Raw genomic sequence first — 57671 nt, 5'->3', positions numbered from 1 at the left:
CCGCGGCCCGAGACCTCGACCGGCATCAGGAAGGCGCTGAGCGGGTCCATGATGTTGCGCTGGTGCTCGTCCTTGAGCGGGACGCGATCGGGCTTGGCATCGATCGGCGGCTCGATCGCCAGCGCCTGCACGGCGTTGCGGTCGAGCGCCATGCGCACGGTGCGGCTTTCGCTGGAATTGGCCGAGGAAACGGCAAAGGTCGCCGGCGAGAGCCTGCCACCATTGAGGTTGCCGGTCGCCGCGCCCGAGCCGCGCCCGCCGGTGAAGCTGCCGACGAGCCCGGTCAGCTTCGCATTGGCGTCGAGCTTGTAGCTGCCGCCGTCGATACCACCGGACAGGTTGGCCTTGCCGAGAGACAGGCCGAGCAGCGAGACGTCATAGGTCGCGTCGAGCGAGGCCGCCTGCGCGGCCGGCGCCGACAATGCAAGCATCAGCGCCGCGAGGCGGGCGCTGCTGGCAGACGGCAAAGCGAGCTTCATTGCGCAGGCTCCGGGCGCGACCAAGGGCGTCGCATGCACTGAGATTCGGTCCGAATCGTGACTGGCTCGCGCCAGCTTGGCGGGATAATGGTTACCGAGATGTTTCCGCAGGCGTTTCCGCGCACGTGCCTTGACGGCCCGCCAGCCGGCGGCTATAGACCCGCCACTTCAATTTGACTTCCGGTGCTTGCCTGCCGGCACGTCGCGTGTCGGCAATTTGCGTTGAGCATTCGGAGATTTTGGGAACACGATCATGGCCCGCCGTTGCGAACTGACCGGGAAAGCCACCCAGACCGGCCACCTCGTCAGCCACTCGAACCGCAAGACCAAGACGGTCTTCCGGCCGAACTTGGTCAACGTCACGCTGCAGTCCGATGCGCTCGGCCGCTCGGTCCGCCTGCGCGTCTCGGCGAACGCGCTGCGCACCGTCGACCATCGCGGCGGCCTCGACGCCTTCCTCGTCAAGGCTCCGGCCGGTGAGCTCTCGCCGGGCGCGCTGACGCTGAAGCGCGACATCGAGAAGAAGCTCGCCGCCAACTGAGCGGGCTTTCCCCTCGGGATTGAACGAAGCGGCCGCAAGGCCGCTTTTTTCGTTTGGGCTCTTCCGTCATGGTCGGGCTTGTCCCGACCATCCACGTCTTCCTTCCTGCAATGCGGTGGTCAAGACGTGGATGCTCGCCGCAAGGGCGAGCATGACGGTTGAGCCTCATCCCGCTCAAGCATGACGTGCGCTGTTACTGCGCCAGCTCGAACTCCAGCAGCACCGTCCGCTGCAGGAAAGTCGAGAAATTATCGTCCGAGATCAGAGTGACGATCGTCCGCCCGTTCTCTTGGTGGACGGCCATCCCCTCCATATTGTCGATCTCCTGGCCGAGATCGGCCTCGATCAGCAGCGGTCCGTCCAGCTGCGCGCCTGCCCGGATCGTACCGCCAGTAATGCGGCGGATGCGCATGCCGACGCCGCGCAGCGGCTTGTACCAGCGCTCCAGCAGCAGCATGTCGCCGCCCGGAAGGAAGGCGAGATCCGTGATGTCGTAGCCGTCGCGGCGGATCACCTGCAGCGTCCCCGGCTGGCGCCCGCCGATGATGAAGCCCGTGGTCGGCTCGTCCTCGCGGCCGGAGCGCTCCGAAATCGCGATCAGCGCCCCGGCGAGCGCATGGCCGACCGGCAGCACACCGAGCGCCTCCAGCCCACGATTGCTCGGCAGACGCTTCAGCGCCGGCGGCGTCGGCACGAGTTGCGCCCGCGCCTCGACGCCATGGCGGGCGAAATCAAAGCGCAGGATGTCATGGGCACGCTCGACGCCGATGAAGGCGATGCCACCCTGCATAGCGAGCGATTCGGTGTCGTAATAGCGCGAGCGATGCAGCGGCTTCCCGGACGCTCCGAGGATCGGCGCGAGCTCGGCCTCCTCCAGCCCGCTGAGCTTGCCGGCGCTGCGTGCGAGCTTGGCCGTCAGCCAGAAGCCGTTGTCGGTGATGGCGACGATCCGCGCCCCATCGGGCGAGCGCCACAGCCCCGAGAAGCCGCCGAAGCGGGGATGACTGCCCGAAAGCTGAAGCCCGCCGCGGAAGATCAGCTGCCCGAAGCGGGTCTTCGCGGCATTGCCGGGCTCGAAGCTCACGATCGGCCGCGCAGAGATACTGACCGGGACGCGCGCCGGCTCGAGGCTCTGCGCCCGCGCGGGCAGGCTGAGAGCCGCCGCGCCGAGGCCGGCGATGATGCTGCGGCGGCTCAGACTCATTGCAGGCGGCGCGAGCCTCGCGAGCCCGATCCGGCGGCAGCGTCCTCCTCGAACAGCTCCGCCAGCTTCTCGGTCATCACGCCGCCGAGCTCCTCGGCATCGACGATGGTGACGGCGCGGCGATAATAGCGCGTGACGTCGTGGCCGATGCCGATCGCGATCAGTTCGACCGGCGAGCGCGTCTCGATCTCGGCGATGATGTGGCGCAGATGCCGCTCGAGATAGCTGCCGGCATTGACCGAGAGCGTTGAATCGTCGACCGGCGCGCCGTCCGAGATCACCATCAGGATCTTGCGCTGCTCCGGCCGGCCGAGCAGGCGCTTATGCGCCCAGTCGAGCGCCTCGCCGTCGATGTTCTCCTTGAGCAGCCCCTCGCGCATCATCAGGCCGAGATTCTTGCGCGCCCGCCGCCACGGGGCATCTGCCGCCTTGTAGATGATGTGCCGGAGATCGTTGAGGCGGCCGGGATTGGCCGGCTTGCCCGATTGCAGCCAGCTCTCGCGCGACAGCCCGCCCTTCCAGGCGCGGGTGGTGAAGCCGAGCAGCTCGACCTTGACGCCGCAGCGCTCCAGCGTCCGCGCCAGGATGTCGGCGCAGGTCGCCGCGACCGTGATCGGCCGGCCGCGCATCGAGCCGGAATTGTCGATCAGCAGCGTCACCACCGTGTCGCGGAAATTCGTGTCCGATTCCTGCCTGAAGGAGAGCGGCTGGAACGGGTCGATGATGATGCGCGGCAGGCGCGAGGGATCGAGAGCACCCTCCTCCAGATCGAACTGCCAGGAGCGGTTCTGCTGCGCCATCAGCCGGCGTTGCAGGCGGTTCGCCAGCCGGGCGACGACGCCCTGCAGATGCGCCAATTGCTTGTCGAGATAGGCGCGCAGGCGCGTCAGCTCCTCGGCGTCGCAGAGCTCTTCCGCCGTGACGATCTCGTCGAACTTCTGGGTGTAAGGCTTGTAGTCGGTCTGCGGCCGGTCGTTGGCGCGGCTGTCGCGCGGACGCGGCGCCTCGCCGGCCTCCTCGGCCTCGGAGTTCTCGTCTTCCTCGTCCCAGTCCCCGGCCGGCGCGTCGGCAGCCTCGGAGGCGCCCTCCTGCAGCTCCTCGGCAGCGTCCTCGCTGGTCTCGGTCTCGGAGCGCTCGCCCTGGCTCTGCTGCTCGGCTTCGCCTTCTTCCTGCTGCTGCTCCTCGGAGGACTGGTCCTGGTCGTCCTCATCCTCATCGGACTCGTCGCCCTGACTGCTCTGCTCGGCCATATCGAGCGAGACCAGCATGTCGCGCACGGTACGGGCGAAGGCACGCTGGTCCTCGATCGCCTTGGCCAGCCGGTCGAGATCGCCACCGGCCTTGGCCTCGATCTGCTCGCGCCAGAGTTCGACCAGCTTCTCGGCAGCCTTCGGCGGTTTCAGGCCGGTCAGGCGCTCGCGCACCATCAGGGCGAGCGCATCCTCGAGCGGCGCATCGGCCCGGTCAGTGATCTCCTCATAGCGGCCGCCGCGATGATAGCGGTCCTCCAGCATCGCCGAGATATTGCCGGCCATGCCGCTCATCCGACGAGAACCGACGCATTCGACCCGTGACTGCTCGACCGCGTCGAACACCGCCCGGGCCGCATCGCCTTCGGGCGCGGCCCGGCGGTGGACCGCAGCATCATGGCAGGCGAGGCGCAGCGCCATCGAATCGGCATGGCCACGCAGGATCGCGATATCGCCAGCCGTGAGTTTGCGCGGCGGCTCCGGCAGGCGGGCGCGCTCGCCGACCAGCGAAGGTTTGTCGGCGGCGAAGACGATCTCCATCTCCGGCTTGCGCGCGATCGCCTTCATCGCGCCCGAAACCGCCCGCTTCAGCGGCTCGGCCGGCGCTTCCTTCGGGGTTCCGGGCTTGCGGTTGGAGATGCTCATAGCGCCTTCATGAAATGATGGAACGTCTGGCCGGCGACCGGATAGTCGTCCATGCGACCGCATTCGCGATAGCCCATGCGGGGATAGAAGCCCGGCGCCTGGATGCTCATCGTGCCGAGATAGACGCCGCGTGCGCCGTAGTCGCGCGCCGCCTGCTCGGCCATTGCCAGCAGCGCCTCGCCATGGCCGGCGCCGCGATGGCCCTCGTCGATCCAGAACAGATCGACATAGAGCCACTGCCATTTGAGCTCGCCGACGAGACCGCCGACCATGGCGCCGCTCTCATCGCGCAAGCTCAACGCCAATGGCTGCGCATTCCGCGGCCCGACCCTGGACTCGTTATGCGCGGCAAGACCGCGCAGGACGACCTCACGCGTCGCGGCAAAATCCGCTTCGCGCTGGATCGTGGCTCGCTTGCTCTCGGCGGCGATGCTCACCGGCGGGCTCCCTCAGCGCGCCCGTCCGTCATATTGGATCGACGTGAGCTCGGTCGGCTCGACGCCGGCAAGGCAACGCACGTTGATCGCGATGGTCGGCGTGCCGTCCGGCGCGTTGGCGCGGGCAAAGGATTCGATACCGCAGGCCTCGCAGAACAGATGTTGGATTTTCTGCGAGTTGAAGCGGTACTCGGTCAGCGCATCCTCGCCCTTGGTCAGGGTGAAGTTCGTCGCTGGGGCGAAGGCCAGCACCGAGCCGCGGCGCTGGCAATAGGAGCAGTTGCAGGTGATCGTCTTGGCAAGGTCGGCCTCGACCTCATAGGCGACCCGTCCGCAATGACAGGACCCTTCGTACTGCGCCATGGCCGGTCTCCCAATTAGTTGAGCGCGTTCCGATCGCAAAAGTGGGATCCACTTTTGCGGAACATGCTTCAGCTCAGAACGACGTTGACCGCGCTCTCCGGCAGCTCCTTGCCGAAGGAGCGCTGGAAGAACTCCGCCACCAGCGTGCGCTCCATCTCGTCGCACTTGTTGAGGAAGGTGACGCGGAAGGCGAAGCCGATGTCGCCGAAGATCGCCGCGTTCTCGGCCCAGGTGATCACGGTACGCGGGCTCATCACGGTCGAGAGATCGCCGTTCATGAAGGCGTTGCGGGTCAGGTCGGCGACGCGGACCATCTTGTTGACGATGTCCTTGCCCTCCGGCGAGGCCTGATAGTGCTTCGACTTGGCGAGCACGATCGCGACCTCGTTGTCGTGAGGCAGGTAGTTCAGCGTGGTGACGATCGACCAGCGGTCCATCTGGCCCTGGTTGATCTGCTGGGTGCCGTGATAGAGGCCCGAGGTGTCGCCGAGGCCAACCGTGTTGGCGGTGGCGAAGAGCCTGAAAGCGGGGTGCGGGCGGATGACGCGCTTCTGGTCGAGCAGCGTCAGCTTGCCCGACTGCTCGAGCACGCGCTGGATCACGAACATCACGTCCGGGCGGCCGGCATCGTATTCGTCGAAGACGAGCGCGATGTTGTTCTGCAGCGCCCAGGGCAGGATGCCGTCCTGGAACTCGGTGATCTGCTTGCCCTCCTTCAGCACGATCGCATCCTTGCCGACGAGGTCGAGCCGCGAGACATGGCTGTCGAGATTGACGCGGACGCAGGGCCAGTTCAACCGGGCCGCGACCTGCTCGATATGGGTCGACTTGCCTGTGCCGTGATAGCCCGAGATCATCACGCGGCGGTTATGGGCGAAGCCGGCGAGGATCGCGATCGTGGTGTCGCGGTCGAAACGGTAATCCGAATCGAAGTCGGGAACATGCGCCTCGGGCTTGGAATAGGCCGGCACCTCCAGATCGCTGTCGATCCCGAAGACCTGACGCACGGACAACTTCATGTCCGGCATTCCGGGGGCGGAGGCAGTCGTCGTTGTCATCGTTCTTCTCCGGGCGCAGGACAGGGGCCGGCAGAAGATCCGGTGTCCTGGAGCCGACCGAAAGGGAGGCGTGTGGAACTTCCTTAGATCGAAAGCGGCGGAGCGGCAATTCGCAAGAGGCATGCCGACCCTTCGCCGGCATGCATTCGCGCACGGCTCAGGAGCGGCTTGCGAGCAGTCTTGCTATCGCTGCGACGGTGCCCGCCGCGCCGTCGAGATCGATCCTCGCGGCCGGTGGAGCCCCTCGCGCCAGCGCCGTTTCGATCGCAGCAGCCAAAGCCTGCGGACCTTCGGCAAGGGTCACGACGCGCGCCAGCCCAGCCCGTTCCAGCGCCGCAGCACGCAAGGCCTGCTCGGTCTCGTTGCCTGCATCGAAGGGGATAAACAATGCCGGCCGCCCGGCCTGCAACAGGTCGAGCACCGTATTGTAGCCTGCCTGGCTGACAGAAAGTGCGCAGCCGGCGAGCAGCGCCGGGAAATCCGGCCGTGCCCGTTCGATGACGGCATTGGCCGGAGCCGATTGTCGCAGCCTGGCGAAATCGGTCTCGGCGACGCCGCGGCCGACCAGGAGGTGGAAGGGTCGTGCCGGCAGAAGTCGCGCCGCCGCGAGCACCGCCTCGAACAGCGGCAAGGCTGCCGCCGAGCCCCCGCCGGAGACGAGGATTGTACCAGCCTTCCCCTTTGAGCCCTCATCCTGAGGAGCCATCTCGTCAGAGATGGCGTCTCGAAGGATGCTCCAGGAGGCTCCGAAACCAACTGGAGCATCCTTCGAGACGCCGCTGCGCGGCTCCTCAGGATGAGGGCCGTGTGCTGATGCCGCCAGGTAGCCGGTATAGACCAGCTTGCCGGCGATCTCCGGCGTCATCGGCCAGGAGGCTTTGAGCGGCAGAACGCGCGGATCGCCATGCACGAGCACCGCGTCGAACTGCGTCGCGATCCGCTCGGCTACCTCGGCGAGCCGGTCCAGCCGCTGCGGTGCGACCAGCACATCGCGGATCGACGACAGCACGAGCGCTTGCGGATTGACCACCTTTGCCGCCTCGAGCAGCGCCAGGAACTCGCCCGCAAGCTGGCGCCGGCCGAAGGGGAAATGCTCGGTCACGACGATGTCGGGCGAAAGCTCCTGCGCCAGAGCTGCGAGTTGTTTCCGCCGCGCGGCAAGTCGCTCCGGCGTTGCGGCCTGGCCGCGCTCGTCGAACAGATTGCGGAAATCCGTGCCTTCGGTGCGCACCGGCGGCAATTGCACGAAGCGATAATCCGTCGGCGCCTTGCCGTCCGGCATGCCGCCGCTGGCGAGCGTAACCTCATGTCCCGCCCCGGCCAGCGCCCGTGCCAACTGCCGTGCCCGCACGAGATGGCCGATGCCGAGCAGATGCGTGACCGCGATCAGGATGCGTGCGCTCATGGCGCGCCATCGTCCCTGCCCGCGACGGCCGCCAGCAATGCCCGGTGGACCCGCTCCAGACCGGCCTGCGTCGAGAACTCGGTCCCGAGCCGGGCGAAAGCCGCCGCTCCCAGCTTCCCGCGCCATTGCGGATCGCGGCTCAACCCCTCCAGCGCCTTGGCCAAGGCCGAGACATCGCCCGGCCGCAGCAGCAGCCCCTCGCGGCCATGCTGGACGAATTCCGGGATGCCGGCGAAATCGGTCGCGACGATCGGCAGGGCCTGGCTCGCCGCCTCCATCACCACGTTCGGCAAGCCGTCGCGGTCGCCATTCTCCGCCTGCTTTGACGGCAGCACAAAAAGATCGGCCTCGCGTAGCGCGGCGACCACCGCGTCCTGCGCCTGCGCCCCACGCCACTCGATCCGCGCCGCGATACCAAGCGCCTCGGCCTGCGCCTTCAGTGCCGCAAGCATCTCGCCGCCACCGATATGGACGAGCCGCCAGTTCAGATCCGCCGGCAAGATCGCCAGCGCCGCGAGCAGATCGTCGAAACCCTTCTTCGCCACCGCCCGCCCGATGGTGAGGAAGCATACCGGGTCGACCGGATCAGAACCATCGTGCGATGGACGGGCTTCGGGCGGCGCCGGGAAGCGCGAGAGGTCGAGCCCGTGATAGAGTAGCGCGACCTTATCCGGCCGGTCGGCGAGACGCGCGAGCTCGGCATGGCCGTCGCGGGTACAGGTCACGCCCCAGCGCGCATCGCCGATCTTCTCGCGCTTCTCCCAGTCGGGCGTCGTCCAGATGTCCTTGGCATGGGCGGAGAACGACCAGCTTAGGCCCCGGCTCAGCGCCGCATAGCGGATCACCGAAGCCGGCGTGTGCAGGTAATGGACATGGAGATGCCGGGTTCCAGCCGGCAGTTCACGAGCCATCACGCAGGCCTGGCCCAAGCGGCGCAGCCGGTTGCGCGTGCGGTCGCGGGCGAGGTCGCGCAGGAAGACGCCGAGCAGGCGGGCAATACTCGGTCGCGCAAAAGCGCGGACGATGCCGCGCACGACGCGCGGCCAGTCGTCATGCAGGTATTCCGGCAGATAGTGCAGCGGCGCGATGATCTCGCGATGCATCAGGTGCCGCGCACCATCGGTCGGATGGCGCAGCGACCAGATCGCGAAGGACAGGCCGAGCCGCTGCAGGCCGAGCAGTTCCTGAGCGATGAAGGTCTCCGACAGGCGCGGATAGCCCTTCATCGCGATCGCAACCGCCGGCCCGGTGGGCTCACCCGTGCTCATCTGCGGCCGATCAGCATGAAACGGGTATAGTTCTTCGTCGGCAGCGCGCCAGCGAACCACAGCTCCGACAGCTCGGCCTGCGCCCTGAAGGCCTCGAGCGAGGGCACGCAGCTGCGATGGTCCGGCTCGCGGAAATAGTCGTTCGATTGCAGGAGCAGCGGCAACCCCTCGGGAAGGCTGGCGATCCAGCCGGGCACATCGTCGAGATGCTCGCAGCTGGTGTTGATCACCAGCCCCGGAAGCCCGCCTTCGACACGCTCGAAGTCGAGGCTCAGCATGTCAGCCGTCGCCGCCCGAAAGCGGCCGGTCGCGACATGGCGATGGTTCAACATCTCCGCCACCGGCGCGCAGTCCGGGTCGATGTCGAGGCTGACCAGCTGCGGAATCGTCAGCCGGTCATCGGCCAGGAGCATGGCGCCAAGCACACCATGCCAAGCGCCGAGCACCCAGACAGCCCGATCCGGCTTCGGCAGGACCTCGGCAAGTGTCTCGACCAGCCAGCGCTTGGAGGCGATCTGCTTGGGATTGAAGGCGATCGAGATGTCGGCCCGGACGCCCTTGCCGACCAACCGGGCGAGGTCGGCGACAATCGCATCGCCGGTCAGCGCCGCGACGCCGCGCAGGATGTCGTGCAGCGCCTCGCGGGAAATCTCGTCGGTCATCGAAGCTCTGGGCTGTCAGGCAGATTGTGAAGCGGCCGGACCATAGGCAGGAGCCCTGGCAATTGCCAGCGCCGGCGCGCGGCGCCTGGTTAGCCGGAGCTGCTCCCATCTGTGGCTGTCGGAGTCTTCTCTTTCGCCACTGGGAGCGCGCCTTCAGCTTTTTGCGGCGTGGCCTTGGCGTCCTGATCTCCGTCCGGCCTGGGCTCGCCGGCCGGCGTGCTGCCGAAGCCGTAGACCTGCATCGGCTTGTCGCGCCCCTTGACCGCGATCTTGTGCGGGACGGTGTCGCGGTAGCTGCGTCCTGTCGCGCTCACCGTCTCGGCGGAGACGACGATGTCGGACAAAAGGCGCCGGGTCGCCGCCTCGAGTTGGCTCGCGATCATCACCGTTTCGCCGACCGTGATCTCGCGCCGCCCCATGCTTTCGTTCTCGACCGCTCCGACAATCGTTTGACCGCCATGGATGCCGATGCCGATGCGCAGCGGCAATGGCAGGGCGTTGGCGTATTCGCGATTGAGCGCCTCGACGGCGCGGACCATGTCGCCGGCAGCCGCGATCGCCGCCGCACCTGCGCGCGCCGGCGTTGCCTCCAGCCCGAACACCGCCATCAGCCCGTCGCCATAGATCGCCTCGATCCGCCCGCCATGCGCCGCGATCGCCTGCGACATCTCGTCATAGAAGCGGTTGAGCAGGCTCATCAGCTCATGCGGCAATTGCCGCTCGGAGAGCGCAGTGAAGGCTCTGAGATCCGCGACCATCACCGTCAGCCCCTTCTTGCCGATACGATCATCGGAATCGAGAGCGCCGGTGGGACCGGCACCGCGCTGCTTGGCGGCGAGCAGGATCTGGACCTGGAGGTCGCGCTTCGGCCGGATCTGGCAGGCCAGTCGGACATGATCGCCGGCCGAAATCCGGCGCAGGAGTCGCGCCTCGTTCGGGCCGGGCGGCGGCAGATCATCAGCACCGTCGAGTACCAGCACGCGGCAGGTGGCGCAGCGCGCCCGCCCGCCGCAGAGCGCGGCGTGTGGGATGCCGAAGCGACGGAAGATCTCGAGCAGCGTCGGGCCGGGAACGACACGGCGCACGCCATGCCCGATGAAGCGCACCGCGATCGCACCGAGCGCCCGCGCCCGAAGCTCGCGCAGCACGACGAAGCCGGCGAACCCGCCAATCAGGCCGAAGAAGGCGCGCTTCGCCCAGGTGACCGAGCGGTTGAAGGTATCGATCTGGATCTCGGTATAGAGCTCCGGCGGCAGCGCCATCATCTGCGCCTCCCGTCCAGCCACCGAGAAGCCGATGATGGCCAGCAGCGGCACCAGGATCGCCACCAGCAGGAACGGATCGCGCCAGCGCACATAGGCGTCACGCGCCCGGAAGGTGAAATGCAGGCCGATCACGCCATGCGTCCAGACCAGCAGCAGCAGCAGGCTCTGCGACAGGGCGAGACCAGGCCAGAGTCTGCGCAGGACGGCATGGTAGCTCTCGTCCTGGCCGAATAACGAGCCCTGCACCCGGGTGCCGACGATATGGTCGATCAGGAAGATCGGGATCGCGACGCCGAGAATGATCTGGATTACTTCGCGCGCCGGCATGCGAAAGGTGCGCCGCTGCGCCACGCGCAGCAGGGCGAAGATCGGGTGGATGATGAGCGCCCCGTAGAGCGCGACCGTGCCGATCCAGCTGTGCCAGAACCAGTAGCGCCAGTCCTGCACCGCCTCCATCGTCGCGACGCCAAAAATGCCGAGCGCGTGATTGAGGAAATGCGTGGTCGCGAAGACCATCAGGATGCAGCCGGAGGCGAAGCGCACGTCGCGGCTCAAGGACGACATCTGGTCGAAGCCAGACGCGACGGGCCTGCCCCCGGTTGGCGTGCTCGGAACCGCTGTCATCGGCGCACCCGGCGCTTCAATGTGTCTTCTCGCCGTGCAGGACGGAATCCGCCAGCCGATAGAGCCGCCCGGCCAGATCGCGCGACAGCGCGACGGAGAATTCCGGAATATTGTCGAGCAGCTCGAAGAACAGCGCCCGCGGCAGCCGCAGCGCCACCACGTCGGTCTTGGCGGCAGACCGCGCAGCATTGGTCTGGTTGCAGAGCAGCGGCACATCGCCGATGATGCTGCCGGTCGCGAGCCGGAAGCTCTTCTGCCGTCCGTCGGAGAAATCGTGCGAGAGCTCGACCTCCCCTTCCAGGATGCAGTAGACCTCCTCGGGCTTCGCACCTTCCTCGGTGATCACCGTCCCAGCCGGAAAATAGAGCCGTTCACCCATCAGGGCGAGCAGCTTCAGCCGTGGCCCCGGCAATCCGCGGAACAGGGGGATCGATTTCAGGCAGCCGATATCGCTCTCGAGTGTCATGTCCTTGCCTCGATCGGAACCGCCCCGTTGGGGGGCAGGATCTCGTCCTGCAGTTCGTCCGCCTCGTCGACGGCTCCGCCCTTGTTACTCACCCGGGCCACAGCTCCGTTAAATACGATCTTCTCAGGGATATCGGCAGCCAACCCCTGGTCGGTCAAGAGCAGGAACACAGTCTTGTCCTCGCAATAGCTGCCGATCCGGCGGATCAGGCCGCGAGGATCAGCGCAGGTGATGGCAAAGGCGTCGAGATCGAGCACCAGGATGTCCGGCTGTTTGATCAGCGCCTGGGCCAACGGCACCATCAGGCGCAGGCGCAGCGGCAGCAGCCGGCCGCGCAGGCCGACATCGGTGTTGAGCCCGAGGCGATAAGCCGCCGAGTCGAGCCCGGCGCGTGACAGCGCCGCCCGGGCGATCTCCGCCACCTTGCGCCCGGCATCGGGAACGCCGAAGCCGATGCGCCCGAACAGCAGGTTGTCGCGCACGCTTGCGCCATGGATCACGTCAGCCGGATCGTAGAATTCGATCTCGTCGGCCTTCTCGCCGGGCAGATAGGTCTTGAAGCTGTGCCGGGCGCGCAGCACGCGCCGCCGCAGGGCGATGTCGAGCAGGTTGAGCCGGTGCTTTGGCTCGACATAGCCGAGCGCGAGCGCGACCAGTTCGCGCTGCACCGTCGGGTCGAGCGGGCTGCGGCGATCGTGCCGACGCAGGGCCTCGGCCAGTTCGCCGAGCTTCTCCAGATCGACCTCACCGCCGAAGGCATAGCGCTCGAACAGGACATGGCCCTGCGGCAGGCCGGCGAAGATCTCGACTAGTGTCGAAGCGATGCGTCCGCCGATCTCGGCCAGCGGCTCTTCCAGCGCCTCCGCTTGCAGCACCGAGCGGGCGTAAGCGTCTTCGAGCAGGAATTCGGCCGGCTGACGGCCATTGCGCATGGCGCCGAAGACGAGGTTCTCCGCGATCGTCGCATTGGCGTTGTAGCGCTCGAGATCGAAGGTTTCGATCAGCCCGGCGAGCTTGGTCTTGGTCAGTTCGGCCGCCACCACCTCGCGCGCTTCGATGATGCGCTCGGCCGCGCCTTCCGGGAGCGGGGCGATCACCTTCGCATCGAGACCGAGCTCGTAGATCTCATCCGCGCAGCCGAGCGTGTCGAGGATCGACAGGAGACGCTGCTCGAGCGCCTCCTCTCCGTCGAGACCGGCGCCGTCATAGTCGTTCCAGTCCGCGGCGAAGGACAGCGGCGTGTTCCCCGCGCGCAGCGACTCGATGAAGCGGCGATGCTCCTCCTGATCGACGACCTCGTCCAGCTTCACGACCGGGCGCCTGCGCTTCAGCGGCAGCAGGATGTTGTCACGCAGGGAGCCGTTGATAATTTCGACCTCGGCGCCGGCATAGCCGATGAAGTGGCTCGCGCGTTCGACGCTGATCGCGGAGAGCGGCTCCTTGTCGATCATGACGCGGCCGGCATAGCTCATGGTCTGCCGGCCGAGGATGCGCCCGAGCGTGTCGCGGCCGCCGCCGGCGCCCCCGATCAGCGCTACCGCCCCGGGCCGGTGCAGGGTCAGGCTCAACGGCGCCAGGAGCGGCTGACCGCGATTGTCGACCATCTCGACCTTGTCGAGCCGGATCTCGCCGCGGGACGGCAGCCGCGCGATCTCGCCCTTTTCCTCCAGCGTGACCACCTCGGTCGGGCTGAACTGCGCGATCACCTGCTCGTATTTGATGGTGACGTCGTTGCGCTGCTGCTCCCAGTCGATCAGCTCCTTGATCGGCGGAGGCAGGTCGCGATAGGCCGCGATCACCGCGACCAGCTGGCCGATATCGAGCCTGCCCTGCAGGGCGAAGAAGCCGCCAATCGCATAGAAAAAGAAGGGTGTGACCTGCGCCAGCAAGTTATTCAGGAACTTGACGGCGAATTTGCGCTTGTAGAGCGCATAGCGGATGTCGAACAGCGTCCCCAGACGCCCGGCGATGTCCGACTGGATATAGGAGGTTGCGCCATTTCCCTGAATGGTCGGTCCGGCATCGACGATCTCGCCGATCCGCCCCGCGAGCTGGCGCGAGACGATCTGGCGCTCGCGGCCGAGGCGGAGCTGTTCCTTGCGCAGGATCGGGATGATCACCGCCTGCATCAGCACGATGACCAGCGCGATCGAGCCGAGCCAGACGCTCTGCATCATGATGAAGGCGAGCGCAGTCAAAGCCTGGCTGAGCAGGAAGGCCGGCTGGATGAAGGCATCGCCGACGAAGCTGCCGATCGGCTCGACCTCGTCCTTGATCATGCTCGCGGCTTCGGCCGGCTTGACCGCGCGGATATCCTCCGGCCGAAAGCGCATCAACTGGCTGAACAGGTCGTAGCGCATGCGCCTGAGCATGCGCTCGCCGAGCACGCCCTTTTGCAGGTTGACGATGTATTTGAAGCCGCCGTTGATCAGGACGAGCACAAGGAAATAAAAGCTCAGCGTCAGCAGCAAGCCGAGCTGGCCGACCTTGAAGCCTTCGGAGATCTGGAAGCTGCCGCCACCGAGGAATTCCGGCAGGTGAAGCGCCCAGTCGAACACCGTCGCCGTCGTCTTGCCGTCCTTGAAGGCGCCGCCCTGGATCGCGTCGTTGACGATGCGCTTGGGCACATCGAAGGACAACCAGTTGAACGGGATCGAGACGAGGATCACCAGCAGAACGATGATCTGTTCCCGGCGGCTCTTCTGCCAGACGTAACGGAAGAGGCTTCTCTCCAAGGGGCTTTCCCATCCCGCATCCGGAAGAGCGGAAACTCCGCCGGCTTGTCCCCATATGTGGGCAGTTCACGACGCGGCGCAACATGCGCCGGGACTCGACAAGTCCGGCGATTTCAAGTTCGGTCGAGGCAGGCGGCGCGGGCGGGAACGCCGCCATGTTACGCGGTCGTCATTGATTGGAGACAAGGACGACGGGGACGGAAGGAGAAAGAACCGCACCGTAGTGGGCAAGGCGGCTTCAGCGGCAAATCGATCCGGATGACGGCGCAGATCGTGCCTCCGGCAACATGGACATCAGGGGACGACGGCATCAGCCGCAGATGAATATTCTCGAGATCAACGACCTGAGGATCGGCTTCACCGTTCACGGCTTCGCTCGCGATGTCGTGAAGGGCGTCGACTTCCGCATTCCCGCCGGCAAGACGGTCGCGCTCGTCGGCGAGTCCGGCTCGGGCAAATCGGTGATCTCGCAGGCGATCATGGGCCTCCTGCCGCGGGCCGGCGCCATCACCGGCGGGAGCATCCTGTTTCGTGACCCGCAGATGCCCGATGCCGTGATCGACATCGCCGGCCTGCCCGCCGAGGGCAAGGAGATTCGCGACCTGCGCGGCGGGCGGATCGGCATGATCTTCCAGGAGCCGATGTCCTCGCTCTCGCCGGTGCACACCATCGGTAACCAGATCGAGGAAGCGCTGCAATTGCACCGGCCGGTGCCGAAGCCGGAAGCACGTGCCCTGATCGAGGCGATGCTGAAGCGGGTCGGCTTCAAGGATCCCGTCCGCGCTTTCGACTTCTATTCCTTCGAGCTCTCCGGTGGCCTGCGCCAGCGCGCCATGCTCGCCATGGCTCTGATCTGCCAGCCAGCGCTGCTGATCGCCGACGAGCCGACGACGGCGCTCGACGTCACCATCCAGGCCCAGGTGCTCGACCTGATGCGCGATCTCCAGGCCGAGATGGGCATGGCGATCCTGCTGATCACCCACGATCTCGGCGTCGTCGCCAACATGGCCGACGAGGTCGTGGTGATCTACCATGGCGAGATCATGGAGAGCGGCCCGGCCGAGGACATCTTCCGCCGCCCGCAGCACCCCTATCTCAAGGCGCTGCTCAAGGCCTCGCCGCATTTCGACATGCAGGAGGGCGAGCGGCTGGTCGCCCTGCGCGAGGCTCGCCCACGCGCCCCGGCGACGCCGAAGCCCGCCCCTGCGCAGCAGGCGGTTGAGCAGCGGCCGCCGCTCCTTGCCGCGCGCCATCTGCGCAAGACCTACACGACCAATTCCAGCCGCTTCTTCGGCAAGGGCACGACTTCGAGCGTCGTCGCCGTCGACGATGTCAGTTTCGATATCGAGCGGGGCGAATGCCTCGGGCTGGTCGGCGAGAGCGGCTGCGGCAAGACCACCCTCAGCAAGCTGATCATGCGGGCGCTGACACCGGACTCAGGCGAAATCCGCTTCGACGACGGCAAGGACTGCATCGACCTCCTGTCGCTGCAGGGCGAGGCGCTGCGCAACTTCCGGCCGAAGCTGCAGATGATCTTCCAGGACCCGGTCTCATCGCTGTCGCCTCGCATGACCGTGATGAATCTCCTGCGCGAGCCGCTCGTGATCCACGAGCGTGGCGACGGCGCGCAGCAGAAGGCGCGGGTCAAGGCGCTGATGGATGATGTCGGGCTCGATCAGCGTTTCCTGTCGCGCTATCCGCATTCCTTCTCCGGCGGCCAGCGCCAGCGCATCGGCATCGCCCGGGCACTCGCGCTCGATCCCGAGCTGATCATCTGCGACGAACCGGTCTCGGCGCTCGACGTCTCCGTGCAGGCGCAGATCCTCAATCTTCTCAAAGACCTGCAGGCCGAGCGCGGCCTCACCTTCCTGTTCATCTCGCATAATCTCGCGGTGGTGAACTACATGGCCGACCGCATCGCGGTGATGGCGAATGGCCGCATCGTCGAGCTTGCGCCGCGCCACACCCTCTTCACCGCACCGGTCCACCCCTATACCAAGGCGCTGCTGAAATCGGTGCCCTTCGCCGATCTCGACCGCAAGCTCGACTTCAAGCTCGCGGCTCCCGGCGGCGCCTCCGACACCCGCCACTGGCCGGCGGGCTTCAAGCCCGACCCGGATGGCGAGCCGCTCGCCCATCTTGATCTCGGCGCCGGCCATCTCGTCCTCGCCAAGCCCGGCGCCAATGTCAGGGAGCTCGCCTGATGCGGATCGCGCGCAGGAGCTTTCTTCTCGGAACCGGCGCCGCCCTCGTCGCGCCGCGGCTGGCCTTTGCCGGGGTCGAGACCCTTATCGACAGCCCGGCGCTCGCCGCCAAGGTCTCTGCCGGTGGACTACCACCGCTCGCCGAGCGCCTGCCGAAATCGCCGCGATTGATCGAGGTGGCGGCCATGGGGCGAGCACCCGGCAGGCATGGCGGCACCATGCGCATGCTGATGGGCGACCAGCGCGACATCCGCATGATGACGATCTACGGCTACACGCGCCTCGTCGTCTACGATGACAAGCTCGAGCTCGCGCCCGATGTGCTCGAGAGTTTCGAGGTCGAGCGTGGCCGTATCTTCACCTTGCGGCTGCGCGCCGGCCACCGCTGGTCGGACGGCCATCCCCTCACCGCCGAGGATTTCCGCTACTGGTGGGAGGACGTTGCCAACAACAAGCGGCTCTCCCCGGGCGGGCCACCGCAGGCGATGCTGATCTCTGGTCAGCCTTGCCGCTTCGAGGTCCTCGACGACCTCACGCTGCGTTACAGCTGGGCGGAGCCGAACCCGGTCTTCCTGCCGGCTCTCGCTGGCGCCCAGCCGCTCTACATCGCCATGCCAGCGCATTATCTGAAGCAGTTCCACCAGCGCTATGCCAGCAAGGAAGAGCTCGAACAGAAGATCAAGAGCGCACGCGTCAAGGACTGGGGCTCGCTGCACGAGCGCTTCTCACGCCAGTATCGGCCGGAGAACCCCGACCTGCCGACGCTCGATCCGTGGCGCAACACCACATCGATCCCGGCCGAGCGCTTCACCTTCGTTCGCAACCCGTATTTTCACCGGATCGACGAGAACGGCCGGCAACTGCCCTATGTCGACGAGGTCACGCTGACGATCGGCAGCTCGGCGCTGATCCCGGCCAAGACCGCTGCCGGCGACGCCGACCTGCAGGCCCGCTATTTGCGCTTCGAGGATTATACCTTCCTCAAGGGCGCTGCGAAGCGGATGAACTTCGAGGTCAAGCTCTGGAAACGGGCCGAAGGTGCCTCGTTCGCGCTGATGCCCAATTTGAACGCGATCGATCCGACCTGGCGCGATCTCAACCGCGATGTGCGTTATCGCCGCGCGCTCTCGCTGGCGATCAATCGCCGCGACATTAACCGCGTCATCTATTTCGGGCTCGCCAAGGAGAGCGGCAACACCGCTTTGCCCGAGAGCCCGCTTTATGATGCGGCGCTGGCGCAGCTCAACATGACGCCGGACCTCGCCGAGGCCAACCGCCTGCTCGACGAGATCGGCCTTTCCAAGCGTGACGGCGAGAAGATCCGCGTGTTTCCGGATGGGCGGCGCCTGGAGTTCACCATCGAGACCGCCGGCGCCTCGACCGAGGAGACCGACATCCTCGACCTGATCAAGCAGGACTTCATCGCGATCGGCATCAAGATCCACCCGCGCTCGAGCCAGCTCGACGTCTTCCGCCGCCGCATCCTCGCCGGCCAAACGATCATGTCGGGCTGGACCGGCATGGACAACGCGCTGGTCGCGGCCGAAATGGAGCCCGACGCGCTGGCGCCGACCTCACCCGCCCAGTTCAACTGGCCGCGCTGGGGCCAGTATTTCGAGAGCGGCGGGCGCGAGGGCGAGGCGCCCGACAGTCCGGAGGCAAAGGAGCTCGTTGCGCTTTACAAGGCCTGGCGGCATTCAGCGACCCATGAGGAGCGCCGGGGAATCTGGCAGACGATGCTGAAGATCAACGCCGAGCAATTGTTCACGATCGGCGTGGTCAATGCCACGCTGCAGCCGGTCGTGGTTGCCAAGGCGCTGCGCAACCTGCCTGAGAACGGCCTCTACAGCTTCGAGCCGGGCGCCTTCTTCGGCCGCTACATGCCGGACACGTTCTGGTTCGAGGGGAAGTAGCCGTGCTGCTGAAGTACATCTTCAAGCGCATCCTGGTGATGATCCCAACGCTGTTCGTCACCAGCGTCCTGATCTTCACCGTGATCAACCTCCCCGAGGGCGACTATTTCGAGACCATGGTCGCCGAGATGCAGGCCCAGGGCGAGAAAGCGGACATGAGCCGCGTCGAGTTCCTGAAGAAGGAATACGGCTTCGACAAGCCGCCGGCCGAACGCTATTTCTGGTGGGTCACCGGCCTCCTGCGCGGCGACATGGGCTACTCCTTCGAGTACCAGCTGCCGGTACGCGACATCGTCGGCGACCGCCTGCTGCTGACCATGGTGGTCTCGTTCTTCACCATCATCTTCACCTGGATCGTCGCCTTTCCGATCGGCATCTACTCGGCGACGCATCAATACAGCTGGGGCGATTACGGCCTCACCTTCATCGGCATGCTCGGCCTCGCCATACCGCATTTCCTGCTGGCGCTGATCTTCCTCTATTTCGCCAACGTCTGGTTCGGCACCTCGATCGGCGGCCTCGTCGACCCGCAATATCTCAACCAGCCGATGAGCTGGGCCAAGTTCAAATCGGTGCTGGAGCACCTCTGGATCCCGGTGATCATCATCGGCGCCGGCGGCACCGCCGGCATGATCCGCAAGCTGCGCGCCAACCTGCTCGACGAATTGCAGAAGCAATACTACGTCACCGCCCGGGCCAAGGGCCTGCCACCGGGCAAGGCGCTGCGCAAATATCCGCTGCGCATGGCGCTCAACTTCTTCATCTCGGATATCGGCGACATCCTGCCTTCGATCGTCTCCGGCGCCGAGATCGTCGCGATCGTGCTCTCGCTGCAGACCACCGGCCCACTGCTGATCCGGGCGCTGCAGAGCCAGGACATGTATCTTGCCGGCTCCTTCCTGATGTTCCTCTCCTTCCTGACCGTGATCGGTGTGCTGATCTCCGACATCGCGCTCGCCATCCTCGATCCGCGCATCCGCCTGCAGGGGACGGCGACCAAGTGACGACGCCTCCCGCCCCGCAGGCTTCGGAGCCGCTGCCGCATCGCTGGTCGACCGCGCCGTTCGAGCCCTATGCGATCGAGAAGATGTCGCCCGAGCAGGAGCGCGTCTATCTCGCTCCGCAATGGAAGCTGATGTGGTGGAAGTTCCGCAAGCACAGGCTCGCGGTGATCTCCGGCGTCGTCATCCTGCTGATGTATCTCTCGGTCGCGATCTGCGAGTTCCTCGCGCCCTATCACTACACGACGCGCAACACCGATTTCATTCGCGCCCCCCGTCAGGAGGTCAACTTCTTCCACGAGGGCAGCTTTGTCGGCCCCTTCGTCTATCCGTATGTCCAGCGCCTCAACATGGAGAACCTGAAGCGCGAATACGACGTCGACGAAAGCAAGCCGCAGAAGCTCCGCTTCTTCTGCCGCGCCGACGCTTACGAGTTCTGGAGCCTCATTCCCGGCAATCTCCACCTGATCTGCCCGCCCAAGGACGGCACGCTCTATCTGCTCGGCACCGACCGGCTCGGGCGCGACATGTTCTCGCGCATCCTCTATGGCGGGCGGATCTCGCTGACCATTGGCCTGCTCGGCGTCAGCGTCTCCTTCGTGCTTGGCATCATCATCGGCGGCATCGCCGGCTACTATGGCGGCAAGGTCGACCTCGTCGTCCAGCGCGTCATCGAGATCGTGCAGTCGCTGCCGCATATCCCGCTCTGGCTGGCGCTCGGCGCGATCATGCCGCCCTCCTGGAGCCCGCTGCTGGTCTATTTCGGCATCACCGTGATCCTCGGTCTGATGGACTGGACCGGGCTGGCGCGTGCCGTCCGCTCGAAGCTGCTGGCCCTGCGCGAGGAGGATTATGTCGTCGCCGCCCAGTTGATGGGCGCCAAGCCCGCCCGCATCATCGGCCTGCATCTCGTGCCCGGCTTCATGAGCCATCTGATCGCCGCCGCGACGATCACCATTCCCAAGACCATTCTGGGCGAGACCGCGCTCTCCTTCCTCGGCCTCGGCCTCAGGCCACCGATCACCAGCTGGGGCGTGATGCTGAACGAGGCGCAGAACATCAATGTCGTCGCGCTCTATCCCTGGCTGCTCTATCCGTGCGTCCCGGTGATCGTCATCATCCTCGCCTTCAACTTCCTCGGCGACGGCCTGCGCGATGCGGCCGACCCGTATCGCTGAAGCCAGTTCGCGCCATCGCAAGACCAATCGTGAAGATCGCTTTTCATACGCCGCTGAACCGCTATGGCGACGGCGCCCCCTCAGGCGACCGGCTGATGGCGGTCCAACTAGTGACGCTGTTGGAGAATCTTGGCCACGCCGTCGAGATCGTGCCGGCCGAGCGCAGCTTCATGCGCGAGTCCGACCCGGCGCTGCTCGCCGCTCACAAAAAAGCCGCGCAGGGCGTGATCGCGGCGCTGACTGAGCGTTGGCAGGCGCCGGACGCCCGGCCCGACCTCATCTTCACCTATCACTGCCATTATCGCGCCCCGGACCTGATCGGCCCAGCCTTGGTCGAGCACTTCGCCCTGCCCTATCTCGTCACCGAGGCCAGCAATGCGCAAAAACGCTTCGACGGCCCGTGGGCGGAGGCGGCAGCGCTCGCTCGCCACGCGATCCTGCGCGCCGACCTGCATCTGTGCATGACGGCGCGCGACCACGAGGGCCTGAGCCGACTCATCCCCGAGCCGGAGCGCCTGATCGAGCTACCGCCCTTCTTGTTGAAGTTCGCCGATATGCCCGAGCGTGTTGTCGTACCGCATGCGGAGAACGAGCCAGTCCGGCTGATCGCTGTCGCGATGATGCGACAGGGCAACAAGGCCGCCTGTTACCTCTTCCTCGCTCGCACGCTCGCCCGGATCACCGACCTGCCCTGGACCCTGACCCTGATTGGCGACGGGCCCGAGCGCGCTGCCATTGAGGCCGCCTTCGCTGGCTTCCCACCCAGGCGCATCCGCTTCCTCGGGCGCTGTAAGCCCGCCGAGATTCTCGCCGAGCTGACGACGCATGACCTCTTCGTCTGGCCCGGCCTGAACGAGGCTTATGGTGTGGTCTATCTCGAAGCGCAGGCCGCGGGGCTTCCCGTGGCCGCGCTCGACAGCGGCGGCGTGCCCGCCGTCGTCGCGCGTGACCGCACCGCTTTGCTCGCGCCGCATGGCGACGAAGCCGAACTGGCCGCTACGATCGCAAGACTGATCGGCGATGCGGCACTGCGCGCCCGCATGGGCACAGCGGCGCAAGTGTTCGCACGCCAGGAACGCAATGGTGACAGCGCCCGCAGCATCCTCGCCGGCGCGCTGGATACTGCCATCGCCCGGCATGGCCGCAGGGCCCTGGAGACCGTGCCGTGACCGAGGATGCGGCCTGGTCCGCCCTCTTCTCCGAGCTCGACCGCTGGGCCGCCGCCGGCAAGCGCCTCGTTCTCTGGCTGCGCGACGACGATGCGACCGTGCCCAGCGACCAACTCGACCGGCTCGCCGCCCTCTCCGAGCGCTTCGCGATTCCGGTGCTGCTGGCCTCGATCCCAATGGTGGCGCAGGAGACCCTGGCAAGGCGGCTGGAGACCGCGCCGCTGCTGCGCCCCTGCCAGCACGGGACCTGGCACCGCAACCATGCCATGGCCGGCGAGAAGAAGAGTGAGTTTGGCCTGCACCGGCCGCATCCCGAGCTTCTCACTGAGATCGCTGCCGGCCAGCAGCGCCTGCGAGAGCTCTTCGGCAGCTCCTTCCTCCCGGTCTTCGTGCCACCCTGGAACCGCATCCATCCGGACGTCGCAGCAGAACTACCTCAACTCGGCTTCGCCGGCCTGTCCTGCTTCCGCAATTTCGCGCTCGGACCTTCCGGCGGCCCGCGTCTCGTCAACACCGACCTCGACCTGATCGACTGGCATGGCGGCCGCGTCGGCCGGCAGTCCGGCGAGCTCCTGACCGAGATGGTCAAGCTGCTTGCCATTCGCCGCCTGGACCCCAAACCGAACCAACCCTTTGGACTGCTGCTGCACCATCACGATCATGACAGCGTGGCGTGGGACGTCCTCACGAATCTGCTGGCTCGGCTGTCCGGTCATGCGGCCGTCGCATTCTCCGGGCCCGATGCGTTCTTCGGCGCGGCAACCTACCTGGCAACGGACTTGGATTGACGCGCCGGCAGCGCTATGGTTCCGGGCAGTTCGGGTGCGTTCTGGCGTCCCCCGAAGGCCATCTGACCTTCAAGCAGAGGACGCGACGCTCGCATGGGCCTCAGTCTGATCGACGATAGCGGGGCGCGGCGTCCGCCATGCAGCCCGCATGCACCGCGCGTCCTGATCTATAGCCACGACACGTTCGGTCTCGGCCATATCCGCCGTTGCCGCGCGATCGCCAATTCGCTGGTCGCGAGCTACCCTCATATATCAGTGATCATCGTCTCCGGCTCGTCGATGATCTCGAGCTTCCAGTTCGGCGACGGCGTCGACTATGTCCGCATCCCCGGCATCGAGAAGCAGAGCGACGGCCGCTATCTGCCGCATCATCTCAATCTCGAGCTCGCCGACACGATCCGCCTGCGCACCGACCTGATCAAGCAGACGGTGCTGTCCTTCGACCCGGACATCGTCATCGTCGACAAGGAGCCGATCGGCCTGCGCGGCGAGCTCATCCCCTCGCTCGAAATCCTGCGCCGCCGCGGCGCCCGTATCGTGCTCGGCTTGCGCGACGTGCTCGACGAGCCGGCCAAGCTGCACGAGGAATGGCGCCAGAGCGGCGCGCTCGACGTGCTCGCCAATACCTACGACGACATCTGGGTTTACGGACTGGAGAGCATCTACCGGCCGCTCGACGGGCTGCCGAACCAGCCGCTCTTCGCCGACAAGATCCGCTATACCGGCTATCTCAAGCGCGCAGTGCCCTCGCCGATGCCGCCGAACCGGCATCCGCGCATCACCAAGGGCCCGTTCATCCTGGTGACGCCCGGTGGCGGCGGCGACGGCGCCGGCGTGATCGACTGGGTGATCTCGGCCTATGAGACCGATCCGACCATCGAATTGCCGTCGCTGATCGCCTTCGGCCCGTTCCTGTCGCGCGAGAAGCGCAAGGAGTTCACCGAACGCATTGCGAAGCTGCCCAAGCTGGAAAGCATCGGCTTCGAGCCGCGCCTCGAACTCCTGATGAACCGGGCCCACTGCGTCGTCGCCATGGGCGGCTACAACACGTTCTGCGAGATCCTCTCCTTCGACAAACCGGCGCTGATCGTGCCGCGCGTCCGGCCGCGGCTGGAGCAGGCGATCCGGGCCGAACGCGCCGACAATCTGCGCCTGATCGACGTGCTGCTCGACCCGACCCAAACGGGGGCGAGCACGCGCGACCCGTGGCAGATGGCCAAGGCGCTGCATGCGCTGCCCAAGCGCATGCCGCCCTCGCAGGCCTTCCTGCCGGATCTGCTCGACGGCCTCCCCGCGATCAACCGCATGCTCGCCAACGATCTCTCTCTGCCGGTCCGCGGCCGGGCGCTGGCGCAGAACGCGGCTGCCGGCTAGAGCATTTTCGAGCGAAGTGGGCACCGGTTCGCGTGAAGAAAATGCGATGAATAAGGAGTTGAAGCCTAGCCGCGTTTCGAAGACGCGCGGCCAGGCTTCAATCGCGAAAGGCGACTCCATCGCGCCGTTACGCGCAGGACGCGATGGACACGGCCTACGAAGCTCATAATATATCAGGAGCTTCGCCGGGAGACGCCGCCATGACGCAGGTCCTGTTCCGCAATTTCGCGATGCTGGAGCCAGGTCATGGCGAGCTGCGCAAGGGCCATGAGCTGCTTGTCGAAGGCGAGCTGATCCGCGAAGTTTCGGACAAGCCGCTCAAGGCCGACAAGGCGACGGTGATCGACTGCGGCGGGCGCACGCTGATGCCCGGCCTGATCGACAGCCATGTCCACGTCATGCTCTCCGAGGTCTATATCCGCCTGCTGGAAAGCGTGCCGCTGACGCTCGCGACTGCGCGCGCGGCCCGCCTGATGAGGGGTATGATTGATCGCGGCTTCACCTCGGTGCGTGACACCGGCGGCGCCGATTGGGGCATCAAGGAAGCGGTCGAAAAGGGTGATATCGCCGGCCCGCGCCTGTTCATCGCCGGCGCCGCGATCGGCCCGACCGGCGGCCATAGTGACCCGCGCCGGCGTACCGATTTCGGGAGCCGCTGCCATTGCTGCAACGCCATGGCCTTTACGATGAACATCTCCGACGGCGTCTCCTCCGTCATCAAGTCGACCCGCGAGCAGATGCGGCTTGGCGCCGACCACATCAAGATCATGATGTCCGGCGGCGTCGCCAGCCCTTACGACCCGCTCGACTCGATGCAGTTCACCGTCGAGGAAGTCACCGCGGCCGTCACCGAGGCCAAGGCCTTCGGCCGCTATGTCTGCGCCCATGCCTATACGCCGGAAGCGATCACCCGCGCCGCGCAATGCGGCGTGCGCGCCATCGAGCACGGCAACCTGATCGACGAAGCCTCGGCCAAGCTGATGGCCGAGAACAATATGTTCCTGACCGCAAACCTCGTCGCCTATTACGCGATGAAGGAGCGTGCCGCCGAGTTCGGCATGAATGCCGACATGCTCGCCAAGAACGATCTCGTCATCGATGGCGGCCTGAAGTCGCTGGAGATCTGCAAGCGCGCCGGCGTGCCGGTGGCCTACGGCTCCGACCTGCTCGGCCAGCTCCAGGTCGACCAGTCGCGCGAGTTCCTGCTGCGCCGTGAGGTACTCTCGCCGATCGAGATCATCCGCTCGGCGACTACGGTCGGCGCTCAGCTGCTGCGCATGGAAGGCAAGCTCGGCACGCTGCGTGCAGGGGCTTATGCGGATATCATCCTGGTCGACGGCGATCCGCTGAAGAGCCTGGAGCTGTTCCAGGACCAGGGCGCGAAGCTGCCTGTCATCATGAAGGGTGGCGCGTTCCACAAGAATACGCTGCACTGAGAGCGAGCACGAAGCGATGAAGAGGGCAGCAATTTGAGCGCCGCGCGGTTGAGCCTGGGACGTCTCGCGCTGAACGGCGCCGCCACGCTCTCGCTCGGCTTCATCCTGCTGCCGCTGTTCTTCGTCTTCTGGCTCGCCTTTTTCCGCCAGGAAATCCCCTCCTTCCCACCGGAGGGCTATTCGCTGAAATGGTTCCAGGCGGCGGCGAACAACAAGCCCTTCGTCGACGGCTTCCTGCTCAGCCTGCAGGTCGGCGTGTCGGCGACCCTGATCGGGCTCCTGCTCGGCGTCCCCGCGAGCCTTGCCCTGATGCGGCATCGCATCGCGCTCGGCCCAGCGATCAACACGCTGCTGCTGCTGCCCCTGGTGATGCCAGGCATCGTGCTCGGCACCTCGCTCTATGTCTTCCAGATCGAGACCGAGATCGCGACCGGCCTGCCGGTGATGGGCTCAGCTGGCGGCCTCGTCGCCGCCCATAGCCTCGTCGTCATCCCCTGGGTGGTGAAGCTCGTCACCGCCAGCCTTGCCGGCTTCGACCGTACCATCGAGGAAGCCGCTCAGAATCTCGGCGCCGGCCCCTGGACGACCTTTCGCCGCGTCACCTTGCCGAGCATCAGGCCCGGCCTCGTCGCCGGCTCGCTGTTCGGCTTCGTCACCTCCTTCGGCAATCTCGAGATGAGCCTGTTCCTGGTCGGACCCGGCCGCACGACCTTGCCGATCGCGATCCTGCAATACCTCGAATGGAAGATCGATCCGACGGTCGCGGCCGCCTCGGTCATCCAGATCGTCCTGATCGGAGCGGCGATGATCATCACCGACCGTTACGTCAAGCTGAGCCGGGTGGTCTGAACATGGCGAAGCTTTCGATCGAGCATCTGCGCAAGGTCTATGGCGAGTTCACCGCCGTCGACGATTGCAGCATCGACATCGCCGACGGCGAGTTCCTCGTCCTGCTCGGCCCCTCCGGCTGCGGCAAGACCACGACCTTGCGCATGGTCGCCGGCTTCATCCAGCCGACGGCAGGCAAGATCACCATCGGCGAGCGCGACGTCACCACCCTGCCGCCCTGGAAGCGCAATTGCGGCCTGGTCTTCCAGTCCTATGCGCTCTTCCCGCATATGACGGTCGCCGAGAACGTCGCCTTCGGCCTGGAGATGCGCAAGATCGCGCCGGCCGATCGCGGCCTTCGCGTCACCGAGGCGTTGAGACTCGTCCGCCTGACCGGCCTCGACGAGCGCTATCCGCGCCAGCTCTCCGGCGGCCAGCAACAGCGCGTCGCGCTCGCACGCGCGCTGGCCATCGAACCTGACGTTCTCCTGCTCGACGAGCCGCTCTCCAATCTCGACGCCAAACTGCGCCAGGAGGTCCGGGTCGAGATCCGCGACCTGCAGCGCAAGCTCGGCCTGACCACGATCATGGTCACGCACGACCAGGAGGAGGCCCTGACCATGGCCGACCGGTTGGTGGTGATGGAGAAGGGCAAGGTCCGCCAGATCGGCACGCAGCGCGAACTCTACGAGAAGCCGGCGGACCGCTTCGTCGCCGGCTTCATCGGCCGCAGCGCCTTCCTTGACGGCGCGATGGCGCAGGCCGGCCGTTTCCGCAGCGGCGGCGGCCTCGACATCAGTTGTAAGGGGGCCGCAGCAGGCCCGGCGACATTGGCGCTCCGGCCGGAGCGCCTCGCCATCGGCGCGGAGGCTGAAGGCTGCGCCAACCGCTTCCCGGCCCGGGTCGAGCACGTCTCCTATCTCGGAGCGCTGCTCGACATCGATGTCCGGCTGACCGAGCAGGACCGCATCCTGCTGCAGGTGCCTAACCGTCCGGGCGCGGCCGAGCCGAAGCCGGGCGAGATGATCACGATAGGCTGGGCCGAAGATGCCGGGCTCGTCTATCCGCGCGAGCCTTGAGTCGGCTCGATAGGCGTCCAAGAGGGGAGACATAACCATGAAGACAATCGACAGACGCGACATCCTGAAGGCGGCCGGCGCGGCCGCCCTGCTGCCCGCCCTCGGTGGCGCCGCGCAGGCGCAATCCGGCGGCAAGGTCGTGGTCGGCACCTGGGGCGGCGACTATGCCCGCCTACTGACCAAGAACATCGAGGAGCCGCTGCTGAAGCCCAAGGGTCTCGAGGTCGTGCAGGACCAGGCGGCGGATTCGCCGCGCCGCGCCAAGATGGTCGCCGAGCGCCGCCTGCCGCGCGGCACGGCCGACATCCAGGGTTTCTCTTCCGCCCAGATGTTCGAGATGAACGAGGCCGGCGTGCTGGAGCAGCTCGATTATTCCAAGCTGCCCAACGCGAAAAACCTGATACCCTCGATGAAATACCCCTATGGCATCGGGCAAATTTACTCCGGCAAGGTCGTGGTCTATAATCCCAGGCTGATCACGCCGGCGCCGACGAGCTTCAAGGACGCCTTCGATCCGAAGCACGGCAACAAGAGCGGTATCATCGACATCCAGTATCAGTTTGTCATGATAGCCGCCTCACTCGCCGGCACGAACGGCGCCGAAATGACCAATCTCGACAAGGCCAAGGAAGTCCTGCTCGCCGCCAAGAAGGGCGGCGTCCGCATCTACCCGACCAACGAGGCCTTCGCCCAGGCGCTGAAGACCGAAGAAATCGCGATCGGCATCATGTGGAAGGCGCGCGCCGTGCAATGGCAGAACGCCGGCATCGCCTGCGAAGCCGCTGCGCCGAGCGAGGGCATCCCGGCCTATGTCTCGGGCTTCGCCATCGCCAAGAACGCGCCGAACAAGGAGAATGCCTACGTCTATATGGACGCGATGCTGGCCAAGAGCGCGCAGGAGGCCTTCGCCGTCGACATGGGTTACAATCCGACAGTGACCAACGCCACCGTCGCGCCCGATCTGCAGAAGCGCATCGGCTTCACCCCCGAGGAGGAGAAGCGCCTGAAGGATCTCGACTACGCCTTCCTCGCCAAGAACGATTCGGCGATGAAAGAGTGGTGGGACAAGGTGTTCAAGGGGTGAGCATCGCCCCCGAACCTGTCGCCGGTGCGCGCACCAGCCTTGCCGGGATGCTCGTCGTCCCGGCGACGATCTTTGTCGCGATCGGGCTGGTCGGCCCGGTCGCGATCCTGTTCCGCTATTCGCTCAATCAGTTCATCCCCGGCCAGTTCATGGTCGACGGGCTGACGATCGAGAACTACGTCAAGTTCTTCACCGACGGCTTCTATCTCAACGTGCTCTGGCGCACGGTCCGTGTCGCGGTGATCTGCACGATCATCTGCCTGATCATGGGCTTCCCGCTCGCCTATGTGCTGGCTCGCACCGAAAGCCGCTTCAAGAACCTGCTGATCATGCTGGTGGTGCTGCCGCTCTTCGTCGGCAATGCCGTGCGCGCCGCCGGCTGGATGACCGCATTCGGCAGCAAGGGCGCGCTCAACGCCTCGCTGATGGGCCTCGGCCTGATCGACCAGCCGCTCGAGATCATGTTCACCGAGACCGCCGTGATCATCGGCATCATCGCGGTCAACCTGCCTTTCATGGTGCTGACGCTGCAAAGCGTGATCGAAGGCATCAATCGCAATGTCGAGGAGGCTGCCTTCAGCCTCGGCGCCGGCCCGGCGGCGATGTTCGCCCGCGTGCTCTGGCCGCTCGCCATGCCCGGCATCCTCGCCGGCACGATCCTGACCTTCATCCTGGCGATGAACGCCTACGCCACGCCGGTCCTGCTCGGCGGCCCGAAATTCCAGACCATGGGCCCGCTGGTCTACGGCCAGTTCGCCCAGCAGAACAACTGGCCCTTCGGCGGCGCGATCTCCTTCATCCTGATGACGGCGACGCTGCTCCTCACCATCGCCGCCAATCTGATCGTGCAGCGGCGCTATCGCTAACCGGACCTTCTCCACCGCTGTGGCGCTTCGCCGCCACGGCCACGCTGGCCAAGTGCCACCGCGAGGATTAAAGCACGGCGATGAACGTCTCTTCCGCCCTCGTCCCGATCGCTGTCGGCGCCGTGGCCGTCGTGCTGCTGCTCGGCCTCGTCAACATGCTGCGCGGCGGCAGCGCCAACACCTCGCAGAGACTGATGCGGCTGCGTGTCGTGCTGCAATTCATCGCGATCCTGGTGATCCTCGGCGTGCTCTGGTGGCGCGCCGGCTGATCATTCCGTGGTGCACAAGGATCGTGTCGTCACATTGCAGCCACCACTCTCTGCGCTTTTCTGATCTTTAAAAGCTCCGCCGAAAGTCGAAATCGCCTGCCATGGTTCGCGTCGCGTCGCTGTTCGTTGCCCTTTCGGTCCTGTCCGCGCCCGCGCTGGCGCAGAGTGACCGCGGCAGCACCCGCGCGCTCGGCTATGCCCCCGCAGCGGAAGCACCTGCTCCGGCCTGGGAGGCGCGGTTTGGCCTCGGCGCTGCCAATCCCGGCGGACGCGAGAGCGGTCTGCTCAACTTTGGCGGCGAGGTTCTGACACCGCGCGTCGCCACGCTGAATGACCGCTTCACCAACGCCTTCGTGCCGCGCTTCCATCTCGGCTCCAGCCTCAACGTCAACGGTACGCAGTATGCCTATGCCGGCGCGACCTGGACTTTCGACGTCTCGCAATCGGTCTTCCTCGAGGCGAGCCTCGGCGCCGCCGTCAACAACGGCAAGGCGGGCTTCGTCGTCCCCGAGAACCGCCTGAACGTCGGCTGCAACACCGGCGCGCGCAGCGCCGCCGCCCTCGGCTTTCGCCTCAGCGACCGCTGGAGCCTGATCGCGACGCTGGAGCATTTCAGTACGACGGGCTGCTCCGACAATCCGGTCGCCAATGCCGGCACTCCGCGCGGCCCCTCGAATTTCGGCGCCCGCCTCGGCTATACCTTCTGAAGCCGGCCGTTCGGAGCCGGTCTCGAGGGAGCGGCGTCATGAAGCTGCATGGCTATTTTCGCAGTTCGGCCGCTTGGCGCGTGCGCATCGCGCTCAATCTCAAGGGCATTGCCGCCACGCACGTCTCGCACCATCTGCGCCATGGCGAGCAGCGCGACCCCGCCTATCTCAAGCTCAACCCGCAGGGGCTGGTGCCGACGCTGGAGCTCGACGACGGCACGGTGCTGACCCAGTCGCTCGCCATCATCGAATGGCTCGACGAAGCGCATCCCGAGCCCGCATTGCTGCCGAAGGATCCGATCGGGCGCGCCAAGGTCCGCGCCTTCGCCCAGGCGATCGCCTGCGATACCCACCCGGCGCAGAACCTGAAGGTGCTCAACCGGCTGCGCGAGCTCGGTCATGATGGCGCGGCGGCACTGGCCTGGGCGGCAGCCGTAAATGTCGACGGATTATCGGCCTGCGAGCAGCTCGCGGCGAACAATCCCGGCCCATTCTGCTTCGGCGCAGAACCCAGTCTCGCGGACATCTGCCTCGTGCCGCAGCTCGGCAATGCCAGGCGCTTCAAGGTCGATGTTACCCAGTTCCCGCGCCTGCTACGGGCTGAGGCGGCAGCGCTGGAACTCGCCGCCTTCCGCGATGCAGCGCCGGACCGGCAGGCCGATGCCGAATAGTGCCGCTCACCAGCGCCGATACGGCCAAGGGCCCCAATACGGGCCATAGAAGCCAGAAGTCTCCAGCCGCGCCCGCCGCGAGGCCGAACGGTCGAGATCGACCTCCATCAGGCAGTTGGCGAAGCCTTCCGCTCCCTTGCGGAAGCCATAGGACCGACAGCGCTCCTCATCGAGGCTGCGCTGCTCGGCGGCGGTGACGCAACCACCGAGCGCGGCTGCCAGCCCCAATGCGATAAGCCATGACGCACGCATCGTCGGATCCTCCAGGCCGTGCGGGATTCGGAAGGATGATGCCATAAAAGCAGCGTTTTGACGTCATCTTTCAAAGCCGGCTGACGAGCTCCTGCCGTTTCGGAGGATTTTTCCGCGATTCAGAGCGAAGTGGCCAGCCGACCGACTTCCGCCAGCACGGCTTCGCGTTCCGGAAGGGATCCCCGCGACTCCGCGTAATAAGCGGTGACGATCAGCGGCGCCCGGCCCGGCGGCCAGATCACGCCGATATCGTTGGTGGCGTTGTTGCTACCCGTGCCGGTCCTGTCGCCGACGCGCCAGCCCTTCGGCACGCCCGCTCGCAGGCGCTTGTCGCCGGTCTTGTTGGCGACCAGCCAGGCGGTGAGCTGATGGCGCGAGGCCGGTGAGAGTGCCGCGCCCAGCACCGTCTGGCGCAGGATTTGGGCCATCGCGACCGGCGTGGTGGTGTCGCGTGGATCGCCGGGTGTCGCCTCGTTGAGCTCCAGCTCGCGTCGATCCAGCCGCGAGCTGTCATCGCCCAGCGAGCGCATATAAGAGGTCAGGCCTTTTGGCCCGCCGAACGAATCGAGCAGCAGATTGCCGGCAGCATTGTCGCTGAGCGTGACGGCCGCGTCGCAAAGCTCGGCGACCGTGAGGCCGGTGTCGACATGCTTCTCTGTGACCGGCGAATAGGTGACGAGGTCGGTCTTGGTATAGCTGACCCGCCGATCGAGGCTTTCCTCGCCGCGATCGACCCGCGCCAGCACGAAGGCTGCGGCGACGAATTTGAAAGTGCTGCACATCGCGAAGCGCTCCTGCCCGCGATGCGCGATGACGCGACCGCTGCCACTGTCGAGGATCGCGACGCCGAGGCGCCCGCCATGCCTGCGGTCGAGCGCGAACAGCGCCTCGCGCACCTCCTCTTCGCGTCCTTGGGCGAAGGCTGGCAATCCGCCAAGCATCGGTACGCTGATCAGGGAGCTGATCAGCAAATCTCGGCGTCGGATCACTGTGTTCTCCATGCGGAAGCCGTCGCACGAGCGGCATGCTCGCGCGGGAGGGAAGCGGTTCTGGCGAAGTCATCGCGCGGGACGGAAGGCGATACGGAGCGCGTCGTCCGGCACCGTTCTCGCCGCGCGCTTGCCTAATCGCAAACGATGATATCTCTACAGAGCCATTAGATTTCCTAAGGCTCAGTCATGCTCCGTCCGCATCTGCCCCTGAACGCGTTGCGCGCCTTCGAGGCCTCGGCCCGCCATCTCAGCTTCACCAAGGCCGCGATCGAGCTCTGCGTCACCCAGGCCGCGATCAGCCATCAGGTGAAGGGCCTGGAGGAGCGGCTCGGCGTCGAGCTCTTCCGCCGCCTGCCGCGTGGGCTCGCCCTGACGGACGAGGGCCGCAGCCTCCTGCCGACGCTGCGCGACAGCTTCGACCGCATCGCCGGCCTGCTCGAACGCTTCGAGACCGGGCGCCCGGTCGAGGTCCTGAATGTCGGCGCGGTTGGTACCTTCGCGCTCGGCTGGCTGCTGCCGCGCCTTGCCGGCTTCCGCCAGGCTCATCCGCAGATCGATCTGCGCCTCACCACCAACAACAACCGCGTCGATCTCGCCGCCGAAGGGCTCGACTATGCGCTGCGCTTCGGCGGCGGCGCCTGGCATGGCACGGCGGTGCTGCGCCTGTTCGATGCGCCGATGACGCCCGTCTGTGCTCCCGCCTTGACTGCCGCCCTGCGCCAGCCCGTCGATCTTGCGGAACAGGTCCTGCTGCGCTCCTATCGCGCCGACGAGTGGAAGCTGTGGAGCGAGGCGGCGGGGATAGAGCCATTGCAGGCGCGAGGCCCCGTCTTCGACACGTCGATCGCGCTCGCCGAGGTCGCCGCCGCCGGCGAAGGCATAGCCCTCGTGCCCGCATTGCTGTTCTCGCGCTACTTCGATGACGGCAGGCTGGTCCGCCCCTTTCCGATCGAGGTCTCGCTCGGCAGCTACTGGTTGACCTGGCTGCAATCGCGCTCGCTGACCCCGGCCATGCTCGCCTTCCGCGACTGGCTGCAGGAGGAAAGCCGCATGCAGACCGCGTCGCGGGCGAACTGAACCGCCAAACAAATCGGCCCAAAAAGCAGAACGGCCGCCCGGGTGGGGCGGCCGTTTGTCCTTGAAATCCAAGGAGAAAATGGTGGGCGCGACAGGGATCGAACCTGTGACCCCTACGATGTCAACGTAGTGCTCTCCCGCTGAGCTACGCGCCCGTTTTGCCCGAAGGCATCCGGAACGACACCGGCCAGAAGGCGGCATCGCTGCGAGGTGGAGGGGCTATAGCGGACGAGTGCGCGCCTTGCAAGGCGCTTCGTCGGCTTCTTTGCAGGAAGCCGACACACCCAGCCGTCACGCCGCCAGCAGCTTCTCGACCTCGTTGACCAGCTCACGCAGATGGAAGGGCTTCGACAGCACCTTGGCGTCCTTCGGCGTCTGCGAATCCGGATTGAGCGCGACTGCTGCAAAGCCGGTGATGAACATCACCTTGATGTCGGGATCGAGCTCGGTGGCGCGCCGCGCCAGCTCGATGCCGTCCATCTCAGGCATGACGATGTCGGTCAGGAGCAGCTCGAACGGCTCCTCGCGCAACCGGTTATAGGCCGATAGCCCGTTGTCGAACGAGGCGACGTCATAGCCTGCATTCTGCAGCGCCTTCACGAGGAAGCGGCGCATGTCGTTATCGTCTTCGGCCAGGAGAATCTTCGTCATGGCGCCTTGCTTCATCCGTGATGTTGCGCCGAGCCCACGCCACCCCGCCCCGTCTGGCTGGAAGTCGATTCGCTCGCTTCGTCCCTCGTACCGGGTGGCTGTCCCTGCCATTCCGGGCTTCGCCGGTCCAGCCCAGCGCACGCGAACTCACCGCCCGCGCACATCAAGTTGGATCAACCAGTTCTATTTGGCGACATTACGGTAAACAACCAGTGAAGGCGGACAGCAGGAATGACGATAGGGCATCCCCTTCAATCGGCTGCGGCTTTGTGCTTGAGTTCGGTGACATGACGCAGTCAGCCGGATTTCCTTTTCCCCGCCCCGACGACGTGATCGCCGAGATCGAACGGCCGTTCACGCTCTACCAGCCGGCGCTGCAGGTCGTTCCGGTGATCGTCGACGTGCCCCATGCCGGGCGGCGCTATCCGCGGGCCTTCGTCGAGGGCGCACGCCTGCCGCTCCGGGTCCTGCGCCGGTCCGAGGACGCCTATGTCGATCTGCTCTTCTCGCAGGCGGTCGCGCTCGGCGCCCCATTGCTGGTGGCCGAGTTCCCGCGCGCTTATCTCGACGCCAATCGCGAGCCCTACGAGCTCGACCCGCGCATGTTCGAAGGCCGATTGCCCGGCTTCGCCAACACCCGTTCGCTGCGGGTCGCCGGCGGCCTCGGCACGATCCCGCGCATCGTCGGCGAGGCCTACGAGATCTATCCGGGCCGCATCCCGGTCGAGAGTGCGCTGGCGCGGATTGAGGAACTCTACCGGCCCTATCATGCTGGCCTGCGCCATCTGGTGAACCGGACGCAAGCCAGCTTCGGCAGCTGCATCCTGGTCGACGCGCATTCCATGCCATCGACCGGGCTCGATCGCGACGGCATTGCCAAGGCCGACATCATCCTCGGCGATCGCTTCGGCACCAGCGCCTCAAGCTTCGTCGTCGATGCGGCGGAGGCAGCCTTCGCGCGCGCCGGCCTGAAGGTGACGCGCAATCGCCCCTATGCCGGGGGCTTCATCACCGAGCATTACGGCGCGCCCGGCTCCGGCGTGCATGCACTGCAGATCGAGGTCAGCCGCGCGCTCTACATGAATGAGGCGACACTCGAGCCGACCAGCGGCTTCTCCGCCCTTCAGCAGGTGATCAGCACCGCAATGGCCGAATGCTTCGCGCGCTGGAGCGGCTGGAGCGACGATTGGCGCCAGGCGGCGGAGTAAGCCTCCGGCCGCCGCCAACATCCTGCACCCCAAAAAGAAAGAGGGCCGCGCACTTGCGTGGCGGCCCAAAGTCTAGGGAGGAAACGCCCAAGGAGGGCAACGAAGGTTTGAAGCGATCTCCCCTTCGCACTGCACCATAACGCGCTGCACCGCAAAAAAGCAAGCGGCAGCAGCAGTTTGGCGATGCACTGCACGCATATCACCGCAGCATTTTTGCTCGGCGCTGAACGATTTCGCGGAACGGGGCCGAGCCGAACTGTCCTCGCTTCGCCGGCTCGAAATCGCGGCGCTTGTCATCCCGCTCGTCTCGCAGCATGAAGACGGCCGCCGATGGAGCCGAAGGAACTCTCGATGAGCGCGGTCGATTTCGCTGAGTTCGTCGCCCGGCTGGCGACGCTGTCGGGACAGGCGATCCTGCCCTTCTTCCGCGCCAGGCACACGACCGAGGACAAGTCCGGCGGCGGTGTCTTCGACCCCGTCACCGAGGGCGATCGCGCCGGCGAAGACGTGATGCGCGACCTGATCAAGCGCACCTTCCCGGCCCATGGCATCCTCGGCGAGGAGTTCGGAGCCGAGAATGCCGAGGCGGAATATGTCTGGGTGCTGGATCCGATCGACGGCACCCGAGCCTTCATCTCCGGCATTCCAGTGTGGGGCACGCTGATCGGGCTCACCCGCAACGGCGTGCCGGTCTACGGCATGATGAACCAGCCCTTCACCGGCGAGCGCTTCTCCGGCGACGGCCGCAAGGCGCGCTATGAGGGGCCGAACGGACCGCGCACGCTGCACACCCGCCAGGTGACGAACCTCGCCGAAGCGACTCTGATGACCACGAGCCCGCACCTCTTCGCCGAGGGGCAGAAGGCCGCCTACAACCGCGTCGAGAGCGCCGTGCGCATGGCCCGCTATGGCTGCGACTGCTACGCCTATTGCATGCTCGCCGCCGGCCATATCGATCTCGTCATCGAGAGCGGGCTGAAGCCCTACGACATCGTCGCCCTGATCCCGATCATCGAAGGCGCCGGCGGCATCGTCACCTCATGGGACGGCGGCAGCGCCGCCCAGGGCGGGACCATCCTCGCCGCCAGCAACAGGACGCTGCACCAGGCCGCGCTCGCCCTCCTCAACGGCTGAAGCTGCCGCGGCAGGCTTTTCGCCCGGCACATCCTCGCCCGGCACGAAGGCGTCGAAGGCGGCCCAGAACTGCGCCCGGATCGCGTCGCTCTCCATCAGGATCTCATGGCGTGCCGTCGGCAGCACCAAGGCCGAGCCGGTCTTCAGCCGGGCGGCGAAGCGCTCGATCGCCGGCGTCGACACGACGGGATCGCGCCCGGCCGCAACGATCAGCGTCGGCACCCTGACATCGAGCGGCGCGCGTGTCTGCGCCAGGCGGTCCATCAGCTGGAAAGCAGCATGGACCCAGCCGACGCTGGGGTCGCCGATGGCGAGTTCGCGCGCTGCTGCCGACAGGGCGGCATTGCGGGCATAACGGACGGGATCGGAACTCAGCCGGTTGCCCTCGAACGGCTTGGTGCCGATCGCGGTATCGCCGCCACCAGGCACGAAGGTCTTGCCGAAGCCGAGCCAGTACAGCACCCGCGCCAGCCAGCGGGCGCCGCGCGGATTTTCGATCATGCTGATGCCGAACATCGGCGCGATCGCCACCAGTCGCGCGACCGGGAGCGCCCCGCGCCGGGCCGCATCGAGACAGAGTGCCGCTCCCATCGAATGGGCCAGGACGAAATAGGGCGGCGGGAAACGGCCTTGCATCTGCGTCACGACCAGATCGAGGTCACGCTCGTAATGCACTAGCCGGCCGACATGGCCGCGGCGCTGCCGGCCAGTGAAACGCTGCGAGCCGCCCTGCCCGCGCCAGTCGAAGGTCAGGACATGGAAGCCACGCCGGCGCAGTTCGGCGATCACCTCGCTATAGCGCTCGATGAACTCGGCCCGCCCCTGTGCGACGAGGATCGTGCCCTTGCTTTGACGCACGCTCGGGCGCCAGCTCGCCAGGCGCAGGCGCGCGCCGTCGCTGGTCTCAGAAAACCAGACCTTGCCGTGGCCAGGCACCGGATAATCCGGCTGGTGGAAGAATTCGGCCTCGGTCATCGACACTCCGGCAGGCTCACCCCCTCGTTATGCCCAGCTGGACCCGGTCTTGAAAAGCCGGAAAACGTCACCCAGATCATTGCTGCGCAGGCCGTGAAGCGGCTGCGCGAGCCTAACCCAAAGCCCGCGCTCATGATGAGGCGGGTGATCAACTGTCGCTTCCTTTGGAGGACAATCATGCGTTCCTACGATCTTTCCCCGCTCTATCGCTCGACCGTCGGCTTCGATCGCCTGTTCTCGCTGCTCGACCAGGCCACCAGTGTCGAGAATACCCCGAGCTATCCGCCCTACAATATCGAGCGCACCGCCGAGAACGCCTATCGCATCTCGATCGCGGTCGCCGGCTTCGGTGAAACCGACCTCTCGATCGAGAGCAAGGAAAACGCGCTGACCGTCCGCGGCGAGAAGAAAGCCGCCGAGGATGCACAGCAGCGCGAGGTCCTGCATCAGGGCATCGCCGCCCGCGCCTTCGAGCGCCGCTTCCAGCTCGCCGATTATGTCCAGGTCACCGGCGCCAGCCTCGAGAATGGGCTGCTCCATATCGACCTCGTCCGCGAGATCCCCGAGGCCAAGAAGCCGCGCCTGATTCCGATCGGCGCACAAGGCGCCAAGGTGATCGAGGCCCGGAAGGCCGCGTAACCAATACCCGAGGGGTCGTCACCACCCTGAAATGCGAGGGCCTCTCCGGGAAACCGGGGAGGCCCTTTGTCTATAAGCGCTGCGCAGCTCTCAGTTCGGATTGACCGGCGCGATCGGCGTCTCCGGCTTCGGCTGCGCCGTCTTCATCTCCTCGATCTGGACCGGCGGCAGGGCCGTATCGGGCGTCGGAATGCCGCTCGGATGCGCTCGCGCCAGCGGCGGCAGGCGGTCGGGCTCATCGGCCCCGCGGACATCCTGCGGGTTGACCAGCTTCGGCTTGCCGATGTCCTTTGGGGCGACCGCCGGCACGGCAACCGGCTTTGCCGGAGCAGCATCGGGCTTCGGGACTGCTGGTGAGGGCGGGGCGACGGTCGCGGGCGCACTAGCCTCGGCCGGCGGCTGGGCCGGCTTCAACGCGGCCGGCCGCTCCGGCGGACGCGGCGTCAGCTTCTTCGGCGCCGGACGTTCCTCCTCACGCGGGTCGAGCCTGACGGTTCGCGGCGGCGGCTGCAGCACGATCCGGTCGATCAATTCGCCATTGAAACGGTCGATGATGAGGCGCACCCGCGAGCCGTTCGCCGCCAGACCATCGACGATGATGGCCGAACGGGTGCGCACCGTCCGCTGCACCTCGCGCAGGCCGAACTCCTGCGCCGCGCCCCGCTCCAGCGCGCGCGGCGGGATCGGCGCTGCCCTGCGTGGCGCGTAGTCGTAGCGAGGGCCATAGCCGTCATCATACTCGTAGCCATAGCCGTAACGGGCGTAGCCGCTGCCGTAATCATCGAGCTGCGCCAAAGCCGGGCTGCTCGCGCCGGCCATCGCGGCCAGGACGGCGAAGCCGGCCAGCCGGCGGCGCCGGGCGTGCGGCGCAGCGGCGGGCGAAACGAAAACTGCCATGGTCTCTATCCTCTTGAGACGAAATTCGCAGTCTTCAGTTCTCGGTAAGGATTGCGGCGTGCTTGCGGCGCGAATCGGCTGGGAAACGGACCCTTTTTGGCTTCAGACAGAAGCCAGCACGGCCGCGAGCCGGTCGACCTCGTCCTGCCGCGTCGCGAAGGAACAGACAAAGCGGCCGACCACCTCACCTGTCTGAAGCTCTTGCCCAACAGGCAGCGCACCATCCGACCAGGCGATGTATTGCGCGCCGTGCGCCGCCAGTGCCGCTTGCGCCTGCGGCGGCAACACCAGGAAGACCTCGTTGGCCTCGCAAGCCCAGGCCAGCCCCAGCTTGCCGTCAACCTCGACGGCTCGGGCAAGGCGTGCGGCCATCGCATTGGCGTGGCGGGCGAGGTCGAGCCAATGGCCATTGGCGAGCAGCCCCTCGAACTGCGCCCCGATCAGTCGGCCCTTGGACAAGGTGTGCCCGGCCCGCTTGCGCCGCCACGGCATCTCGCTCGCTTGAGCCGGATCGAAGACGATCACCGCCTCGGCGGCGAAAGCGCCGTTCTTGGTGCCGCCAAAGGAGAGCACATCGACGCCCGCCTTCCAGGTGATCTCGGCGGGTGTGCAGCCGAGCGCGACGACGGCATTGGCGAAACGGGCGCCATCCATGTGCAGCTTCAGCCTGCGCGGCGCGATCGCCTGCTTCAGCGCCGCGATCTCGGCCGGCGTGTAGACCAGCCCGCATTCGGTCGCCTGCGTGATCGACAGCATCTGCGGCTGCACCTGATGCACGGCGCCCGCCCGCATGCGCGCGAGCTGGTCCGTGACGACCTCCGGTGCGAGCTTGCAGCCATCGCCCGGCAATCCGACGATCTTGGCGCCGCCGGTGAAGAATTCGGGCGCACCACACTCGTCAGCGGCGATATGCGCCTCGTGATGGCAGAGCACCGCCCCCCAGGGCTGCATCAGGCTCGCCAGCGCCAGGGAATTCGCCGCCGTGCCTGTCGTAACGAGGAAGACGGCGACCTCGCGCTCGAACAGCTCCGCGAACAGCGCTTCGACCCGCTTCGTCCAGGCGTCATTGCCATAGGCGGTGGCAAAGCCGTCATTGGCCGCCGCCATCGCCTGCATCACCGGCGCGCTCGCTCCGGCCAGGTTGTCGCTGATGAAATTCATGGAGCTGGTATCCGGCGGCCTGGTGCGAGGGTCCTGACGGATAAGCACGCTACTGCGCTAGCGCAATCAGTGCTGGCGCAGGGCAGCCCCGATCTCGGCTACCGACAACTTCCGGCTTGGCTTGCCGGCCGCAGTGATGCGAAAATGTCGAGACCTAGACACAGATCGCAACAAAATGTCGCTGCGACGCAAAATCGACGCTTGTGCCCAGATTGGAATTCTGGCAAGGTCAAGGCAATAGGACAGCGATGCTGTCCCATTTTCAGAGCGGGCCTCGCCGAGGCCCCGGCGCAGGCGGATGGAGCGGACGATGACGGGAGGTACGGCAAACAAGGCCAAAGCCAACCGTACGACGTGCGCCGCCCGCAAAACGGCGGCGTAACCAGGCGCGGCAGGGCTCGAAGAGCCCGAGGCGCCTGCGGAGGACGCGGGCGCAAGACCAGACCAGCGCAAGCAACCTTCGCAAACTGACGATAGAGCCGAACCGGCCCGATCCTTGCTCGGCAAGGAGACAGCCGGAACGGCAGCGGCGCGGCGATGCGCCGAGTGGACTTTGGCTGGCTCCCGAGCGGATGCTTCGGGGCCCACGGCGGCGGATGAGCGGAGGTGACGATGAGCGAAGGCAGGAAGGCGAGCGCGATGGCCAAGACCACTGCTAAGGCCGCCGCCACGACGACGGCCGCTTTCGAGCGCTTCCCCGAGGTGCGCGACCCGGCCATGCCGGCACGCCAGGGTCTCTACGACCCCTCCTATGAGAAGGACTCCTGCGGCGTCGGCTTCATCGCCGACATGAAGAACCGCAAGAGCCATGCGATCGTCGCGCAGGGCCTGCAGATCCTGCACAATATCGACCATCGCGGCGCGGTCGGCGCCGATCCCAAACTCGGCGACGGCTGCGGCATCCTCACCCAGATCCCGCATCGCTTCTTCAACGAAGAGTGCGCCAGGATCGGCATCGCGCTGCCCGAGCCCGGTCACTATGCCATCGGCCAGTTCTTCATGCCGCAGGAGGCCGATAACCGCGCCGTCTGCGAGGAGATCGTCGCCCAGACGGTCGAAGAGGAAGGGCTGATCTTCCTCGGCTGGCGCGACGTGCCGGTCGACAACAGCGATCTTGGCGAGGCCGTTAAGGAGACCGAGCCCTGCCATCGCCAGATTTTCGTCGGCCGCCCGGCCGGGATCACCGATGAGGACGAGTTCGAGCGCCAGGTCTACGTCCTGCGCAAGTCGGTCTCGAACAAGGTCTACAAGCGCCATGACCGGGCGACCGCGACCTATTACCCGGTCTCCTTCTCCTGCCGGACCATCGTCTACAAGGGCATGGTGCTGGTCACCCAGCTCGGCGACTATTTCAAGGACCTGACCGACGAACGCTTCGAGAGCGCGCTCGCCCTCGTCCACCAGCGTTTTGCCACCAACACCTTCCCGTCCTGGCGCCTCGCCCATCCCTACCGGATGGTCGCCCATAACGGCGAGATCAACACGCTGCGCGGCAACGTCAACTGGATGGCGGCAAGGCAGGCCTCGGTCGACTCCGAGCTCTTCGGCGCCGACATCTCCAAGCTCTGGCCGATCTCCTATGAGGGCCAGTCCGACACCGCCTGCTTCGACAACGCCCTCGAATTCCTGGTCCAGGGCGGTTATTCGCTCGCCCACGCCATGATGATGCTGGTGCCCGAGGCCTGGGCCGGCAACCCGCTGATGGATGACAGCCGGCGCGCCTTCTACGAGTACCACGCCGCGCTGATGGAGCCGTGGGACGGCCCCGCCGCGATCGCCTTCACCGACGGACGCCAGATCGGCGCGACGCTCGACCGCAACGGCCTGCGCCCCGCGCGCTATCTCGTCACCGATGACGGCCTCGTCGTGCTCGCCTCCGAATTCGGCGTGCTGCCGATCCCGGAGGAGAAGATCGTCCAGAAGTGGCGGCTCCAGCCCGGCAAGATGCTGCTGATCGACCTCGACCAGGGCCGCATCATCGGCGACGACGAGATCAAGAGCACGCTCTGCCTCGCCAACCCCTACAAGGACTGGCTGAAGCGCACCCAGATCGTGCTCGAGGATTTGCCGCCAGTCGAGGCGCGCGCTTCGCGCACCGATGTCGCCTTGCTCGATCGCCAGCAGGCCTTCGGCTACACCCAGGAAGACACCAGGATCCTGATGGCGCCGATGGCGGTGACCGGCCAGGAAGCCGTCGGCTCGATGGGCACGGATACGCCGATCTCGGCGCTCTCCTCGAAGTCGAAGCTGCTCTACACCTATTTCAAGCAGAACTTCGCCCAGGTCACCAACCCGGCGATCGACCCGATCCGCGAGGAGCTCGTAATGAGCCTCCTCTCCTTCATCGGGCCGCGGCCGAACATCCTCGACCTCGAAGGCACCTCGCGCCGCAAGCGCCTGGAAGTGCGCCAGCCGATCCTGACCAATGACGATCTCGAGAAGATCCGCTGCATCGGTCACTATGAGGATCGCTTCGACACCAAGACGCTCGACATCACCTATCCGACGCGCGAAGGCGCGGCCGGCATGGAGGGGGCTATCGCCCGCCTGTGCGAGCGGGCCGAAGCCGCCGTCCATGGCGGCTATAACATCATCATCCTCTCGGACCGCCAGGTCGGGTCCGACCGCATTCCGATCCCGGCGCTGCTGGCGACGGCAGCCGTCCACCATCATCTGATCCGCAAGGGCCTGCGCACCTCGGTCGGCCTCGTGCTCGAATCCGGCGAGCCGCGCGAGATCCACCATTTCGCCTTGCTCGCCGGCTTCGGCGCCGAGGCGATCAACCCCTATCTCGCCTTCGAAACGCTCGAAGCGCTGCTGGAGGCCGGCGAGTTTCCGCCGGAGGTCGATCGCTACGAGGTCGTCAAGCGCTTCATCAAGTCGGTCGGCAAGGGCCTGCTCAAGGTCATGTCCAAGATGGGCATCTCGACCTACCAGTCCTATTGCGGCGCCCAGATCTTCGACGCGGTCGGCCTGCGCAGCGACCTGATCGAGACCTACTTCACCGGCACAATCTCCTCGATCGAGGGCGTTGGCCTCGCCGAGATCGCCGAGGAGAGCGTGCGCCGCCACCGCGACGCCTTCGGCGACTCGCCGGTCTATCGCGATGCGCTCGACATCGGCGGCGAGTACGCCTTCCGCATCCGCGGCGAAGCCCATGCCTGGACGCCGGAGAACATCGCGTTGCTCCAGCATGCCGTGCGCGGCAATGCACGAGACAAGTTCAAGGCCTATTCCGAGCTGGTCAACGACCAGACCGAGAAGCTTTCGACTATTCGCGGCCTGTTCCACGTCAAGATGGCTGATGAGCTCGGCCGCCAGCCCGTGCCGCTCGACGAGGTCGAGAGCGCGGTCTCGATCGTCAAGCGCTTCTCCACCGGCGCCATGTCCTTCGGCTCGATCAGCCATGAGGCGCATTCGACGCTGGCGCTGGCGATGAACGCGATCGGCGGCAAGTCGAACACCGGCGAGGGCGGCGAGGAGCCGGAGCGCTTCAAGCCGCTGCCGGACGGGCGCTCGATGCGCTCGGCGATCAAGCAGGTCGCTTCGGGCCGCTTCGGCGTCACCACCGAATACCTCGTCAACTCGCAGATGATGCAGATCAAGGTCTCGCAAGGCGCCAAGCCCGGCGAGGGCGGCCAATTGCCCGGCCACAAGGTCGATGCCCGCATCGCAAAGGTCCGGCATTCGACCCCGGGCGTCGGCTTGATCTCGCCGCCGCCGCATCACGACATCTATTCGATCGAGGATCTCGCCCAGCTGATCTTCGACCTGAAGAACGTCAACCCGGCGGCCGACGTCTCGGTCAAGCTCGTCTCCGAGCTCGGCGTCGGCACCGTCGCCGCCGGCGTCGCGAAGGCACGCGCCGACCACATCACCATCGCCGGCTATGAGGGCGGCACCGGCGCTTCGCCTCTGACCTCGATCAAGCATGCCGGCTCGCCCTGGGAGATCGGCCTCGCCGAGACCCACCAGATCCTGGTGATGAACAAGCTGCGCGGCCGCATCGCCCTGCAGGTCGACGGCGGGCTGCGCACGGCGCGCGACATCATCATCGGCGCGCTGCTCGGAGCCGACGAGTTCGGCTTCGCGACCGCGCCGCTGATCGCCGCCGGCTGCATCATGATGCGCAAGTGCCATCTCAACACCTGCCCGGTCGGCGTCGCGACGCAGGACCCTGTCCTGCGCAAGCGCTTCAAGGGCGCGCCCGAGCACGTCATCAACTTCTTCTTCTTCCTCGCCGAGGACGTGCGCGAGATCATGGCCGAGATGGGCGTGAAGAGCTTCGACGAGCTCGTCGGCCGCTCCGACTGGCTCGACAAGAAGCAGGCGATCGACCACTGGAAGGCCAAGGGGCTCGACTTCGCCCGCATCTTCCACAAGCCGGAACCCGGCGCGGGCGTCGCCATCCGCAATGTCGAGCGCCAGGTCCATCCGATCGAATCGGTGCTCGACCGCACGCTGATCGCCAAGGCCGGCGCCTCGCTCGATACCGGCGCTCCGGTGGTGATCGAGAGCGCGATCCGCAATGTCGACCGCTCAACCGGCGCGATGATCTCGGGCGAGATCGCCAAGCGCCATGGCTCGGCCGGCCTGCCGGAGGATGCGATCACGGTGAAACTCACCGGCACCGCCGGCCAGAGCTTCGGCGCCTGGGTCGCGGCCGGCGTGACGCTCGATCTCACCGGCCAGGCCAACGACTATGTCGGCAAGGGCCTGTCTGGCGGCAAGCTGATCATCCGGCCCGACCCCAGGTCGCGTGCGCTCGCCGAGGAAGCGATCATCGTCGGCAATACCGTGCTTTACGGCGCGATCTCCGGCGAATGCTACTTCCGCGGCGTCGCCGGTGAGCGCTTCGCGGTGCGCAATTCCGGCGCGATCGCGGTGGTCGAGGGCACCGGCGACCATGGCTGCGAATACATGACCGGCGGCGTCGTCGTCGTGCTCGGCCAGACCGGCCGCAACTTCGCCGCCGGCATGTCGGGCGGCATCGCCTATGTGCTCAACGAGGACAAGAGCTTCGCCAAGCGCTGCAACCTCTCCATGGTCGATCTCGAGCCGGTGCCGGAAGAGGAGGAGCTGACCCAGCGCCTCTACCACCATGGCGGCGACCTCGAGTTCAAGGGCCGCATCGACGTCATGGCCAATATGTCGGGTTATGACGCCGAGCGCCTGCACCAGCTCATCGCCAACCACCTGAAATATACGGGATCGGCGCGGGCACAGGCGATCTTGGAGAACTGGGCGGAGTACCTGCCCAAATTCGTCAAGGTCATGCCGGTCGAGTACCGGCGCGCACTACTGGAAATCGAGCGGGCCCAGGCCGGCATCTCGGTCGCGGCGGAGTGAGACGATGGGCAAGGTAACCGGTTTCCTCGAGATCGACCGCCGCGACCGGAAGTATCGTCCGGCCTCGGACCGTATCCGCAACTACAAGGAATTCATCATCCCGCTCGGCCGGGAGGCGACCCGCGACCAGGCGGCGCGCTGCATGAATTGCGGCATCCCGTATTGTCACAACGGCTGCCCGGTCAACAACCAGATCCCGGACTGGAACGACCTCGTCTACAACGACAAGTGGCAGGAAGCGCTCACCAACCTGCACTCGACCAACAACTTCCCCGAGTTCACCGGCCGCGTCTGCCCCGCCCCTTGCGAGGCATCCTGCACGCTGAACCTCGAGGACAGCCCGGTCACCATCAAGTCGATCGAATGCGCGATCGTCGACAAGGGCTGGGAGGAAGGCTGGATCGTTCCGGAGCCGACCTCGACCAGGACGGGCAAGAAGATCGCCATCATCGGCTCAGGCCCGGCGGGCCTCGCCGCAGCCCAGCAGCTCGCCCGTGCCGGCCATGAAGTCCATGTCTATGAGCGTCAGGCCCGCGCCGGCGGCCTGCTGCGCTATGGCATTCCCGACTTCAAGATGGAGAAGTCGCATGTCGATCGGCGCGTCACCCAGATGGAAGCCGAAGGCGTCGTCTTCCATTACAGCGTCAATGTCGGCGTCGACATCGAGCCGCAGGAGCTGCTCGCACAATATGACGCGATCGGCCTGACCGGCGGCGCCGAAAAGCCGCGCGACCTGCCGATCGAGGGCCGCGATCTCGACGGCGTCCAGTTCGCCATGGACTTCCTGCCGCAGCAGAACCGTCGCAATGGCGGCGAGCCGGACACATCAGGCAATGCTCGCCCGATCCTCGCCGGCGGCAAGCATGTCGTCGTCATCGGCGGCGGCGACACCGGTTCGGACTGCATCGGCACCTCGGTGCGCCAGGGCGCTCTCTCGGTCACCCAGCTCGAGATCATGCCGCAGCCGCCGGAGAAGGAGAACAAGCAGCTGACCTGGCCGAACTGGCCGCTGAAACTGCGGACCTCCTCCAGCCATGAGGAAGGCGCTGAGCGCGACTTCGCCGTCGGCACCGTCAAGTTCACCGGTGAGAACGGCAAGGTGAAGACCCTGCATTGCGCCAGGGTCGATGCCGGCTTCAAGCCGATCGAGGGCAGCGAGTTCCAGCTCAAGGCCGATCTCGTCCTGCTCGCCATGGGCTTCGTCTCGCCGGTGCATGATGGGCTTCTGGAGAAGCTCGGCGTCAAGATCGACGGGCGCGGCAATGTCGAGGCCAACATGCTGGCCTACAAGACCTCGGTCGAAAAGGTCTTCACCGCCGGCGACATGCGCCGTGGCCAGTCGCTCGTGGTCTGGGCGATCCGCGAGGGCCGCCAGATGGCCCACTCAATCGACAAGCACCTGATGGGCGAGACCATCCTGCCGCGCTGAGCGCGCGGACACACCAAGCGTCATGCTCAGGCGCAGACCCGAGCATCTCAGGCCGAAAGAGGCTCCCGCCTGCGCCTTCTCGTCACGAGATTCTCGGGTCTGCGCTTCGCTTCGCCCGAGAATGACGGCCCTCTACGCCCCCAACAAATCCACCAGCGGCGGGATCAGCGGCTCGTCGGCCGGCGGCATCGCGAGCTCGCGCAACTTGCCGGGGCGAACCCATTTCAGCGCCTGCCCCTCGCCTGAAATTACCGTCCCCTCCCAGCGCCGGCAGATATAGAGCGGCATCAGCAGGTGGAATTCGGGATAGGCGTAGCTGGCGAAGGTCAGCGGTGCCAGGCAGGCTTCCTTGACCGTAATGCCGAGCTCCTCGGCAAGTTCGCGGATCAGCGCCGGCTCGGGCCGCTCGCCGGGCTCCAGCTTGCCGCCGGGGAATTCCCACAGGCCCGCGAGGGACTTGCCTTCGGGGCGTTGGGTGACGAGCACGCGGTTGTCGGAATCGATCAGTGCGCAGGCGACGACGAGCAGCAGCTTCACAGCAAGAACTAATGTCCCGAGAGGATGACCTCGACCGGCTCGGTTTCCTTGCCAGTCAGCGTGACTTCGTCATAGACTGAACCGCCCTCGCGGAAAATCGCATCCTCCTCGCCCCAGATCACCTGGGTCGAGACGAAGTAAGTGCCGGGCGCGACCTTGTCGAAGCTGAAGCGCCCCCTGGCCGTCGTCTTCGTCGTGCGGGTGAATTCCGCATAACGTGAATCGATCTGGTCATTCGGATAGCGCCAGTGCGGCAGGAACTTGGTCCTGACGAAAATGCGGCTGAAGCGCTCGCGGGCATAGGCCGTCGCCGGGATCAGTCTGACGACTTCGCCGGCCGCGTTCACGACCTGCCCCTTCTCACGCGTGCGGAAGGCATGGCCGACGATGACCCCGGTCCCGGGCTTGCGGATGAACGCCGCCTCCTCTGCCGAAAAAGACGGGTCCGTCCCTGGCCCCTGCGCGACGCAAGAACCCAACAAGGCCGCAAGGCCCAGCACGCATGCGATCCTCTTCATCTGGCACGTCCCCCCGCCGGCGCCGTCGATACCAGAAAGACGCCTGCAAGGATGATGCAACCTCCGATAATCTGCCGCAACTCCAGCGTTTCGCCGAGGATGAGCACACCCATGACGGCAGCCACTGCCGGAACCAGATAACCGGTCATCGCTGCGCGCGTCGGCCCGGCGGCGCGGATCAGCCGCATGAAGAACGTCACCGGCAGCGCCGTGGCGAGCACGCCGAGCGCCAGCACGGCCTGCCAATGCGGCAGCAGGGTCGAGAGTGCGCCCCAACCGGAAAACGCCAGGGTCAGCAGCAGCGCGCCCGAGCCCGAGACCATCTGCTGGCCGAGCGCAAGCCGGATCGGATCGCCCGACTGTGGCGGCACCGCACGGACGTAGAGATTGGCGCAAGCATAGGAGAGGGTCGCCCCGACCATGGCGAGGAGGCTGAGCGCCGTGCCGCCGCCCTCGGCCAGGCGCGGCCCGATCAGGATGGCGACGCCGGCCATACCTATCGCGATACCAGTGAGGCGGCGTCGACCGAGACGTTCTTCGGCGAACAGGAGATGCGCGAACAGCGCCGTGACCAGCGGCCCCGCCGCCTGGATCATCGCCGCCGGGCCGCTGGCGAGCTGGATCAGCGCATAGGCGACGAGCACGTTCGGTAGCCAGCCATTGGCCGTGCCGAGCACGAGCCAATGGCGCAGTTCATGCCGACGTGGCAGCGGGCTCTGCCCCCGCATTGCGACGAAGAACGCCAGCGTCGCCGCGCCGAGCAGACCGCGGCCGGCGGCGATCGCCCAGGGCGAGACCTCGCCCGCCATCAGCTTGATGAACAGGTAGCTGCTGCCCCAGAGGAACGAGCAGGCGGCGAGATTGCCGACGATGAAGGCCTTGCTCGGCCCCGCCGGACCGGCGGGCTCAGGAACGATAGTCGCCGTTGATTTCGACATAGGCCTTGGTCAGGTCGCAGGTCCAGACGGTGGCCTTGCCGCGGCCGAGGCCGAGATCGGCGGTGATGACGATGTGCTCGCCCTTCATGTAATCGGAGACGGCCTGCTCGTCATAGGAGCCGGCGCGTGCACCGGCTTCCGCGACCTTGATCGCGCCGAAGGAGATGTCGAGCCTGTCGCGATCGGCCGGCTCGCCGGCCTTGCCGACCGCCATGACGATGCGGCCCCAATTGGCGTCCTCGCCGGCGACCGCCGTCTTGACCAGCGGCGAGTTGGCGATCGAGAGCGCGACCTTCTTCGCCGAGCGCGCCGACAGCGCCCCGACGACCCGCACCTCGACGAACTTCCGGGCGCCCTCGCCGTCCTTGCAAACCAGATGCGAGAGCTCGAGCAGCAGCGCGTTCAGCGCCCGCTTGAAACCGGAGAGGCGGGTATCCGCCGGGTCGGTGATCTCCGGTACGCCGCGCGCCTTGGCCTTAGCCGTAGAGAACAGCATCAGCGTGTCGGAGGTCGAGGTGTCGCTGTCGACCGTGATCGCGTTGAACGAGCCCTTCACACCCTTCGACAGCAGGGCCTGCAACACGGGCGCCGCGATCGGCGCATCGGTGAAGACGAAGGAGAGCATCGTCGCCATGTCGGGCGCGATCATGCCGGCGCCCTTGGCGATGCCGGCGATCACCACCTCATGCCCGTCGATCTTGGCCTTGCGCGAGACCGCCTTGGGGAAGGTGTCGGTGGTCATGATCGCCTTGGCCGCGTCCGACCAGGGTCCGTCGGCCGCGCGCTTGGCGCAATCGGCCAGCACACCCTCGAACTTGGTTGCGTCGAGCGGCTCGCCGATCACGCCGGTCGAGGCGATGAAGACCTCCTCCGCCTTGCAGCCCGCAGCCTTCGCCGCGATCTTCGCCGTCAGCGCGACCGAGTCACGGCCCTTCAGGCCGGTGAAGGCATTGGCATTACCGGAGTTGACGACGATGGCGCGCGCCTTGCCCTGCGCCAGATTCTCCCGGCACCAATCGACCGGGGCCGACGGGCATTTCGAGCGTGTGAAGACGCCGGCGACCTGGGAGCCCTCTTCGAGCAGGACGAGCAGCACATCGGTACGGCCCTTGTAGCGGATGCCGGCCTCGGCCGTGGCGAAGCGCACGCCCGGTACTGCCGGAACCTTGGGCTGGCGCTTCGGCGCGAGCGGAGAAACGGGAACATCCTTGCCGGCCATCGTACGCCTCCTCGAAAAGGTGCCCCGATGTGCCGCAGCGGCGGGACGAAGACAAGGGTCTCGGCTCCGCCAAAACGAAACGCCCGGGCATGGCCCGGGCGCATCGCGACGGTATTGTGAAAGACGTGGCCCGATCAGGGCTTCTTCGGCTCGACCGGAGCCGGCGCAGGCGTCGCCGGGGCAGCCGGCTTGTCGAGGCGCTCGACCTTGGCCTTCTCGCGCAGAGCGACGATGAGGTCCTGCTGCGCCTTGCGGACCAGATACTGGTCGATCTGCGGCTTGACCTCGTCGAAGCTCGGCAGCGGCTTGCTGCGCTTGTCCTCGAGCTTGATGACGTGCCAACCGAACTGGCTCTTCACCGGCTCGGAAACCTGGCCCTTCTCGAGCTTGAACGCAGCTTCGGCGAATTCCGGCACCATCCGGTCCTTGGCGAACCAGCCGAGATCGCCGCCCTCCTTGCCCGAGCCCGGATCCTTGGAGAGTTCGGCGGCGACCTTGGCGAAATCCTCGCCCTTCTTTACCCGATCGAGCGCCGCCTTGGCCTGCGCCTCCTCCGGCACCAGGATGTGGCGGGCGTGGACCTCTTCCTCCGGCTTCATCGCCTTGACGGTGTCGTCGAAAAGCTTCTTGGCCGCCTCCGGCGTCGCCGCCTTCTTGGCCTCGACCGTCAGATATTCGTCGAGCAGCAGCTTGTCGCGGTTATAGGCGAGCCGCTTGGCGAATTCCGGCCCATCGCCGATCTTGGCAGCCGCCGCGGTCTTGGCGCCGAGCTTGAGGTCGACCAGATAGTTGATCAACTCCTCGCGCTTGCGCTCCTCCGGCATCTGCGCGGTGCGCTCGGCGAGATCCTCCTCGGCGAGTTTCAGATCACCCTCGGTGATGGTGATCCCATCGACCTTGGCGATGAGCTTGTCCTGCTGCGCGAGGGCCGGCGCGGCAGCGGCGAGCACGAGGCCGAGCGACAGCGTGGCGAGACGGGACGAAACCATGGATCGGCCTTTCGATGAACGGCGCGGAAATGAATCTCGCAGGCTGAGTGCCAGCAGAACGCGGCCTTGGCAAGATGACGCCTCGCACATCAACGCGAGCCGGCCGACCTGGTTCAATCGACGGCATCACACCGCGCAACGGCGCAAGGCTCTTGGAACCGAAGTGCCCTGACCCTACATGCGCGCGGACAAGCGCGTGCTGGACCATGCGCCTGCGCACGTCTAAACACGCGCGTGAAATTCTGAGGGTTACCGCTTTCGGCCGCGCCTGCTGGCGCCGGCCGGATTCGCCATTGAAAGGCCAGACATGCTTGGCGCGCTTGCAAAGAAACTCTTCGGCTCGTCGAACGATCGGCGGGTGAAGGGCTACCAACCCCGCGTCGCCGCGATCAACGCGCTCGAAGCCGAGGTGGCGCAGCTCTCCGACGAGGCCCTTCGCGCCCGCACCGAAACCTTCAAGCAACAGCTCGCCGACGGCGCCAAGCTCGACGACCTGCTCGTTCCCGCCTTTGCGACGGTGCGCGAGGCGGCCAAGCGCACGCTCGGCCAGCGCCATTTCGACGTCCAGCTCGTCGGCGGCATGGTGCTGCACGAGGGCGCCATCGCCGAGATGAAGACCGGCGAAGGCAAGACGCTGGTCGCGACCTTGCCGGTCTATCTCAACGCGCTCGCCGGCAAGGGCGTCCATGTCGTTACCGTCAACGACTACCTCGCCCGCCGCGACGCCGAGTGGATGAACCGGATCTACAGTTTCCTCGGCCTCTCCGTCGGCATCATCGTGCACGGCCTCGACGACGAGGAGCGCCAGCGCGCCTATGCCAGCGACATCACCTACGGCACCAACAACGAGTTCGGCTTCGACTATCTGCGCGACAATATGAAGTACGAGGTCGCGCAGATGAGCCAGCGCGGCCACCATTTCGCGATCGTCGACGAGGTCGACTCGATCCTGATCGACGAAGCGCGTACGCCGCTGATCATTTCCGGCCCGCTCGACGACAAGTCAGACCTCTATGTCTCGATCGACAAGGTCCTGCCGGGGCTGGTCAAGACGGATTACGAGGTCGACGAGAAGCAGCGCACCGTGGCGCTGACCGAGGCCGGTAACGAGCATATCGAGGAATTGCTCAGGGCAGCCGGGCTGCTCAAGGAGGGCGATCTCTACGATTCCGCCAACGTCACGCTGGTGCACCATGTCAACCAGGCGCTGCGGGCGCACGCCCTCTTCAGCCGCGATAAGGACTACATCGTCCGCAATGACGAGGTCGTCATCATCGACGAGTTCAGCGGCCGCATGATGCCTGGGCGCCGCTATTCCGAAGGCCTGCACCAGGCGCTCGAAGCCAAGGAAAACGTCACCGTCCAGCCCGAGAACGCGACGCTGGCCTCGATCACCTTCCAGAACTATTTCCGCCTCTACAAGAAGCTCGCCGGCATGACCGGCACGGCCGCCACCGAGGCCGACGAGTTCGAACAGATCTACAAGCTCGAAGTCGTCGAGATCCCGACCAATGTCCCGGTCGCCCGCATCGACGACGACGACGAGGTCTATCGCAGCTTCCCGGAGAAGGTGAAGTCGATCATCAAGGAGCTCGACCGCGCCAGCGAGCGCCTGCAGCCAGTGCTGGTCGGCACGGCCTCGATCGAGAAGTCCGAGCTCGTCGCCGAGATGCTGGTGGAGGCCGGTTTCAAGCAGATCGACTTCGCCCAGCCCGATGCGCTGGACAAGCTCTACGCCGCCGCCCGCTCGGGCAAGAGCGCCAAGCAGTTCGCCGTGCTGAACGCCCGCTTCCACGAGCAGGAGGCCTTCATCGTCGCCGAGGCCGGCGTGCCCGGCGCGATCACCATCGCGACCAACATGGCCGGCCGCGGCACCGACATCAAACTCGGCGGCAATGTCGAGATGCGCGTCGCGCACGAGACCGCCGGCATGGAGGACGGGCCCGAGAAGCAGGCGAAAATCAAGGCGATCGAAGAGGAAGTCGCGCGCTTCCGCGAGATCGTGCTCAACGCCTCCGAGACCATCGAGCTCGAGCCGGCCAAGGGCTCGCGCCCGGCCAAGACCATGACGCGCCCCGGCGGCCTCTACATCATCGGCACCGAGCGCCATGAAAGCCGGCGCATTGACAATCAGCTGCGCGGCCGCGGCGGCCGCCAGGGCGATCCGGGCCGCTCGAAATTCTTCCTGTCGCTGCAGGACGATCTGATGCGCATCTTCGGCTCCGACCGGATGGACGGCATGCTGCAGAAGCTCGGCCTGCAGGAAGACGAGGCGATTGTCCATCCCTGGATCAACAAGGCGGTCGAGAAGGCGCAAGGCAAGGTCGAGGCGCGCAACTTCGACATCCGCAAGAACATCCTGAAATACGACGACGTCATGAACGACCAGCGCAAGGTCGTGTTCGAGCAGCGCCGCGAGTTCATGCGCGCCGAGAGCGTACGCGAGACCATCGACGACATGCGCCAGGGCGTCGTCGAGGACACCGTGTCGCGTCGCATCCCCGAGGATGCCTATCCCGAGCAGTGGGATGCCGCCGGCCTGCGCGAGGACGTCACGACCTATCTCAATCTCGAATTGCCGATCGAGGACTGGGCCAAGGAAGAGGGCATAGCCGACGCCGAATTGCGCGAACGCATCCGCAAGACCGCCGACGACGACTACACGGCGCGCATCGAGCGCAACACCGAAGAGGTGATGACCTATATCGAGAAGCAGGTCCTGCTGCAGACGCTCGACCATCTCTGGCGCGAGCATCTCGTCACGCTCGACCACCTGCGCCAGGTCATCGGCTGGCGCGGCTATGCCCAGCGCGACCCGCTGAACGAGTACAAGCAGGAAGCCTTCGAGCTGTTCGACAGCCTGATCGGCCGCCTGCGTGAGCAGGTCACCGGCAATCTGATGCGCGTCGAGGTCCGCTTCGAGGCGCCGCCGGAAGACGGCCTGGACCTCGCCCAGGGCAGCGGTGGCGCCCTGCCGCCCCCGCCGGCCGGCTTCCTCGGTAGCCAGCCGCAATTCGCTGCGACCGATGGCGACCTCGCCCTCGCCGAGCGCAACCCGACCGATCCGACAAGCTGGGGCAAGGTCGGCCGCAACGAGCTCTGCCCCTGCGGCTCCGGCAAGAAGTACAAGCACTGCCACGGCCAGTTCGTCTGATCGCAGCGGCTTCGCATCCGACATATGAAAAAGGGCTCCGCCGATGGCTGGAGCCCTTTTTACGTCTGACATCTCACGCGGCATCCGCAGCGCGTACCCCAGCCTTCACCCGCGCCGTGGCAGACGCGGCAGCAGGATGGTCAGCAGCCCCAACAGCGGCAGATAGGAGCAGACGCGGTAGACGAAGGTGATGCCGTAGGCGTCGGCAAAGCCGCCGAGGAAGGCGGCGCCGAGCCCGCCTGCCCCGAAGGCGAAGCCGAAGAACATGCCGGCGATCAGGCCGACGCGTCCCGGAACCAGCTCCTGCGCGAACACCACGATGGCCGAGAAGGCCGAAGCGAAGATCAGCCCGATCACCCCGCACAGCACGCCGGTCCAGAACAGGTTGGCGTAAGGCAGCAGCAGCGCGAACGGGATGACGCCGAGGATCGAGAACCAGATCACGAAGCGCGCCCCGAAGCGGTCGCCGATCGGCCCGCCGGCAAAGGTGCCGACTGCAGCCGCACCGAGGAACAGAAACAGCATCAGCTGCGCATCGCGGAAGCCGAGCTGGAACTGCTCGATGACGTAGAAGGTGAAATAGCTAGAGATGCTCGCCATGTAGACGTTCTTCGTCGCGGTCAGCAGCACGAGAACGAACAGGGCGAAAGCGACACGTCGTCCCGGCAGCGGCAAGGCGCGGCTGGCGGCCGGGCGGCCGGCATGCTCCCGGCGATGCGCCGCATACCAGTGTCCGACGCGGGTCAGGACGACCACGCCCGCCATGGCGATGACCGAGAGCCAGGCGACGCTGCCTTGGCCGAAGGGCAGGACGATAAAGGCGGCGAGAAGCGGCCCCAGCGCCGAGCCGAGATTACCGCCAACCTGGAACAGCGACTGCGCCAGGCCGTGCCGCCCGCCCGAGGCGAGCCGCGCCACCCGCGACGCCTCCGGATGGAAGATCGCCGACCCCAGGCCGATCAGGCAGGCCGCCACGATCAACACCGCGAAATTATGGGCATTGCCGAGCAGGATCAGGCCGCCGAAGGTCGAGGCCATGCCGGCCGGCGCCGAATAGGGCATCGGCCAGCGATCGGTCACCATTCCGACGACCGGCTGCAACAGCGAGGCCGTGACCTGGAAGGCCATGGTCAGCAGGCCGATCTGGACGAAATCCAGGGCGTAATTGGCCTTGAACAGCGGGTAGAGCGAGGCCAGCAGCGACTGCATGACATCGTTCAGGAGGTGGCAGAAGCTGACCGCGAGCAGAACGGAGATCGTCGTCTTCTCGAAGCGGGGGCGGCTCCCCTCGATCGTTGCAACCATGGCGGTGTTCCTGCGCAAAAACCTGTCTCGGCGCTCCTTCTACAGGGCTTGCCCGTGACCTGCATTCGTGTTTCGGTCGAATAATTTCGTGTTTGGGCCAATCGATGAAGACGCTGCCGCAACAACAGCTCGATGCCCTCCATGCTCATCATCGCCTTCGTCACGGCTGGATCGCCCGCTCCGATAGCGATGTTCTGGTCCACACCTCGGACAACCCGGCCGGCTACACGATCCCTCTGCACAGCCATCGCCATGTCCAGCTGCTCTGCGCCTTTTCCGGCGTCGTGCTGGTGCAGACCGAGCGCGGCTGCTGGATGATCCCGCCGGGGCACGCCCTTCTCATCCCGGCCCAGCTCCAGCATTCGGTCGAGATGCTGAGCGATGTCAGCGTCAAGTCGGTCTATCTCCTGCCCAGCCATGACGATCTGGCGGAGCGGATGCTGCAGGTGCTCGGCGTCACCGAGCTGGCGCGCGCCCTGATCGCCGAGGCAATCCGCTTGCACGACACCCCGCCTGGCACCCGCAAGATCGAGCTCGTCCTGGAACTGCTGAGGGCCGAGATCGCCGCACTCCCGGTCCAGCCGCTCGGCCTGCCCTTCCCGGCCGACAAGCGGCTGGCCGCCCTGTGCCGTGCCTATATGGCGGCACCGTCGGTCACCGAACGGCTCGACGACTGGGCCGCAAAACTGGCGATGAGCCGGCGGACTTTCACGCGCTTCTTCCAGCGCGAGACCGGCTTGAGCTTCGTCGCCTGGCGCCAGCAAGCGAGCCTGTTCGCCTGCCTGCCCCGCCTGGCGGAAGGAGCGCCGGTCACCCGGATCGCCATGCTGGCGGGCTATGACAATGTCGCGGCGTTCACGACCATGTTCAGGCGGCGCCTCGGCACCACGCCGCGCAGCTACATGAGGGCCGCGCTGGCGCGGTAGTCGCTCAGCGCCTGGCCATCGGGTCCCATCAACGGAAAAAGGCCGCTCTCACGAGCGGCCTTGACCAAACGAACCGGCGCGATCGAAGCGCTTACTTCGGCGCGAAGATACCGACGCTGCTGGCGGTGATGTCGAAGGAGAGCGTCGCCACCACGGTCGGGTTGCACCACTTCGAGCGACCCGAGCCGGAGGTGATGCCACGCGGATCGGCCGTCAGCAGGAAGCATTCAGTCTTCGACAGGTTGGTGTCGTGATAGCGCACATCCGCCGTCAGGTTCTTCCAGGTGTAGGAAACACCGGCGTTCCAGTAGGTGTAGTTCGGCAAATTGGTCGGCGGCAGCGTCGACCAGATCGCGAGATTGGTCGTGCCGAGCCAGTAATGGCCGAGCTCGCCGGAGACCGACAGGCCTTCGAGGAAGGGCAGGTTGTACTTCGCCGTCACCGAGGCATAGGTGCCGCTAGCGCCGGTCCCGAGCCAGTCCCAGGCGTAGAAGACGTTCGCGCCGAGGATCAGCTTGTCCTCGAAGTTATAGCTGACCTTGCCATAGACCTCGGTGTAATCGGTGTTCTTCGGCGTCCAGAACACGCCGGCCGTGTCGATATAGGCCTTCTCGCCCGGATAGTAGTACTGCCAGATGCCGAGATCGACGGTGACCGGGCCAAACTTCGGCCGGATGCCGCCGTAGAAGTCGATTTCGGCCGGCGGGCTGGTCGCCAGATCGACATTCGAGGCGTAGACGCCGACATAGAACAGATTGTCGTAGATCTGCAGTTCGGCGCCGCCCTGGATCGCCGGCTTGCGGTCGGTCTGCGAGATGCCGCGGAAATTATAATCCGTCATGCCCTTCACGCTGACGGCGATGTCGAACCAGGTGATGCTCGGCGCGACCGGCACCGGCGGCGCACCCTTGCGGCTCGGCAGATCCGAGGCGAGCGCACTCGAAACCGTCAGCGCCATCGAAAGCGCAAAGCCCGTCAGCAAGCCGGAAGTTTTCAAGGCAGCCATCGCGAACTCCATCAAGGTCCCTGCACGAATCTCGTCATGCATTCGCCATGATTAAGCCTGCGCGGGTGCGAACTCGGCAAGGCGAGGTTTTTTGCAACCTGCCCGCGTAATGAGCAAACTCGTCGGATTTTGCGGTTTAGACGCCTACAAAAGCGCCCGCGGCCATTGCTGGCCGCGGGCGTGACTTTTTTACATCAAGTGATTGCCGGGCCGCTCAGCGCGCGACGGGCTGGCTTGAATAGGAGGCGTCGGGCTGCAGCTGGGACGTGCGCAGGGTCGAGGCCCGGCGCGGCGGCAATGGCGCAGTCACCGTCTGCGGCGTCTCGGGCACGACGGAGACGACCGG

At 66.1% G+C, this 57671-nt stretch carries 50 protein-coding genes and 1 tRNA gene (2 of these 51 only partly in view); 24 read left to right on the top strand and 27 right to left on the bottom strand.

Features of this window, described 5'->3' with window-relative positions; genetic code table 11:
- Positions 1–479 carry the 5' portion of a DUF3108 domain-containing protein gene (locus B6S44_RS14130; RefSeq protein WP_129157512.1) on the bottom strand. It extends 352 nt beyond the left edge of the window, so 479 of the gene's 831 nt are visible here — the first part of the coding sequence; its start codon is at positions 477–479; its stop codon lies off the left edge, out of view.
- A 253-nt stretch (positions 480–732) separates the two neighbouring features.
- Between B6S44_RS14130 and rpmB the strand changes: the two genes are divergently transcribed.
- Entirely contained in the window at positions 733–1020 is a 288-nt protein-coding gene (rpmB, locus tag B6S44_RS14125; RefSeq protein WP_129157511.1) for a 50S ribosomal protein L28, read from the top strand.
- Positions 1021–1213: 193 nt separating this feature from the next.
- Here the strand turns inward: rpmB and B6S44_RS14120 are convergent, their stop codons facing one another.
- From B6S44_RS14120 to B6S44_RS14070, 11 genes are all read right to left on the bottom strand, one after another.
- Complete coding sequence (locus B6S44_RS14120) at positions 1214–2224, bottom strand: esterase-like activity of phytase family protein (RefSeq protein ID WP_129157510.1); 1011 nt, start codon at positions 2222–2224, stop codon at positions 1214–1216.
- Complete coding sequence (gene cobT, locus B6S44_RS14115) at positions 2221–4119, bottom strand: cobaltochelatase subunit CobT (protein WP_129157509.1); 1899 nt, start codon at positions 4117–4119, stop codon at positions 2221–2223. The genes B6S44_RS14120 and cobT overlap by 4 nt, the downstream gene beginning before the upstream one ends.
- Positions 4116–4556, bottom strand: coding sequence for a GNAT family N-acetyltransferase (locus B6S44_RS14110; protein ID WP_129157508.1), 441 nt, complete (start codon positions 4554–4556; stop codon positions 4116–4118). The genes cobT and B6S44_RS14110 overlap by 4 nt, the downstream gene beginning before the upstream one ends.
- Before the next feature lie 12 nt (positions 4557–4568).
- Positions 4569–4919: a GFA family protein gene (locus tag B6S44_RS14105; protein ID WP_129157507.1), complete on the bottom strand. Its 351-nt coding sequence runs from the start codon at positions 4917–4919 to the stop codon at positions 4569–4571.
- A gap of 68 nt (positions 4920–4987) precedes the next feature.
- Entirely contained in the window at positions 4988–5977 is a 990-nt protein-coding gene (cobS, locus tag B6S44_RS14100) for a cobaltochelatase subunit CobS (protein ID WP_129157506.1), read from the bottom strand.
- Between the two features lie 157 nt (positions 5978–6134).
- Positions 6135–7382 (bottom strand): glycosyltransferase family protein, encoded by a 1248-nt coding sequence (locus B6S44_RS14095; RefSeq protein ID WP_129157505.1) that lies wholly within the window; start codon positions 7380–7382, stop codon positions 6135–6137.
- Positions 7379–8650 carry a glycosyltransferase gene (locus tag B6S44_RS14090; protein ID WP_129157504.1) on the bottom strand — a complete coding sequence of 424 codons (1272 nt, stop codon included), beginning with the start codon at positions 8648–8650 and terminating at the stop codon, positions 7379–7381. Before B6S44_RS14090 ends, B6S44_RS14095 begins: the two co-directional genes overlap by 4 nt.
- On the bottom strand, positions 8647–9312 hold the full coding sequence (locus tag B6S44_RS14085) for a class I SAM-dependent methyltransferase (protein WP_129157503.1): 666 nt from the start codon (positions 9310–9312) through the stop codon (positions 8647–8649). Before B6S44_RS14085 ends, B6S44_RS14090 begins: the two co-directional genes overlap by 4 nt.
- Positions 9313–9401: 89 nt before the next feature.
- Entirely contained in the window at positions 9402–11141 is a 1740-nt protein-coding gene (locus B6S44_RS14080; protein ID WP_164985821.1) for an adenylate/guanylate cyclase domain-containing protein, read from the bottom strand.
- Between the two features lie 76 nt (positions 11142–11217).
- Entirely contained in the window at positions 11218–11667 is a 450-nt protein-coding gene (locus B6S44_RS14075; protein ID WP_110489766.1) for a cyclic nucleotide-binding domain-containing protein, read from the bottom strand.
- Positions 11664–14402: an ABC transporter transmembrane domain-containing protein gene (locus B6S44_RS14070; protein WP_129157501.1), complete on the bottom strand. Its 2739-nt coding sequence runs from the start codon at positions 14400–14402 to the stop codon at positions 11664–11666. Before B6S44_RS14070 ends, B6S44_RS14075 begins: the two co-directional genes overlap by 4 nt.
- Before the next feature lie 320 nt (positions 14403–14722).
- On the opposite strand from B6S44_RS14070, the gene B6S44_RS14065 reads away from it, so the two are divergent.
- From B6S44_RS14065 to maiA, 15 genes are all read left to right on the top strand, one after another.
- Positions 14723–16606, top strand: a complete 1884-nt coding sequence (locus B6S44_RS14065; RefSeq protein ID WP_129157500.1) for an ABC transporter ATP-binding protein — start codon at positions 14723–14725, stop codon at positions 16604–16606.
- On the top strand, positions 16606–18519 hold the full coding sequence (locus B6S44_RS14060; RefSeq protein WP_129157499.1) for an ABC transporter substrate-binding protein: 1914 nt from the start codon (positions 16606–16608) through the stop codon (positions 18517–18519). The genes B6S44_RS14065 and B6S44_RS14060 overlap by 1 nt, the downstream gene beginning before the upstream one ends.
- A gap of 5 nt (positions 18520–18524) precedes the next feature.
- Positions 18525–19523, top strand: coding sequence for an ABC transporter permease (locus B6S44_RS14055; protein ID WP_110490081.1), 999 nt, complete (start codon positions 18525–18527; stop codon positions 19521–19523).
- Positions 19520–20698 (top strand): ABC transporter permease, encoded by a 1179-nt coding sequence (locus tag B6S44_RS14050; RefSeq protein ID WP_465246111.1) that lies wholly within the window; start codon positions 19520–19522, stop codon positions 20696–20698. The genes B6S44_RS14055 and B6S44_RS14050 overlap by 4 nt, the downstream gene beginning before the upstream one ends.
- A gap of 29 nt (positions 20699–20727) precedes the next feature.
- A complete protein-coding gene (locus B6S44_RS14045) occupies positions 20728–21867 on the top strand; it encodes a glycosyltransferase family 4 protein (RefSeq protein ID WP_129157498.1) in 1140 nt (379 codons plus the stop codon).
- Positions 21864–22655 (top strand): polysaccharide deacetylase family protein, encoded by a 792-nt coding sequence (locus B6S44_RS14040; protein WP_129157497.1) that lies wholly within the window; start codon positions 21864–21866, stop codon positions 22653–22655. The genes B6S44_RS14045 and B6S44_RS14040 overlap by 4 nt, the downstream gene beginning before the upstream one ends.
- Positions 22656–22748: 93 nt before the next feature.
- Positions 22749–24029, top strand: coding sequence for a glycosyltransferase family protein (locus B6S44_RS14035; protein ID WP_129157496.1), 1281 nt, complete (start codon positions 22749–22751; stop codon positions 24027–24029).
- Positions 24030–24229: 200 nt separating this feature from the next.
- Positions 24230–25465 (top strand): metal-dependent hydrolase family protein, encoded by a 1236-nt coding sequence (locus tag B6S44_RS14030; protein WP_129157495.1) that lies wholly within the window; start codon positions 24230–24232, stop codon positions 25463–25465.
- Positions 25466–25513: 48 nt separating this feature from the next.
- On the top strand, positions 25514–26314 hold the full coding sequence (locus tag B6S44_RS14025; RefSeq protein ID WP_206735156.1) for an ABC transporter permease: 801 nt from the start codon (positions 25514–25516) through the stop codon (positions 26312–26314).
- A 2-nt stretch (positions 26315–26316) separates the two neighbouring features.
- On the top strand, positions 26317–27372 hold the full coding sequence (locus B6S44_RS14020) for an ABC transporter ATP-binding protein (protein ID WP_129157493.1): 1056 nt from the start codon (positions 26317–26319) through the stop codon (positions 27370–27372).
- Positions 27373–27409: 37 nt separating this feature from the next.
- Positions 27410–28456: an ABC transporter substrate-binding protein gene (locus tag B6S44_RS14015; RefSeq protein WP_129157492.1), complete on the top strand. Its 1047-nt coding sequence runs from the start codon at positions 27410–27412 to the stop codon at positions 28454–28456.
- Complete coding sequence (locus B6S44_RS14010; protein WP_248309590.1) at positions 28453–29322, top strand: ABC transporter permease; 870 nt, start codon at positions 28453–28455, stop codon at positions 29320–29322. Before B6S44_RS14015 ends, B6S44_RS14010 begins: the two co-directional genes overlap by 4 nt.
- Before the next feature lie 80 nt (positions 29323–29402).
- The gene (locus B6S44_RS14005; protein ID WP_129157491.1) at positions 29403–29591 is read left to right on the top strand and encodes a twin transmembrane helix small protein; all 189 of its coding nucleotides are present in this window, start codon (positions 29403–29405) and stop codon (positions 29589–29591) included.
- A 101-nt stretch (positions 29592–29692) separates the two neighbouring features.
- Positions 29693–30298: an acyloxyacyl hydrolase gene (locus B6S44_RS14000; protein ID WP_129157490.1), complete on the top strand. Its 606-nt coding sequence runs from the start codon at positions 29693–29695 to the stop codon at positions 30296–30298.
- A gap of 38 nt (positions 30299–30336) precedes the next feature.
- Positions 30337–30969 (top strand): maleylacetoacetate isomerase, encoded by a 633-nt coding sequence (gene maiA / locus B6S44_RS13995; RefSeq protein ID WP_129157489.1) that lies wholly within the window; start codon positions 30337–30339, stop codon positions 30967–30969.
- 6 nt (positions 30970–30975) lie between these two features.
- Here the strand turns inward: maiA and B6S44_RS13990 are convergent, their stop codons facing one another.
- Together B6S44_RS13990 and bla are read right to left on the bottom strand one after the other, a co-directional pair.
- Complete coding sequence (locus B6S44_RS13990; RefSeq protein ID WP_129157488.1) at positions 30976–31221, bottom strand: hypothetical protein; 246 nt, start codon at positions 31219–31221, stop codon at positions 30976–30978.
- 119 nt (positions 31222–31340) lie between these two features.
- Complete coding sequence (gene bla / locus B6S44_RS13985) at positions 31341–32222, bottom strand: class A beta-lactamase (protein WP_129157487.1); 882 nt, start codon at positions 32220–32222, stop codon at positions 31341–31343.
- Positions 32223–32399: 177 nt separating this feature from the next.
- Between bla and B6S44_RS13980 the strand changes: the two genes are divergently transcribed.
- Positions 32400–33290 (top strand): LysR family transcriptional regulator, encoded by an 891-nt coding sequence (locus B6S44_RS13980; RefSeq protein ID WP_129157486.1) that lies wholly within the window; start codon positions 32400–32402, stop codon positions 33288–33290.
- An 80-nt stretch (positions 33291–33370) separates the two neighbouring features.
- On the opposite strand, the gene B6S44_RS13975 is transcribed toward B6S44_RS13980, so the two are convergent.
- Positions 33371–33445 (bottom strand) — tRNA-Val (locus B6S44_RS13975).
- 136 nt (positions 33446–33581) lie between these two features.
- Positions 33582–33941 carry a cell cycle two-component system response regulator CpdR gene (cpdR, locus tag B6S44_RS13970; RefSeq protein WP_038363805.1) on the bottom strand — a complete coding sequence of 120 codons (360 nt, stop codon included), beginning with the start codon at positions 33939–33941 and terminating at the stop codon, positions 33582–33584.
- Positions 33942–34228: 287 nt separating this feature from the next.
- Here cpdR and B6S44_RS13965 point away from each other — a divergent pair, with 287 nt between their 5' ends.
- Both B6S44_RS13965 and hisN read left to right on the top strand, forming a co-directional pair.
- Positions 34229–35149: an N-formylglutamate amidohydrolase gene (locus B6S44_RS13965; protein ID WP_129157485.1), complete on the top strand. Its 921-nt coding sequence runs from the start codon at positions 34229–34231 to the stop codon at positions 35147–35149.
- 351 nt (positions 35150–35500) lie between these two features.
- Positions 35501–36283 carry a histidinol-phosphatase gene (gene hisN, locus B6S44_RS13960; RefSeq protein WP_129157484.1) on the top strand — a complete coding sequence of 261 codons (783 nt, stop codon included), beginning with the start codon at positions 35501–35503 and terminating at the stop codon, positions 36281–36283.
- Here hisN and B6S44_RS13955 read toward each other — a convergent pair.
- Complete coding sequence (locus B6S44_RS13955; RefSeq protein ID WP_129157483.1) at positions 36188–37258, bottom strand: alpha/beta fold hydrolase; 1071 nt, start codon at positions 37256–37258, stop codon at positions 36188–36190. The genes hisN and B6S44_RS13955 overlap by 96 nt on opposite strands.
- A gap of 177 nt (positions 37259–37435) precedes the next feature.
- Between B6S44_RS13955 and B6S44_RS13950 the strand changes: the two genes are divergently transcribed.
- Positions 37436–37897: an Hsp20 family protein gene (locus B6S44_RS13950; RefSeq protein ID WP_129157482.1), complete on the top strand. Its 462-nt coding sequence runs from the start codon at positions 37436–37438 to the stop codon at positions 37895–37897.
- 90 nt (positions 37898–37987) lie between these two features.
- On the opposite strand, the gene B6S44_RS13945 is transcribed toward B6S44_RS13950, so the two are convergent.
- A complete protein-coding gene (locus B6S44_RS13945; RefSeq protein ID WP_129157481.1) occupies positions 37988–38794 on the bottom strand; it encodes a hypothetical protein in 807 nt (268 codons plus the stop codon).
- Positions 38795–38896: 102 nt separating this feature from the next.
- Positions 38897–39955 carry a threonine aldolase family protein gene (locus B6S44_RS13940; RefSeq protein WP_129157480.1) on the bottom strand — a complete coding sequence of 353 codons (1059 nt, stop codon included), beginning with the start codon at positions 39953–39955 and terminating at the stop codon, positions 38897–38899.
- Positions 39956–40567: 612 nt separating this feature from the next.
- Here B6S44_RS13940 and gltB point away from each other — a divergent pair.
- On the top strand, positions 40568–45304 hold the full coding sequence (gene gltB, locus B6S44_RS13935) for a glutamate synthase large subunit (protein ID WP_129157479.1): 4737 nt from the start codon (positions 40568–40570) through the stop codon (positions 45302–45304).
- Between the two features lie 4 nt (positions 45305–45308).
- On the top strand, positions 45309–46733 hold the full coding sequence (locus B6S44_RS13930) for a glutamate synthase subunit beta (RefSeq protein ID WP_129157478.1): 1425 nt from the start codon (positions 45309–45311) through the stop codon (positions 46731–46733).
- Between the two features lie 132 nt (positions 46734–46865).
- Here the strand turns inward: B6S44_RS13930 and mutT are convergent, their stop codons facing one another.
- From mutT to B6S44_RS13905, 5 genes are all read right to left on the bottom strand, one after another.
- Positions 46866–47270, bottom strand: a complete 405-nt coding sequence (gene mutT, locus B6S44_RS13925; RefSeq protein ID WP_129157477.1) for an 8-oxo-dGTP diphosphatase MutT — start codon at positions 47268–47270, stop codon at positions 46866–46868.
- Between the two features lie 8 nt (positions 47271–47278).
- Positions 47279–47788 carry a carboxypeptidase regulatory-like domain-containing protein gene (locus B6S44_RS13920; protein WP_129157476.1) on the bottom strand — a complete coding sequence of 170 codons (510 nt, stop codon included), beginning with the start codon at positions 47786–47788 and terminating at the stop codon, positions 47279–47281.
- Entirely contained in the window at positions 47785–48726 is a 942-nt protein-coding gene (locus tag B6S44_RS13915) for a DMT family transporter (protein WP_129157475.1), read from the bottom strand. Before B6S44_RS13915 ends, B6S44_RS13920 begins: the two co-directional genes overlap by 4 nt.
- Positions 48695–49945: a bifunctional glutamate N-acetyltransferase/amino-acid acetyltransferase ArgJ gene (gene argJ / locus B6S44_RS13910; protein WP_129157474.1), complete on the bottom strand. Its 1251-nt coding sequence runs from the start codon at positions 49943–49945 to the stop codon at positions 48695–48697. The genes B6S44_RS13915 and argJ overlap by 32 nt, the downstream gene beginning before the upstream one ends.
- A 134-nt stretch (positions 49946–50079) precedes the next feature.
- Positions 50080–50934 carry a peptidylprolyl isomerase gene (locus B6S44_RS13905; RefSeq protein ID WP_129157473.1) on the bottom strand — a complete coding sequence of 285 codons (855 nt, stop codon included), beginning with the start codon at positions 50932–50934 and terminating at the stop codon, positions 50080–50082.
- 307 nt (positions 50935–51241) lie between these two features.
- Here B6S44_RS13905 and secA point away from each other — a divergent pair, with 307 nt between their 5' ends.
- A complete protein-coding gene (gene secA / locus B6S44_RS13900; protein ID WP_129157472.1) occupies positions 51242–54088 on the top strand; it encodes a preprotein translocase subunit SecA in 2847 nt (948 codons plus the stop codon).
- A gap of 105 nt (positions 54089–54193) precedes the next feature.
- On the opposite strand, the gene B6S44_RS13895 is transcribed toward secA, so the two are convergent.
- Positions 54194–55393, bottom strand: coding sequence for an MFS transporter (locus B6S44_RS13895; RefSeq protein ID WP_129157471.1), 1200 nt, complete (start codon positions 55391–55393; stop codon positions 54194–54196).
- Positions 55394–55497: 104 nt separating this feature from the next.
- Between B6S44_RS13895 and B6S44_RS13890 the strand changes: the two genes are divergently transcribed.
- Complete coding sequence (locus B6S44_RS13890; RefSeq protein WP_129157470.1) at positions 55498–56319, top strand: AraC family transcriptional regulator; 822 nt, start codon at positions 55498–55500, stop codon at positions 56317–56319.
- Positions 56320–56410: 91 nt separating this feature from the next.
- Here the strand turns inward: B6S44_RS13890 and B6S44_RS13885 are convergent, their stop codons facing one another.
- On the bottom strand, positions 56411–57325 hold the full coding sequence (locus B6S44_RS13885; protein WP_164985820.1) for a TorF family putative porin: 915 nt from the start codon (positions 57323–57325) through the stop codon (positions 56411–56413).
- 214 nt (positions 57326–57539) lie between these two features.
- On the bottom strand, positions 57540–57671 hold the 3' portion of the coding sequence (locus B6S44_RS13880; RefSeq protein ID WP_129157468.1) for a L,D-transpeptidase family protein. It continues 1293 nt past the right edge of the window; 132 of the gene's 1425 nt are visible here — the last part of the coding sequence; its start codon lies off the right edge, out of view; it ends in the stop codon at positions 57540–57542.

Source organism: Allobosea sp. Tri-44 (assembly GCF_004123845.1).
Classification (GTDB): domain Bacteria; phylum Pseudomonadota; class Alphaproteobacteria; order Rhizobiales; family Beijerinckiaceae; genus Allobosea.
The sequence above is the reverse complement of the archived record's forward strand: the minus strand, read 5'-3'. Positions and strand labels throughout refer to the sequence as shown.

Bases quoted from the DNA above. Each gene is read 5' to 3' on its own strand.
- B6S44_RS13890 (WP_129157470.1), top strand. From the start codon at position 55,498: ATGAAGACGCTGCCGCAACAACAGCTCGATGCCCTCCATGCTCATCAT.
- B6S44_RS14075 (WP_110489766.1), bottom strand. From the start codon at position 11,667: ATGACACTCGAGAGCGATATCGGCTGCCTGAAATCGATCCCCCTGTTC.
- hisN (WP_129157484.1), top strand. From the start codon at position 35,501: ATGAGCGCGGTCGATTTCGCTGAGTTCGTCGCCCGGCTGGCGACGCTG.
- B6S44_RS14090 (WP_129157504.1), bottom strand. From the start codon at position 8,650: ATGAGCACGGGTGAGCCCACCGGGCCGGCGGTTGCGATCGCGATGAAG.
- B6S44_RS14035 (WP_129157496.1), top strand. From the start codon at position 22,749: ATGGGCCTCAGTCTGATCGACGATAGCGGGGCGCGGCGTCCGCCATGC.
- B6S44_RS13990 (WP_129157488.1), bottom strand. From the start codon at position 31,221: ATGCGTGCGTCATGGCTTATCGCATTGGGGCTGGCAGCCGCGCTCGGT.
- secA (WP_129157472.1), top strand. From the start codon at position 51,242: ATGCTTGGCGCGCTTGCAAAGAAACTCTTCGGCTCGTCGAACGATCGG.
- B6S44_RS13905 (WP_129157473.1), bottom strand. From the start codon at position 50,934: ATGGTTTCGTCCCGTCTCGCCACGCTGTCGCTCGGCCTCGTGCTCGCC.
- cobT (WP_129157509.1), bottom strand. From the start codon at position 4,119: ATGAGCATCTCCAACCGCAAGCCCGGAACCCCGAAGGAAGCGCCGGCC.
- B6S44_RS14120 (WP_129157510.1), bottom strand. From the start codon at position 2,224: ATGAGTCTGAGCCGCCGCAGCATCATCGCCGGCCTCGGCGCGGCGGCT.
- B6S44_RS14105 (WP_129157507.1), bottom strand. From the start codon at position 4,919: ATGGCGCAGTACGAAGGGTCCTGTCATTGCGGACGGGTCGCCTATGAG.
- B6S44_RS13920 (WP_129157476.1), bottom strand. From the start codon at position 47,788: ATGAAGAGGATCGCATGCGTGCTGGGCCTTGCGGCCTTGTTGGGTTCT.
- B6S44_RS14085 (WP_129157503.1), bottom strand. From the start codon at position 9,312: ATGACCGACGAGATTTCCCGCGAGGCGCTGCACGACATCCTGCGCGGC.
- bla (WP_129157487.1), bottom strand. From the start codon at position 32,222: ATGGAGAACACAGTGATCCGACGCCGAGATTTGCTGATCAGCTCCCTG.
- argJ (WP_129157474.1), bottom strand. From the start codon at position 49,945: ATGGCCGGCAAGGATGTTCCCGTTTCTCCGCTCGCGCCGAAGCGCCAG.
- cpdR (WP_038363805.1), bottom strand. From the start codon at position 33,941: ATGACGAAGATTCTCCTGGCCGAAGACGATAACGACATGCGCCGCTTC.
- B6S44_RS13895 (WP_129157471.1), bottom strand. From the start codon at position 55,393: ATGGTTGCAACGATCGAGGGGAGCCGCCCCCGCTTCGAGAAGACGACG.
- gltB (WP_129157479.1), top strand. From the start codon at position 40,568: ATGAGCGAAGGCAGGAAGGCGAGCGCGATGGCCAAGACCACTGCTAAG.
- B6S44_RS14020 (WP_129157493.1), top strand. From the start codon at position 26,317: ATGGCGAAGCTTTCGATCGAGCATCTGCGCAAGGTCTATGGCGAGTTC.
- cobS (WP_129157506.1), bottom strand. From the start codon at position 5,977: ATGACAACGACGACTGCCTCCGCCCCCGGAATGCCGGACATGAAGTTG.
- B6S44_RS13915 (WP_129157475.1), bottom strand. From the start codon at position 48,726: ATGTCGAAATCAACGGCGACTATCGTTCCTGAGCCCGCCGGTCCGGCG.
- B6S44_RS13940 (WP_129157480.1), bottom strand. From the start codon at position 39,955: ATGAATTTCATCAGCGACAACCTGGCCGGAGCGAGCGCGCCGGTGATG.
- B6S44_RS13980 (WP_129157486.1), top strand. From the start codon at position 32,400: ATGCTCCGTCCGCATCTGCCCCTGAACGCGTTGCGCGCCTTCGAGGCC.
- B6S44_RS14000 (WP_129157490.1), top strand. From the start codon at position 29,693: ATGGTTCGCGTCGCGTCGCTGTTCGTTGCCCTTTCGGTCCTGTCCGCG.
- B6S44_RS13930 (WP_129157478.1), top strand. From the start codon at position 45,309: ATGGGCAAGGTAACCGGTTTCCTCGAGATCGACCGCCGCGACCGGAAG.
- rpmB (WP_129157511.1), top strand. From the start codon at position 733: ATGGCCCGCCGTTGCGAACTGACCGGGAAAGCCACCCAGACCGGCCAC.
- B6S44_RS13945 (WP_129157481.1), bottom strand. From the start codon at position 38,794: ATGGCAGTTTTCGTTTCGCCCGCCGCTGCGCCGCACGCCCGGCGCCGC.
- B6S44_RS14095 (WP_129157505.1), bottom strand. From the start codon at position 7,382: ATGAGCGCACGCATCCTGATCGCGGTCACGCATCTGCTCGGCATCGGC.
- maiA (WP_129157489.1), top strand. From the start codon at position 30,337: ATGAAGCTGCATGGCTATTTTCGCAGTTCGGCCGCTTGGCGCGTGCGC.
- B6S44_RS14065 (WP_129157500.1), top strand. From the start codon at position 14,723: ATGAATATTCTCGAGATCAACGACCTGAGGATCGGCTTCACCGTTCAC.
- B6S44_RS14015 (WP_129157492.1), top strand. From the start codon at position 27,410: ATGAAGACAATCGACAGACGCGACATCCTGAAGGCGGCCGGCGCGGCC.
- B6S44_RS14060 (WP_129157499.1), top strand. From the start codon at position 16,606: ATGCGGATCGCGCGCAGGAGCTTTCTTCTCGGAACCGGCGCCGCCCTC.
- B6S44_RS14080 (WP_164985821.1), bottom strand. From the start codon at position 11,141: ATGTCGTCCTTGAGCCGCGACGTGCGCTTCGCCTCCGGCTGCATCCTG.
- B6S44_RS13965 (WP_129157485.1), top strand. From the start codon at position 34,229: ATGACGCAGTCAGCCGGATTTCCTTTTCCCCGCCCCGACGACGTGATC.
- B6S44_RS14030 (WP_129157495.1), top strand. From the start codon at position 24,230: ATGACGCAGGTCCTGTTCCGCAATTTCGCGATGCTGGAGCCAGGTCAT.
- B6S44_RS13955 (WP_129157483.1), bottom strand. From the start codon at position 37,258: ATGACCGAGGCCGAATTCTTCCACCAGCCGGATTATCCGGTGCCTGGC.
- B6S44_RS14005 (WP_129157491.1), top strand. From the start codon at position 29,403: ATGAACGTCTCTTCCGCCCTCGTCCCGATCGCTGTCGGCGCCGTGGCC.
- B6S44_RS13885 (WP_164985820.1), bottom strand. From the start codon at position 57,325: ATGGCTGCCTTGAAAACTTCCGGCTTGCTGACGGGCTTTGCGCTTTCG.
- B6S44_RS13950 (WP_129157482.1), top strand. From the start codon at position 37,436: ATGCGTTCCTACGATCTTTCCCCGCTCTATCGCTCGACCGTCGGCTTC.